52 protein-coding genes and 3 pseudogenes (2 of these 55 running past the window's edge) are annotated in these 56,589 nt (G+C 67.1%); 16 read left to right on the plus strand and 39 right to left on the minus strand.

From position 1 onward, the window contains the following. Window positions 1-18, plus strand: partial view of a DUF47 domain-containing protein gene (locus KY499_RS10910; protein WP_123256586.1) — the final stretch only. It extends 600 nt beyond the left edge of the window; only the last 18 of its 618 coding nucleotides appear in the window; the start codon falls outside the window, past its left edge; its stop codon occupies window positions 16-18. A 1-nt stretch (window position 19) separates the two neighbouring features. Next, window positions 20-1,036, plus strand: coding sequence for an inorganic phosphate transporter (locus KY499_RS10915; RefSeq protein ID WP_123256585.1), 1,017 nt, complete (start codon window positions 20-22; stop codon window positions 1,034-1,036). Between the two features lie 11 nt (window positions 1,037-1,047). On the opposite strand, the gene pstB is transcribed toward KY499_RS10915, so the two are convergent. From pstB to pstS, 4 genes are all read right to left on the minus strand, one after another. Then, a complete protein-coding gene (gene pstB / locus KY499_RS10920) occupies window positions 1,048-1,827 on the minus strand; it encodes a phosphate ABC transporter ATP-binding protein PstB (protein WP_123256584.1) in 780 nt (259 codons plus the stop codon). A gap of 46 nt (window positions 1,828-1,873) precedes the next feature. Continuing rightward, window positions 1,874-2,983 (minus strand): phosphate ABC transporter permease PstA, encoded by a 1,110-nt coding sequence (pstA, locus tag KY499_RS10925; protein ID WP_123256583.1) that lies wholly within the window; start codon window positions 2,981-2,983, stop codon window positions 1,874-1,876. Further along, window positions 2,984-3,916, minus strand: coding sequence for a phosphate ABC transporter permease subunit PstC (pstC, locus tag KY499_RS10930; protein WP_219885391.1), 933 nt, complete (start codon window positions 3,914-3,916; stop codon window positions 2,984-2,986). It abuts the gene before it with no gap. Window positions 3,917-4,110: 194 nt separating this feature from the next. Next, window positions 4,111-5,229: a phosphate ABC transporter substrate-binding protein PstS gene (gene pstS / locus KY499_RS10935; protein WP_123256581.1), complete on the minus strand. Its 1,119-nt coding sequence runs from the start codon at window positions 5,227-5,229 to the stop codon at window positions 4,111-4,113. Between the two features lie 251 nt (window positions 5,230-5,480). Between pstS and KY499_RS10940 the strand changes: the two genes are divergently transcribed. Both KY499_RS10940 and radA read left to right on the plus strand, forming a co-directional pair. After that, on the plus strand, window positions 5,481-6,608 hold the full coding sequence (locus KY499_RS10940) for an aromatic acid exporter family protein (RefSeq protein ID WP_219885392.1): 1,128 nt from the start codon (window positions 5,481-5,483) through the stop codon (window positions 6,606-6,608). Between the two features lie 70 nt (window positions 6,609-6,678). Beyond that, window positions 6,679-8,053, plus strand: a pseudogene (radA, locus tag KY499_RS10945) (DNA repair protein RadA). 146 nt (window positions 8,054-8,199) lie between these two features. Here radA and KY499_RS10950 read toward each other — a convergent pair. Both KY499_RS10950 and KY499_RS10955 read right to left on the minus strand, forming a co-directional pair. Next, the gene (locus KY499_RS10950) at window positions 8,200-9,405 is read right to left on the minus strand and encodes an acyl-CoA desaturase (protein ID WP_219885393.1); all 1,206 of its coding nucleotides are present in this window, start codon (window positions 9,403-9,405) and stop codon (window positions 8,200-8,202) included. Between the two features lie 13 nt (window positions 9,406-9,418). After that, window positions 9,419-10,498 carry a ferredoxin reductase gene (locus KY499_RS10955; protein WP_123256577.1) on the minus strand — a complete coding sequence of 360 codons (1,080 nt, stop codon included), beginning with the start codon at window positions 10,496-10,498 and terminating at the stop codon, window positions 9,419-9,421. Between the two features lie 97 nt (window positions 10,499-10,595). Here KY499_RS10955 and KY499_RS10960 point away from each other — a divergent pair, with 97 nt between their 5' ends. Next, on the plus strand, window positions 10,596-11,798 hold the full coding sequence (locus KY499_RS10960) for a CdaR family transcriptional regulator (protein ID WP_219885394.1): 1,203 nt from the start codon (window positions 10,596-10,598) through the stop codon (window positions 11,796-11,798). Here KY499_RS10960 and KY499_RS10965 read toward each other — a convergent pair. Further along, window positions 11,795-13,165, minus strand: coding sequence for a protein kinase (locus tag KY499_RS10965; protein WP_258190721.1), 1,371 nt, complete (start codon window positions 13,163-13,165; stop codon window positions 11,795-11,797). The genes KY499_RS10960 and KY499_RS10965 overlap by 4 nt on opposite strands. A 155-nt stretch (window positions 13,166-13,320) precedes the next feature. Next, window positions 13,321-14,934 carry a peptide chain release factor 3 gene (locus KY499_RS10970; protein ID WP_219885395.1) on the minus strand — a complete coding sequence of 538 codons (1,614 nt, stop codon included), beginning with the start codon at window positions 14,932-14,934 and terminating at the stop codon, window positions 13,321-13,323. 424 nt (window positions 14,935-15,358) lie between these two features. Between KY499_RS10970 and disA the strand changes: the two genes are divergently transcribed. After that, window positions 15,359-16,435, plus strand: coding sequence for a DNA integrity scanning diadenylate cyclase DisA (gene disA, locus KY499_RS10975; protein ID WP_123253622.1), 1,077 nt, complete (start codon window positions 15,359-15,361; stop codon window positions 16,433-16,435). Window positions 16,436-16,486: 51 nt separating this feature from the next. On the opposite strand, the gene KY499_RS10980 is transcribed toward disA, so the two are convergent. Beyond that, window positions 16,487-17,176: a hypothetical protein gene (locus KY499_RS10980; protein WP_123253621.1), complete on the minus strand. Its 690-nt coding sequence runs from the start codon at window positions 17,174-17,176 to the stop codon at window positions 16,487-16,489. A 294-nt stretch (window positions 17,177-17,470) separates the two neighbouring features. On the opposite strand from KY499_RS10980, the gene KY499_RS10985 reads away from it, so the two are divergent. From KY499_RS10985 to KY499_RS10995, 3 genes are read left to right on the plus strand one after another with little or no spacing between them, the layout of a single operon-like run. Then, a complete protein-coding gene (locus tag KY499_RS10985) occupies window positions 17,471-18,307 on the plus strand; it encodes an A/G-specific adenine glycosylase (RefSeq protein WP_308813105.1) in 837 nt (278 codons plus the stop codon). Between the two features lie 44 nt (window positions 18,308-18,351). Continuing rightward, window positions 18,352-18,885: a hypothetical protein gene (locus KY499_RS10990; protein ID WP_258190722.1), complete on the plus strand. Its 534-nt coding sequence runs from the start codon at window positions 18,352-18,354 to the stop codon at window positions 18,883-18,885. Window positions 18,886-18,919: 34 nt separating this feature from the next. Next, window positions 18,920-19,657 (plus strand): DUF4386 family protein, encoded by a 738-nt coding sequence (locus KY499_RS10995; protein WP_123253619.1) that lies wholly within the window; start codon window positions 18,920-18,922, stop codon window positions 19,655-19,657. A gap of 49 nt (window positions 19,658-19,706) precedes the next feature. On the opposite strand, the gene dhaM is transcribed toward KY499_RS10995, so the two are convergent. The 9 genes and pseudogenes from dhaM to lysS all read right to left on the minus strand — a co-directional run bounded on the left by dhaM (window position 19,707) and on the right by lysS (window position 30,321). Then, window positions 19,707-20,372: a dihydroxyacetone kinase phosphoryl donor subunit DhaM gene (gene dhaM / locus KY499_RS11000; protein WP_219885397.1), complete on the minus strand. Its 666-nt coding sequence runs from the start codon at window positions 20,370-20,372 to the stop codon at window positions 19,707-19,709. Continuing rightward, window positions 20,369-20,995, minus strand: coding sequence for a dihydroxyacetone kinase subunit DhaL (dhaL, locus tag KY499_RS11005; protein ID WP_123253617.1), 627 nt, complete (start codon window positions 20,993-20,995; stop codon window positions 20,369-20,371). The genes dhaM and dhaL overlap by 4 nt, the downstream gene beginning before the upstream one ends. Before the next feature lie 2 nt (window positions 20,996-20,997). Continuing rightward, window positions 20,998-21,999, minus strand: a complete 1,002-nt coding sequence (gene dhaK / locus KY499_RS11010) for a dihydroxyacetone kinase subunit DhaK (protein WP_123253616.1) — start codon at window positions 21,997-21,999, stop codon at window positions 20,998-21,000. A 391-nt stretch (window positions 22,000-22,390) separates the two neighbouring features. Next, window positions 22,391-22,900 (minus strand): amino-acid N-acetyltransferase, encoded by a 510-nt coding sequence (locus tag KY499_RS11015; protein ID WP_123253615.1) that lies wholly within the window; start codon window positions 22,898-22,900, stop codon window positions 22,391-22,393. Window positions 22,901-22,944: 44 nt separating this feature from the next. Further along, the gene (locus KY499_RS11020; RefSeq protein ID WP_219885398.1) at window positions 22,945-25,074 is read right to left on the minus strand and encodes a prolyl oligopeptidase family serine peptidase; all 2,130 of its coding nucleotides are present in this window, start codon (window positions 25,072-25,074) and stop codon (window positions 22,945-22,947) included. Window positions 25,075-25,267: 193 nt separating this feature from the next. Beyond that, complete coding sequence (locus tag KY499_RS11025; RefSeq protein ID WP_123253613.1) at window positions 25,268-27,760, minus strand: ATP-dependent Clp protease ATP-binding subunit; 2,493 nt, start codon at window positions 27,758-27,760, stop codon at window positions 25,268-25,270. A 341-nt stretch (window positions 27,761-28,101) separates the two neighbouring features. Further along, the gene (locus KY499_RS11030; protein ID WP_123253612.1) at window positions 28,102-28,428 is read right to left on the minus strand and encodes an Lsr2 family protein; all 327 of its coding nucleotides are present in this window, start codon (window positions 28,426-28,428) and stop codon (window positions 28,102-28,104) included. A gap of 168 nt (window positions 28,429-28,596) precedes the next feature. Then, window positions 28,597-28,785, minus strand: a complete 189-nt coding sequence (locus KY499_RS11035) for a hypothetical protein (protein WP_123253611.1) — start codon at window positions 28,783-28,785, stop codon at window positions 28,597-28,599. Window positions 28,786-28,787: 2 nt separating this feature from the next. Continuing rightward, a pseudogene (lysS, locus tag KY499_RS11040) lies at window positions 28,788-30,321 on the minus strand (lysine--tRNA ligase). 387 nt (window positions 30,322-30,708) lie between these two features. Here lysS and KY499_RS11045 point away from each other — a divergent pair. The 3 genes from KY499_RS11045 (at window position 30,709) to KY499_RS11055 (ending at window position 33,027) form a co-directional block, all read left to right on the plus strand. Continuing rightward, window positions 30,709-31,335 carry an alpha/beta hydrolase gene (locus KY499_RS11045; RefSeq protein WP_258190723.1) on the plus strand — a complete coding sequence of 209 codons (627 nt, stop codon included), beginning with the start codon at window positions 30,709-30,711 and terminating at the stop codon, window positions 31,333-31,335. A 59-nt stretch (window positions 31,336-31,394) separates the two neighbouring features. Further along, window positions 31,395-32,021, plus strand: coding sequence for a thymidine kinase (locus tag KY499_RS11050; protein WP_123253610.1), 627 nt, complete (start codon window positions 31,395-31,397; stop codon window positions 32,019-32,021). A 172-nt stretch (window positions 32,022-32,193) separates the two neighbouring features. Further along, window positions 32,194-33,027, plus strand: coding sequence for an alpha/beta fold hydrolase (locus KY499_RS11055; protein ID WP_123253609.1), 834 nt, complete (start codon window positions 32,194-32,196; stop codon window positions 33,025-33,027). 27 nt (window positions 33,028-33,054) lie between these two features. Here KY499_RS11055 and KY499_RS11060 read toward each other — a convergent pair whose 3' ends face one another. The 15 genes from KY499_RS11060 to dacB form a co-directional block, all read right to left on the minus strand. Then, window positions 33,055-34,530, minus strand: coding sequence for an MDR family MFS transporter (locus KY499_RS11060; RefSeq protein WP_219885399.1), 1,476 nt, complete (start codon window positions 34,528-34,530; stop codon window positions 33,055-33,057). 114 nt (window positions 34,531-34,644) lie between these two features. Then, the gene (gene panC, locus KY499_RS11065; RefSeq protein ID WP_219885400.1) at window positions 34,645-35,541 is read right to left on the minus strand and encodes a pantoate--beta-alanine ligase; all 897 of its coding nucleotides are present in this window, start codon (window positions 35,539-35,541) and stop codon (window positions 34,645-34,647) included. A 1-nt stretch (window position 35,542) separates the two neighbouring features. Beyond that, window positions 35,543-36,463, minus strand: coding sequence for a Rossmann-like and DUF2520 domain-containing protein (locus KY499_RS11070; protein ID WP_219885401.1), 921 nt, complete (start codon window positions 36,461-36,463; stop codon window positions 35,543-35,545). Continuing rightward, window positions 36,456-37,961, minus strand: coding sequence for a PH domain-containing protein (locus tag KY499_RS11075; RefSeq protein ID WP_123253626.1), 1,506 nt, complete (start codon window positions 37,959-37,961; stop codon window positions 36,456-36,458). Before KY499_RS11075 ends, KY499_RS11070 begins: the two co-directional genes overlap by 8 nt. 80 nt (window positions 37,962-38,041) lie before the next feature. Further along, on the minus strand, window positions 38,042-38,554 hold the full coding sequence (locus tag KY499_RS11080) for a PH domain-containing protein (protein ID WP_123253605.1): 513 nt from the start codon (window positions 38,552-38,554) through the stop codon (window positions 38,042-38,044). Then, entirely contained in the window at window positions 38,535-39,059 is a 525-nt protein-coding gene (locus KY499_RS11085; RefSeq protein WP_219885402.1) for a DUF3180 domain-containing protein, read from the minus strand. Before KY499_RS11085 ends, KY499_RS11080 begins: the two co-directional genes overlap by 20 nt. After that, on the minus strand, window positions 39,056-39,595 hold the full coding sequence (gene folK, locus KY499_RS11090) for a 2-amino-4-hydroxy-6-hydroxymethyldihydropteridine diphosphokinase (RefSeq protein ID WP_219885403.1): 540 nt from the start codon (window positions 39,593-39,595) through the stop codon (window positions 39,056-39,058). Before folK ends, KY499_RS11085 begins: the two co-directional genes overlap by 4 nt. Further along, the gene (gene folB, locus KY499_RS11095) at window positions 39,592-39,951 is read right to left on the minus strand and encodes a dihydroneopterin aldolase (RefSeq protein WP_123253602.1); all 360 of its coding nucleotides are present in this window, start codon (window positions 39,949-39,951) and stop codon (window positions 39,592-39,594) included. The genes folK and folB overlap by 4 nt, the downstream gene beginning before the upstream one ends. A gap of 9 nt (window positions 39,952-39,960) precedes the next feature. After that, window positions 39,961-40,896 carry a dihydropteroate synthase gene (gene folP / locus KY499_RS11100; protein ID WP_219885404.1) on the minus strand — a complete coding sequence of 312 codons (936 nt, stop codon included), beginning with the start codon at window positions 40,894-40,896 and terminating at the stop codon, window positions 39,961-39,963. Window positions 40,897-40,907: 11 nt separating this feature from the next. Next, window positions 40,908-41,549 carry a GTP cyclohydrolase I FolE gene (gene folE / locus KY499_RS11105; protein WP_123253600.1) on the minus strand — a complete coding sequence of 214 codons (642 nt, stop codon included), beginning with the start codon at window positions 41,547-41,549 and terminating at the stop codon, window positions 40,908-40,910. A gap of 10 nt (window positions 41,550-41,559) precedes the next feature. Next, window positions 41,560-43,626, minus strand: a complete 2,067-nt coding sequence (ftsH, locus tag KY499_RS11110) for an ATP-dependent zinc metalloprotease FtsH (RefSeq protein WP_123253599.1) — start codon at window positions 43,624-43,626, stop codon at window positions 41,560-41,562. Between the two features lie 302 nt (window positions 43,627-43,928). Beyond that, window positions 43,929-44,480: a hypoxanthine phosphoribosyltransferase gene (gene hpt / locus KY499_RS11115; RefSeq protein WP_123253598.1), complete on the minus strand. Its 552-nt coding sequence runs from the start codon at window positions 44,478-44,480 to the stop codon at window positions 43,929-43,931. A 30-nt stretch (window positions 44,481-44,510) separates the two neighbouring features. After that, window positions 44,511-45,548: a tRNA lysidine(34) synthetase TilS gene (tilS, locus tag KY499_RS11120; protein ID WP_123253625.1), complete on the minus strand. Its 1,038-nt coding sequence runs from the start codon at window positions 45,546-45,548 to the stop codon at window positions 44,511-44,513. A 110-nt stretch (window positions 45,549-45,658) separates the two neighbouring features. Then, window positions 45,659-46,771: a zinc-dependent metalloprotease gene (locus tag KY499_RS11125; protein WP_219885405.1), complete on the minus strand. Its 1,113-nt coding sequence runs from the start codon at window positions 46,769-46,771 to the stop codon at window positions 45,659-45,661. Window positions 46,772-46,900: 129 nt separating this feature from the next. Next, the gene (gene dacB, locus KY499_RS11130) at window positions 46,901-48,403 is read right to left on the minus strand and encodes a D-alanyl-D-alanine carboxypeptidase/D-alanyl-D-alanine-endopeptidase (protein WP_219885406.1); all 1,503 of its coding nucleotides are present in this window, start codon (window positions 48,401-48,403) and stop codon (window positions 46,901-46,903) included. Window positions 48,404-48,555: 152 nt separating this feature from the next. Between dacB and KY499_RS11135 the strand changes: the two genes are divergently transcribed. Then, entirely contained in the window at window positions 48,556-49,044 is a 489-nt protein-coding gene (locus KY499_RS11135) for an inorganic diphosphatase (RefSeq protein ID WP_123253595.1), read from the plus strand. 137 nt (window positions 49,045-49,181) lie between these two features. On the opposite strand, the pseudogene KY499_RS11140 reads toward KY499_RS11135, so the two are convergent. Then, window positions 49,182-49,403 (minus strand): annotated as a pseudogene (locus KY499_RS11140) (hypothetical protein); the annotation flags it as partial. Window positions 49,404-49,555: 152 nt separating this feature from the next. On the opposite strand from KY499_RS11140, the gene KY499_RS11145 reads away from it, so the two are divergent. Continuing rightward, window positions 49,556-50,155 (plus strand): MarR family transcriptional regulator, encoded by a 600-nt coding sequence (locus KY499_RS11145; protein WP_123253594.1) that lies wholly within the window; start codon window positions 49,556-49,558, stop codon window positions 50,153-50,155. Between the two features lie 119 nt (window positions 50,156-50,274). Here the strand turns inward: KY499_RS11145 and KY499_RS11150 are convergent, their stop codons facing one another. Next, a complete protein-coding gene (locus KY499_RS11150) occupies window positions 50,275-51,120 on the minus strand; it encodes an HAD family hydrolase (RefSeq protein WP_123253593.1) in 846 nt (281 codons plus the stop codon). A gap of 166 nt (window positions 51,121-51,286) precedes the next feature. Then, window positions 51,287-52,567, minus strand: a complete 1,281-nt coding sequence (gene serS / locus KY499_RS11155; RefSeq protein ID WP_123253592.1) for a serine--tRNA ligase — start codon at window positions 52,565-52,567, stop codon at window positions 51,287-51,289. A gap of 78 nt (window positions 52,568-52,645) precedes the next feature. Here serS and KY499_RS11160 point away from each other — a divergent pair, with 78 nt between their 5' ends. Continuing rightward, complete coding sequence (locus tag KY499_RS11160; protein WP_219885407.1) at window positions 52,646-53,710, plus strand: diacylglycerol kinase family protein; 1,065 nt, start codon at window positions 52,646-52,648, stop codon at window positions 53,708-53,710. On the opposite strand, the gene KY499_RS11165 is transcribed toward KY499_RS11160, so the two are convergent. From KY499_RS11165 to KY499_RS11175, 3 genes are all read right to left on the minus strand, one after another. Continuing rightward, window positions 53,707-53,928, minus strand: a complete 222-nt coding sequence (locus tag KY499_RS11165; protein WP_123253590.1) for a hypothetical protein — start codon at window positions 53,926-53,928, stop codon at window positions 53,707-53,709. The two genes, KY499_RS11160 and KY499_RS11165, sit on opposite strands and share 4 nt — an antisense overlap. A 92-nt stretch (window positions 53,929-54,020) precedes the next feature. Beyond that, a complete protein-coding gene (pheA, locus tag KY499_RS11170) occupies window positions 54,021-55,001 on the minus strand; it encodes a prephenate dehydratase (protein WP_123253589.1) in 981 nt (326 codons plus the stop codon). Window positions 55,002-55,019: 18 nt separating this feature from the next. Beyond that, the gene (locus KY499_RS11175; protein WP_123253588.1) at window positions 55,020-55,346 is read right to left on the minus strand and encodes a rhodanese-like domain-containing protein; all 327 of its coding nucleotides are present in this window, start codon (window positions 55,344-55,346) and stop codon (window positions 55,020-55,022) included. 292 nt (window positions 55,347-55,638) lie between these two features. Between KY499_RS11175 and KY499_RS11180 the strand changes: the two genes are divergently transcribed. Next, window positions 55,639-56,589, plus strand: partial view of an amidase gene (locus KY499_RS11180; protein WP_123253587.1) — the 5' portion only. 498 nt of this gene lie beyond the right edge of the window; 951 of the gene's 1,449 nt are visible here — the first part of the coding sequence; the start codon lies at window positions 55,639-55,641; its stop codon lies off the right edge, out of view.

The raw sequence follows: 56,589 nt of genomic DNA on the forward strand, positions 1-56,589 counted from the left end.
ATCGTCAAGGAATCCTGACGTGACAATAGTTTTCTTCACCCTGGTGGTGCTCGCCGCCGGGGTGTTTGCCTTCCTCAACGGATTCAAGGACGCGTCGAGTTCGGTAGCGGTAGCAGTCCGCACCCGGGCACTCACCCCAACTGTCGCCGTTTTGCTGGCCGGGCTTTTCAACTTCATCGGCGCGGCCCTCAGCGCCACGCTGGTGCTGGAAGTCAGTCGGACTTGGATCAGTCTCCCGCCCGGGGACAACGGCCTGACCATCGTCCTGGCCGGGTTGCTCAGTGCCGCCGCGTGGGGCCTGTACACGTGGTGGCGCGGCATCCCGGCGTCGTCCACCCACGCCCTGATCGGCGGCCTCGCAGGCGCCAGCGTCGGAAATATCGCCACCGGCGGCATCCCGGTCACCGGGGTCGACAGCTCATTGCTTCTCCAGGTCGTCCTGCCCCTGGTGCTGTCTCCCGCCATTGCCTTCGCGGCCGCCTACGCCCTGGTCTGGCCCGCCCACTGGGCAGCCCGCTACACACCGCCAAACGTCGTTAACAGCCGGTCACGGCGGTCCCAAGCCGTGGCCGCCGGCGCTGTGGCATTCGCCCACGGACTCCAGGACGGCCAGCGGACCAGTGCCATCCTGGTACTGGCCCTGCTCGCCGCCGGGCTCTCCGATGGCGCCTCGCTGCCACCGTGGGTTGCGGTGCTCACCGCCGCGATGCTGGCCGCAGGCACCCTGGCCGGCGGCTGGAGGATTTCTTATACGATCGGATACCGGCTGAGCCGGATTGACCCGCTTCGCGGCTTCGTCGCCTTGCTGTGGAGTTCCACGCTGCTGCTGGTGGGCGCCGTCGCCTTGCATCTGCCTATGTCCACGACGCACACCACCACCTCAGCCGTGCTCGGGGCCGGTGCCAACCAGAATTTTTCCTCGGTGAACCGCCGCCTGGCTATCCGAATCCTCGTCTACTGGCTTCTGACACCGGCGATGGCCGCTGCTGGGGCGTTCGTTCTGCAGTTGGCGCTCTCGCCCCTTGCCGGAAAGTAGAGACTCCGGGTTTACCCGAAGCGTCCGGAGACGTAGTCCTCGGTGGCCTTCTGGGTCGGGTTACTGAAGATCGTGTGGGTGTCGCCGAACTCGATCAGCTTGCCGGGCTTGCCGGTGCCGGCAATGTTGAAGAACGCCGTCCGGTCAGAGACGCGCGCCGCCTGCTGCATGTTGTGGGTCACGATCACCACGGTGTAGTGGTCCTTGAGGTCGTTGATGAGGTCCTCAATCGCGAGCGTGGAGATTGGGTCCAGGGCGGAGCAGGGCTCGTCCATCAGGATCACCTGGGGTTCCACGGCAATCGCACGGGCGATGCAGAGGCGCTGCTGCTGCCCGCCGGAGAGGCCGGAGCCGGGCTTGGCGAGGCGGTCCTTGACCTCGTTCCACAGGTTGGCGCCCTGCAGGGAGCGCTCGACGAGGGCGTCGGCCTCCCCCTTGGAGATCTTCTGGTTGTTCAGCTTCACGCCGGCCAGTACGTTATCCCGGATGGACATGGTCGGGAATGGGTTCGGCCGCTGAAAGACCATACCGATCTGCGAGCGGACGGTGACTGGGTCAACGGAGGGTCCGTACAGGTTGTCGCCGTCCAGCAGGACCTCCCCTTCGACCCGGGCACCCGGAATCACTTCGTGCATGCGGTTCAGGGTACGCAGGAAGGTGGACTTGCCACAGCCGGACGGGCCGATGAAGGCCGTGACGGATTTAGCCTCAATGTTGATGTTGACGTCTTCGACCGCGAGGAATTTGCTGTAATAGACGTTCAGGTCCTTGACGTCGATGCGCTTAGACATGGTGTTCCTTCAGTTCTGGAGGTGGGCGGCGGACGCTGGCCGGGGCCTAGCGGCCGGCTTTCGGGGCGAAGACGCGGGCAACCAGGCGGGCGGCAAGGTTGAGCAGCATCACGAGAATAATGAGGACCAGCGCGGCACCCCATGCACGCTGGGAGGACGGATCCGGGTTGGACGGCGAGGTGGGGTTGAGGATCTGGGTGTAGATGAAGGTCGGCAGCGACGCCATCCAGCCGCTGAAGACGTTCGCGTTGATACCGGTGGCAAAGCCCGCGGTGACAAGAATCGGTGCAGTTTCGCCGATGACCCGCGCGATCGCAAGCGTGATGCCGGACGCGATGCCGGAGATCGCCGTCGGGATCACCACCTTCAGGATGGTCCGCCACTTCCGGACGCCGAGCGCGTACGCCGCCTCCCGCAGTTCGTTGGGGACGATCTTGAGCATTTCCTCACTGGATCGGACCACCACCGGGATCATCAGCACGGACAGCGCGACGGCGGCCACGGCGCCGGTCTTGGTCCCGGGCCCCACGACCGCGAAAAAGAAGGCAGCCGCGAACAGGCCGGCCACGATCGAGGGAATGCCGGTCATCACGTCAATGAAGAACGTGATGACGCGGGACAGCGGGCGGTCGTTGCCGTACTCCACGAGGTAAATCGATGTCAGCAGGCCAACGGGTACGGAGATGGCTGTCGCCAGCAAGGTGATCTGGACGGTGCCGAGCATCGCGTGGTAGATACCGCCCACCACCGGGGTGCCCTCCTCGACGCTCTTGTTGTCGAAAGATCCCGTGACGCCGTTCATTGACGTAGTGAGGAACCCGGGATCGAGCAGGCCCGGCAGCCCGTTGATGAGGACGGTCCAGATGACGGAGATCAGCGGCAGCAACGCAATCAGGAAGGCGCCCACCACCAGGCAGGTGGCGAGCCGGTCCGTTGCGCGGCGCGAGCCCTCCACGACGCGGCTCCAGCCGCTCAGGCCGGCGGTGAAAAGGATGGCGGAGACGATTCCCCAGCCGAAGGCGTTGAAACCGATCAGGGCCAGGACGGCGGCGCCGACAACGAGGGCGGCGGCCAGGACGGCATACGGGGCCCACTTTGGCAGCTGGCCCTTGGTGAGGGCGGACCGCTTGCGGACCGGGTTCAGGGTGGAGGTCATTTAGTTGGCTCCCGAGAATTCTTTGTGCCGGGTGATGATCCAGCGGGCGATCATGTTCACACCCAGGGTGATGACGAAGAGGACCAGGCCGGCGGCGATCAGCGTGCTGACTTTCAAGCCGCTGGCCTCGGGGAAGTTGAGGGCGATTTCGGCGGCGATGGTCTGGTTGCCGGACTGGATCAGGCTGGCGGTCAGTGCTCCGGAGGACAGGACGAGCGCGACCGCCATGGTCTCGCCGAGCGCCCGGCCCAGGCCGAGCATAATGGCGCTGATGATCCCTGGCCGGCCGAACGGCAGGACCGCCATGCGGATCATCTCCCAGCGGGTGGCGCCGAGTGCCAGCGCAGCCTCTTCGTGCAGCTTGGGGGTCTGCAGGAAGATTTCCCGGGACAGCGAGGTAATGATCGGCAGGACCATAACGGCGAGGACGATGCCGGCCGTGAGAATCGTCTTCCCGGTGGCGGAGGCCGGGCCCTCGAAGATCGGCAGCCAGCCCATGTTCGCGGCCAGCCAGGTGTAGGCCGGGGAGATTTCGCTGGCGAGGAACGTGGCGCCCCAGGCGCCGTAAACCACCGAGGGGATGGCGGCCAGCAGGTCTATGACGTAGCCGAGACCGGATGCGAGGCGGCGCGGGGCGAAATGCGAAATGAAGAGCGCAACGCCGATGGCGATCGGCGTGGCGATGACCAGGGCGATCGCCGCAGCGATGACCGTGCCGATCACGATCGGCCAGATGTATGCGAAGAAGCCTTCGCCGCCCTGGATCTCGCCCGGAGGTGCCACGAAAGCGGGGATCGCCTGGACGACCAGAAAGAGTGCCACTCCGAAGAGCACGGCAAGGATCAGGCACCCGGCGGCCAGGGTGGCTGCGGAAAAGACCTTGTCTCCGGCGCGGCCTGCGCTCCGGGACGATGTCTGGGCGGTGGTGGTCACTTCACGGTCCTTCAGATTCGATCGGGACCGGTGGCCCGGGCGGATTCCTCCGCCGGCCGCACCGGTGATTCCTTGAATGGTCGGGCAAACGCGTTGGTTCCCTGCCCCGGGATGGGCCGTCTTTGACGGCCCGTCCGGGACAGGGAACCGGTGTCAGGCTGGTGTTCCCACTATGCCCTACGCGCAATGAATCCCTAGGACTTGGCCTTGATGGATTCGATGGACTTGAGCGCCTTGTCCTGGAGGGTCTTGGACAGCGGCGCAGACTTGGCGGCTTCAGCGGCGGCGTTCTGGCCGGCGTCGGAGACGACGTAGCTCTCGAAGGCCTTTACGAGGTCAGCGGTTGCCTGCGTGTCGTAAGAGCTGCAGACAATGTGGAAGGAGACGAGCACGATCGGGTAGACGCCCTCGACCGTCGTGGCCCGGTCCAGCTTGATGGAAAGGTCATTGGCGTTGCGGCCCTCCACCGGGCTGCCCGCGTCGACGGCCTTGGCCGCTGCCTCGGCGGAGATCTTGGTGAAGGTGCTGCCGACCTTGATCTCAGCGGTGCCGAGCTTGCCGCTCACGGCGGAGTCATCCGCGTAGGTCACAGCACCGGGGGTGTCGGTGACGGTCTTGACGACGCCGGAGGTTCCCTTGGCATTCTCGCCACCAAGGGAAGCGGGCCAGATGCCGGCGGCCTTGTCGGTCCAGGCATCCGGTGCGGCAGCAGACAGGTAATCGGTGAAGTTCGAGGTGGTGCCGGAATCGTCCGAGCGGTGGACCGGGGTGACCTTCAGGTCAGGCAAGGTGGCGTCCGGGTTCAGTGCGGCGATCGCCGGGTCATTCCAGGCGGCGATCTCGCCACGGAAAATCTTGGCAACCGTGGGGGCGTCCAGCTTCAGTTCCTTGACCTCGGGCAGGTTGTAGGCCACGGCGATCGGGGAAATGTAGACCGGGATGTTGAGGGCCCCGTCCGGTCCGCACTGGGCGGTGGAGCTGGCAAGCTCGTCATCCTTCAGGTAGGCGTCAGAGCCGGCGAACTGGGCCGAGCCGTCCAGGATGGCCTTGCGCCCTGCGCCGGAGCCATCCGGGGAGTACTGCACAGTGACACCCTGGTTCGCGGCAGCGAAGTTGGTCTTCCAGACGTCCATGGCCGCGCCCTGCGCCGAAGAGCCAATGCCGGTCAGGGTGCCGGTAACGTTGGCGCCGCCGGCGGCCGGGGAGCCTGCGGGGGTGCCTGTTGCGTTATCCGAACCGCAGGCGGTGAGCGCGAGTGCGCCAACTGCAATGGCAGCGATAGCCGCGTGGCGGCCGAAGCGAAGTGCCTTCACTGAATGTGCCCCTTCCAGGGATTCTCTGTGCGTGCCGGACCTGGGACGGCCGGGCGAGGATGCGTACGGTTTGTACCTTCATCGAACTTAGGATCCCCAAGTGAAGAGAATGGCGGTCCAAAGTGAACAGCAGATTAACGACGCCGGGACATTGCCTTACACCGCCGCACCGCCACTGCGTGTTGCGCGTCACATCTCCACCTTACTTTGGGTGTGCCTGGACGGCCATGGCCGGCAAATAGACTGGGGACATGGCCACCGGTACCGGATTTTCCGCGAGCACACGTTTCCTGCGCGGCCGGGTCCGCACCGGGATCACCCGGAGCCGGAACTCCGTAATGCCGGCTGCGCAGATGACCGCCGCCGCGGTGGGCGCCTACGCCTTTGCCGAATACGTCCTGGGGCACAAGGGGCCGCTGTTCGCAGCAACGTCCGCCCTGATCGCCCTCGGCTTCTCCCGGGATCCCCGGCTGCGCCGCGTCATGGAAGTGGGCCTCGGCTGCACCATCGGGATCGTGGTGGGCGACCTGCTCCTGCACTGGCTCGGCTCAGGCATCTGGCAGGCCGCCGTCGTCCTCTTCTTCTCCATCCTGCTGGCCCGTTTTCTGGACGGCGGGACAATCTTTACCACCCAGCTCGGGTTGCAGTCCCTGCTGGTGGTGCTGTTGCCCGTGCCGCCGGGCGGCCCGTTCACCCGTAGCCTCGACGCTGTCGTGGGTGGATTGTTCGCCCTGCTACTGACGGTCCTTATCCCCAAGGATCCGCGCCGGGAGCCCCGCAAGGATGTCCGGATGCTTTTGCACGAACTTTCCAAGGTGCTGCGTGAGTGCGCCTCAGCGCTCCACTACAGCGATTCCACCCAGGCCTGGCATGCCTTGATCCGGGGCCGGAACTGCCAGCCCCTCGTCGATGCGATGCGCCAGTCCCTGCGTGCGTCCGGCGAAGTGGCCACCCTGGCCCCCGCGTACCGGCGGCACCGGGACACGCTGGACAAGCTCGAGACGTCGCTGGACTATATCGATCTTGCCCTGCGCAACAGCCGGGTCTTCGCCCGTCGGCTGACGAGCGCCATCAATCATGCGGCCCTCTCCGACGAGGCGACGCAGAACATCGCCGATGTCCTGCAGGAGACGGCGATGGCGGTGGACAGCCTCTCCGCGGGCCTGGCAGCCATGAACGACAGCGAGCGCAGGGCAAATTTGCGGACCGCACGGCTCGAACTCAGCGCGGTCGCCGCCCAACTGCACCCGAAAATGCTTGAGGTGCGGAAGCTGGAAGGCGAAACCGTGGTGATGCTCTTCCGACCGCTGATGGTGGACCTGCTGGAAGCCGCCGGCATGGAGTCGAACGAGGCCCGGGATGCCCTTCCGCCGCTGTAGCCGGTGGGCCGGCGGGTGTTCGGGAACACCGCGGCAGGTGGATGTCAGTGACCACGGATAAGGTGAAGCAATGGCAACCAAAACTTCCCGGGCTTCCAAAGCGACCGGCTATAAATGCGGCGAATGCGGCTGGACCACGGCCAAGTGGGTTGGCCGTTGCGGCGAATGCCAGGCGTGGGGCAGCGTTGAGGAGACCGGCGCCGCGGTGGCCCGCACGACGGCGGCCACCACCGTCCTGGAACCCGCCCGCCGGATCGCCGACGTCGACGCCACGACGGCCGCCTTCCTGCCCACCGGTGTGGACGAACTCGACCGGGTCCTCGGCGGCGGGCTGGTTCCCGGAGCCGTCATCCTGCTTGCCGGCGAGCCCGGTGTCGGCAAGTCCACCCTGCTGCTGGACGTCGCGGCGAAGTTTGCCCGCACGGCGCAGGATGTCCTCTACATTACGGGCGAGGAATCCGCCGCGCAGGTGAAGCTCCGCGCGGACCGGATCGACGCCGTCGCGGAGTCCCTGTACCTCTCCGCCGAAACGGACCTCGGACAGGCGCTGGGGCAGGTGGAGAAGCTCGAACCGCGGCTGCTGGTGGTGGACTCGGTGCAGACCCTGAGCAGCGCCGACGTCGAAGGCAGCGCCGGTGGCGTATCGCAGGTCCGCGAGGTTGCGGCGTCCCTCATCGCAGCGGCCAAGCGCCGCAACATGACCACCCTGCTGGTGGGGCACGTAACCAAGGACGGCTCCATCGCGGGGCCCCGCCTGCTCGAACACCTCGTGGACGTGGTCTGCCAGTTCGAAGGCGAACGGCATTCAAGGCTGCGGCTCCTGCGCGCCGTCAAGAACCGCTACGGACCCACGGACGATGTCGGCTGCTTTGACCTGAACGAGGACGGCATCACCGGACTCGCGGACCCCAGCGGGCTGTTCGTCTCGCGCACCAAAGAACCGGTCTCCGGCACCTGTATCACAGTGACTCTGGAGGGCCGCCGGCCGTTGCTGGCCGAGGTCCAGTCCCTGCTCGCCGAGACCTCCAGTTCCCAGCCGCGCAGGGCCACAAGCGGACTCGACAGCTCCCGGGTGTCGATGCTGCTGGCCGTGCTGCAGCAGCGCGCCGGCTGCCTGCTGCATAAGGACGATTCGTATGTCGCCACCGTCGGCGGGGTGAAGCTCAGCGAACCGGCCACAGACCTCGCGGTGGCCCTGGCGGTCGCCTCCGCGAAGGCGAAAAAACCCCTGCCGCAACGGCTCATCGCCTTCGGCGAAGTAGGGCTGGCCGGGGAGGTCCGTCCGGTACCCGGCATCAACCAACGCATTCAGGAGGCGCACCGGCTGGGGTTCACCCATGCCGTGGTTCCGTCCAGCCCCAACGGCCCCGGCCCCGGTGCCCGCGGGCTTCACCGTCCGGGAAGTAGGGCATCTGGCGGAAGCGCTGGGCCTGCTCATCAGCTGATTATCACGCTCCCGTCGCCGGCCCCCGCCGCGGCGATCGAGGCGGCCGAGGCGGCCGAGGCGCCTGTGGCGAGCACGCACGGTGCACGGCGGCGCATGGCAAAGGGGCGCCTGCCGCAATGGCAGACGCCCCCTCGCATTCCCCGGCTAGGCCTTTTTGGGCGGCAGGGCCAGTTTGAAGATCTTTGCCCAGGTGGAACCGACCTGCTTGAGCAGCGGCCCGGTGGTGTAGGGCAGGTTGTAGCGCTTGCAGATCTCCCGCACCTTGGGTGCGACCTCGCCGTACCGGTTGGAGGGCAGGTCCGGGAACAAGTGGTGTTCGATCTGGTGCGAGAGGTTGCCCGTCATCAGGTGCATGAACTTGGAACCGGAGATGTTGGCCGAGCCGATCATCTGGCGGACATACCAGTCGCCGCGGGTCTCACCCTCGACCATTTCCTCGGTGAAGGTGTCGGTTCCGTCCGGGAAGTGCCCGCAGAAAATTACCGCGTGCGCCCAGACGTTGCGGACGGCGTTCGCGGTCAGCGTGCCGTAGAGCGCCTGCTTTCCGGAGCCGGTCAGCATGGCGACGGCCGGAGTGGCGGCGTAGTCCTTGGTGAACTGTGTGAGGGCCTTGCGGCCCAGCGCCTTGAGGTCCTTGGTCAGCGCTTCCTTGGACTTGTTGCCCTCTTTGTAATCGACGAGCTCAAGGTCGTAGACGGCAATACCCCACTCAAAGACCGGCGCGAGCAGTGCGTTGTAGAGCGGGTTGCCCAGGTTGAAGGGCTTCCATTCCTGCTGGGGGTCCATTCGCAGCAGGTTGTACCCGATGTCGTTGTCTTTGCCCACGACGTTGGTCCAGCGGTGGTGCAGGTCGTTGTGGGTGTGCTGCCATGACCGGGCCGGCGTGACGAAGTCCCATTCCCACGTGGTGGAGTGGATATCCGGGTCACGCATCCAGTCCCACTGGCCGTGCAGGATATTGTGGCCAAGTTCCATGTTTTCCAGAATCTTGGCGAAGCTCAGCAGGGTGGTGCCTGCGAACCAGGCGGGCTTGTTCTTGCTCACCAGCAGGAGCGCCCGGCCGGAAATTTCCAATCCGCGCTGGATCTTGATCATCCGGCGGATGTAGGCGGCGTCGGATGCCCCGCGCTTGCCCAGGATCTCGTCCTTGATGGCGTCCAGCTCACGGCCCAACTCGGCGACCTGCTCGTCTGAAAGGTGCGCGGCAGCGGGCGGCCGCACGAGCGGGCTTCCTGTCTCGGCAAGAGCCCCGGGCCGCTTCTTCGCGGTGGTGGCTGTTTTGACCCCGGAAGCAACGTCGCTGGCGACGCTGTCTTCGGAGGTTTCAGGCTTGTTAGTAACAATCGTCATTCGGTGATACTCCTTAGAGGTCGAGGTTAACGGGGCCGGCGGCTGCCGACACGCACGTCTGAATTAGTTGGCCGGGCTCGCCGTGGACTTCGCCGCTTCGGAGGTCCCGGACCTGGCCGGCCCGGAGTGGGATCAGGCAGCTGTGGCAGATGCCCATCCGGCAACCGCTGGGCATCAGCACGCCGGCGTCCTCGCCGACGTCGAGCAGCGGGGTGTCGCCGTCCGCTTCGACTTCGCGGTCGGACGCTTCAAAGGTGACCAGTCCGCCGTCGTGCCCTTCGCCGCCAGCCAGGCTGGTGCTGAAGCGCTCGATGGTGAGCGAGCCATCTGCCGTTGTTTCGGGATTTGCCTCCACGGCTTCTGCCGCCCAGAGCGCCTCGGCTTCGTCGAGGAAACCTTCCGGGCCGCAGGCGTAGGCGGCGCGGTCACGCCAGTCGGGGCATAGCCGGTTCAGCTCATCGGCGGAGCCGAAGTCCAGCCGCCCGCGTTCCCCGGAGAACCAGTGGGTGACGCGGAGGTTGGGGAACTGGTCAGCGAGTTCAGCAAGTTCTTCACGGAAAATGGCGTCCGCCGCGGTCCGGGCGGTGTGGATGAGCACAACGTCGGAGTCGGGGCGGTGCGGGACCAACGTGCGGATCATCGACATCACCGGGGTAATTCCGCTGCCCGCTGTAAGCATCAGCAGCGGCCGGGGGTGCTCCGGCAGGACGAAATCGCCCTGCGGCGGCGCCAGGAAAAGCACGTCGCCAGGTTTGGTGTCTCGCACGAGTGCTCCGGAGACGGCCCCCATCGCTGTCACCGTAATGGCAGGGTCCTCACCGGCCGGCGCGCTCAGCGAGTAGGACCGCCAGTGACGGACCCCGTCGAGCTCGACGCCGATACGGGCCCACTGGCCGGCAAGGTGCGCTTGCCAGCCGCGGCCAGGGCGGAAGAATATTGTGGCGGAGTCTGCAGTTTCTGGGACCACCAAGGTGACTACGCCGCGCAGTTGGCGGGACGAAAACACAGGGTTGAACAGCGACAGAATATCTTCTGGAGCTAACGGGGTGGTCAGTAGAGATGCGGCACGCGCCAGCTTACGGAGCCGGATCATGTATCAATCTTATGTCAGTGTGGATCATAATTCTTCACTCAAGGCATACGATCATTTCGCAGAAACTATCCGGACGGAACAATTTAGTGGACTTTCGATGACTTCTACTGCCAACGGCGAACCCTCCTCGTCCGGCCCCGAACCACCGTGGCTGGCACTGCCGCGTGAGGTCAGCGACATATTGCGGCCCCGGATGCCCGGCATCGTCGAGGCCATCATCGCTGCCGTACCGCAGCTGGTTCCGGCCTATGCCAGACCCATCGAAGGCCGGTTCGGGCGCGGCCTGCGCAGGGGCGTGGCCGCTGCGCTGGACCGTTTCCTGCAGCTGCCCGGGACCCGGCTGCCCGCGCTGTCCGACGAGAGCCGGCAGCTTGTCGCAGGGCTTGGCAGCGGTGAGTTCCGCCAGGGCCGCAGCATGGACGCACTGCTGAGCGCGTATCGGATGGGCGCCCGGGTGACCTTTCGGGAAATGTCGCGGGTATCAGTGGACAACCATCTCGGCCAAAGCGTCGTGGTGGATTTGGGCGAATCGATTCTCGCCTACATCGATGAACTTTCGGCGGTCAGCGCCGAGGCGTATGCCTTTGAGCAGTCCGAACGCGCCGGCGCAGTGGACCGGCGCCGCACCGGGCTGCTCGAGCTGCTTCTGTTGGGCCAGGCCGACGAGGCTGCCCTGCGCCAGACAGCGGCCCTGGCGGACTGGGCGCTGCCGCCTGTCATGACGGTGGTGACCCTGCCCGTGGACCGTGCGGCAGGGCTCCGGCTCCGGCTCGGACCGGGAACGCTCGTCATCGAGCGTGAGACCGACGCCGTCGCGCTCATTCCTGCGCGGACCACCCCGTCCGCCCGCGCGGACCTGGACAAGGCGCTCCGCGGTCGCGGCGCCTCGATCGGTCCCGTCTGCGGCTGGGAAAAGGTACCGGAATCCCTGCGTCTGGCTGTCCTGGCGGCCTCGGTTCTCGAGCCCCGGGACGATCCCGACGCTTCGCCGATCTGGGCTGATGAGCACCTCGCCGAGGTTGTCCTGGGCGCCGAGCCGTCGGCGATTGCGGAGCTGGCGAACCGCCGCCTGGCACCACTGGACGGGCTGCGCGCCGGGCAGCGGGAGCGGCTGGCGGAGACGCTGCTCGCCTGGTTGCGGCACTGGGGCCAGCGCGCTCCGGTGGCTGCCGAGCTCGGCATCCACCCGCAAACCGTGGGCTACCGGGCGGCGCAGCTGCGCGAACTGTTCGGCGACACGCTTGAGGATCCGAAGGCCCGGTTTGAGCTGGAGCTGGCACTGAGGGCCGGGCGGCGCTAACCGGCCACCGGCTCCAGGCCCTGCCGCCGCAGTTCGAGGTCGTTCATCACGATGGCGGCGAGGTCGGCGAGCATGTCGGCCTCCTCCGTAGTGAAGGAACGGGGCGCCCGGTCCAGGATGCACAACGTGCCGAGGGTATGCCCGTCCGGAGTCCGCAACGGCACCCCCGCGTAGAACCGCAGGCCGAAGTCGCCGGTCACCAGTGGGTTAATCACAGCCCGAGGGTCGGTGGCGGCGTCCTTGATGACCCACACGTCGTCCTGCAGGATGGCCGAGGAGCATAGTCCGGGGTCCCTGTCGATCTGTGTGACATCGGTGCCGTGGTGGGATTTGAACCAGATCCGGTCCCTGTCCACGATGCTGACGATGGCCACCGGGACGGAGAACACCTTGGCCGCCAGTGCGGTGACGCGGTCAAAGTTCCCTTCAGCCTTGGAGTCAAGGATGCGGTAGCGCTCGACGGCGCCCATCCGCTCCTGCTCCTCGATGACTGCTGCCGCCGGATCGAGACGGTGCCGGCCCGTTCCGTTGATGATCTCCTGGCGAAGCGCCAAGCTCACCTCGCGGGCGTCCGGGCGGTCGGCCGGGTCGCGTGCCAGCATGGAGGTCAGCAGGGTCGCCCACATCGGCGAAAGCTCCTCGGGAACGTCCGGGTCGCGGAGCAGCCGCGCTACGGCGGCCTGCAACGGCGCCCCCGGGTAGGCCATTTTTCCGGTGAGGCCCTCGAGCAGGACCAGACCCAGCGAGTAAATGTCGCTGGCAGCGCCAATCGGTTCGCTGGCGGCTTGCTCCGGGCTGAGGTAGGCCGGCGTTCCGGAGGTGCCGCCGTCGTCGTCTGCCGCACCGTTGTCGAGCATAACGGCCACGCCAAAGTCGCTGAGTTTGGCCCGGGGGCGCCGGTCGTCAACGTCGTAGTCCACGAGCAGGATATTTGCCGGCTTCACGTCGCGGTGGACAATACCGTGATGGTGGATATAGGAGAGCCCGTCCGCGAGGTCGTAACCAATCCAGGCCATATGGGGAGCGGTCAACGGCCCTTGGGCCACGCGGTTCCGCAGGTCGGCGCCGCGGACGAGTTCCATCACGAGGTAGGACAGCTTCGCGCTGCCGTCACCGGGTTCCATCCCGGCATCGTAGAGGGTCACGAGGGCGTGATGGCCCATTCCGGCGAGGATCCGGGCCTCTTGGCGCTGGCGTCGTTCGCGGGCACCGTCCGATGCTTCGTCGCGGAACAGTTTGACGGCAACGTCGCGCTGAAGAACTTCGTCGTGCGCGCGGTAGACGGTTGATTCGCTGCCGCGCCCGATGAAGGTCCCGATCCGGTAGCGCCCGCTAAGCAGGTAGCCGGAGTCCATGGTAATCGTCAAGTAGTAGCCGTTTCGGTTGGGTGCAGGACCCGTCCGACACTTCATCGGGCAGGACGGACCTCGGTCGCAGTCAGGTACCCCGCGGCCGCTTTGTTGGTAAGTCTACTTATGGTAGCGCGTCGGCAGCGATCCGGCTGTGCCGGGCAGCGGCTCACTTACTTGGCGGGGTTGTGCGTGCCAATCGGCAACAGCGACAGGTCCGGGTGGTTCTTCTCGACCCGGCGCAGCGCCCAGACGTCATTGAACAAGGCCAGATATTCGCCGTCCGAGCGCAGCAACACCTCCGTGCCGGGCACAGTGGCCAGCACCGGCATGGCTTCAGCCGTGGTGATCCGGGCCAGGGAATACGGCAGGCGTTCGAGCCGCATCGGGGCACTGAAGTCGTGTGCCATGCGGTCTTCGACGACTTCGAACTGCATCGGACCGACGGCAGCCAGCACCGGGGCCTGGTCCCCTCGGATGTCTGAGCGAAGCACCTGGATGACGCCCTCGTGCTCGAGCTGTTCGATGCCGCGGCGGAACTGCTTGAAGCGGCTGGGATCCTTCGATCGCGCCACCTGGAAGTGTTCCGGAGCGAACAGCGGGATAGCCGGGAACTCGACCGGGGCATCGAGGAAGAGGCTGTCCCCCACCCGCAGCGACGACGCGTTCACCAGTCCCACAACGTCGCCGGGGAATGCCTCGTCAATAACCTCACGCTCGCGGCCGAAGACCTGCTGGGCGTACTTGGTCGCGAAGGATTTACCGGTCCGGCCCTGCGTGACGACCATGCCGCGCTCGAAAACGCCGGAACAGACCCGGATGAAGGCCACGTGGTCGCGGTGGGCCTTGTTCATTCCGGCCTGGACCTTGAAGACGAAGCCCGCGAACGGCGCGTCAACCGGACGGGCATCGCCGTCGACGTCGGGCCGGGGCGCGGCGGACGGCGCGAAGTCCACGAGGGCATCGAGAATTTCCTTCACGCCGAAGTTCAGTGCCGCCGAGCTGAACAGGATCGGCGTGGCTTTGCCGGCGTGGAAGGCCTCGACGTCGAACGCGAGGTTGGATTCGATCACGAGGCCCGCCTCATCAACGGCGTTGGTCCAGTCGTCGCCCTGGCTGGCCGCGGCCTCGTCAGGGGTGAAGTACTCGGTGAGCGCGATATTGGCGCCGGCGTTATTGCGTTTGAACTGCGCAAAACGGTCGCTGCGCAGGTCCCACACGCCGCGGAAATCGCCGGAAATACCGACGGCCCAGGTCAGCGGCATGGGCTGCAGGCCGGTGCGCTCTGTGATTTCATCCATGAGCGCCAGCGCGTCCAGGCCCGGCCGGTCCCACTTGTTGATCACGGTAATGATCGGGAGGTTTCGCTGCTTGCAGACCTCAAAGAGCTTCATGGTCTGCGTTTCCAGGCCCTTGGCTGCGTCTACGAGCATCACGGCGCAGTCCACTGCGGCGAGCACCCGGTACGTGTCCTCGGAGAAGTCCGCGTGGCCGGGGGTGTCCAGCAGGTTGATCACGGTGTCCCGGTAGGCGAACTGCAGGGCGGCGGAGCTGATGGAAATGCCGCGGTCCTTCTCCATCTGCATCCAGTCGGAGACCGTTTCCTTGCGGTTTGCCTTGCCGCTGGAGGCACCGGCGGTGCCGATCACCTTCGCGTGCAGGGCGAGGGCCTCGGTCAGCGTCGATTTGCCGGCGTCGGGGTGGGAAATGACCGCGAAAGTCCGACGTCGGGCCGCCTGCTTGTGAATCTCCTGGACTCGAGCGGGGCTAAGGACTTCTTGGGACACGGTGCTACTTTCGCTGCGGGCTGGAAATGGTCGCGATCCGGGGCCGCGCATTCTGGTGGCTGGGGCGTTGCGGCCGGCGGTGGTCCGGAAGGGGTATCGCCCGGGTTCCGGAAGGGCTCCCCCGCCGGAGTACAAGCCATACGTCCCCCAGTTTATCGCAGCGCCCCGCCCCCGGCCGAAGCAGCTTCGAGGCCGTGCCGCGGGCCGCCGCAAACGCCCTGTCCGGGCACCGCCCGCGGACGCCTTCCCGGGCGTACTTTGATGCCCCCCGTATGGGCCACTTTGAGGCTTGTCTGTGCGGAAGTTGGGCTGGTTTACCTCTACTATGGACAGACCGGGCAACCGAGTATTTTTGACCACGCTGGAAATCCTTGGAAACCGGCCTACCTGCGGGCCACGCCTGCACCTTTGAAGGGGAACACCTATGGCTCGGAGCCCTGAAGATTCACTCAAGGCGACTCTGGGCAGGGTGGCCCCCGGCACGCCTCTCCGGGACGGCCTGGAGCGCATTCTCCGGGGCCGCACCGGCGCCCTGATCGTGCTGGGCACCGACCGTACCGTCGAATCCATTTGTTCGGGCGGTTTTGAGATCGGCATTGACTTCTCCCCCACGCGTTTGCGGGAGCTGGCCAAAATGGATGGCGCGATCATCTGCGACAAGGACGCCAGCAACATCCTCCGGGCAGCCGTCCAGCTGGTCCCCGATTCGAGCATCGAAACCCAGGAATCAGGTACGCGGCACCGGACGGCAGAGCGGGTGGCCATCCAGACCGGGGTGCCCGTCATCTCGGTCAGCCAGTCAATGCAGATCATCGCCCTCTACGTAAACGGGCTCCGGCACGTCCTGGAGGGCTCCGAGAAGGTCCTGGCCCGGGCCAACCAGGCCCTGGCCACCCTTGAGCGCTACCGCTCACGCCTGGACCAGGTCACGAGCTCGCTCTCGGCCCTGGAAATCGAGGCGATGGTGACCGTCCGCGATGTCGCCGTGACACTGCAGCGCCAGGAAATGGTGCGCCGGATCTCCGAGGAGATTTCGCAGTATGTCCTGGAACTGGGCGAAGACGGCCGCTTGCTCTCGCTGCAACTCGACGAACTCACGGTGGGCCGCGGACCGGGCAGCGACGTGATCATCCGGGACTATTCGGGACCGAATGCCTCGGCGGAGGACATCGAAGCGGCAGTCAAGGCGCTCGTGAACCTGGGCCCCACCGAGCTGATCGACCTGGCCCGGATCTCCGGGATCGTTGGCTTTGCCGGCGGCGAAGCCAACCTCGACGCCGTCGTGCAGCCCCGGGGATACCGGCTGCTCTCGGGTCTCAAAGCGGTGCCGAAGGCGGTCGCGGACCGGCTGGTGGATCACTTTGGCGGCCTGCAGTTCCTGATGGCGGCCACCATTGATGACCTCATGACGGTGGACGGCATCGGTGACCAGCGTGCCCGGACTGTCCGCGAAGGCCTGAGCCGGATGGCCGAGGCGAGCCTCCTCGACAGGTTCCTCTGACCGCCGGCTCCGGCACCTCCGAAACGGCGTGGCCGTGGCGCGTGGCAGGCGTCAGTTGAGCTGAAATACAGCCTTCGGGCTCAGCGCGTTACCCAGCCGGGCCGTGAAAACGTAGGTGCCGCCGGCGCCGGGCACGGCTTCAATGGCCACGCAGCCCGGAACGGAGCGGTTGCGCGGCCAGGGGAAGTTGGCGGTTTCCGTCTTCCCCGGTGCGATCGTTTTCAACAGGTCGGCACTTTCGGCCTGGCAGTCGCGGGAGGAAAAGATCCGGTCGGACCCGCTGATGATCAGAAATTCCATCTGCGACGTTCCCATGTTCACTTCGCACGGGACCTTGTTGCCGTTCGTGACGCTCAGGCTGAGCATCGGGTTCTCCCCGGCCGCGTAGATCGGCTGGTCCGTCGCTGCCGTGACGCTTACTCGGTTCGGGTCGCAGCCTCTGCCGGCTGTGGCGGCCGGCGTCGGCGCCGCAGATCCTGCCGTGTTCCCTTTCGCTTCCGGCGCACTCTCCCCGGCTGGGGCGCCGGCGTCAGCCTGCCCGCCGCCACCGAGGGCACCGGACACCGCGGCGAAGCCGCCGGCTGCCACCGCGAGGACCAGCAGCAGCAGGACTCCAACGAAGAGGCGCCGGCGGCGGTAGACGGCGGTTAGCGGCGGCCGTCCGGCTTTCCGCTGCGGCTGCCCGCTGCCGGAACCCGTCGGCCGTGAACCGCTTATTTCTGAATTGCCTTGCCTGCCCATTCTTCTAGGCTAGAGAACCTTGCCGCGCTTGCGGGCGTCCCACGCCGCAAGCCCGTCATGGCCGCCATCTATTAGGCTGGAGGAATCAAAGCTCCAGCCGACTCCGCCGCCGCCCCGGCCCCCGCTGCCCCTGCCGCACGCCCTCTCCGCCCCCACACCGGGCGGGCCGGATTGCCCGGCTCCGCCGATGCGGCGGATCGGGACCTTCCTGCTCTCCATAGCGCGCTGGCAGGCTGGTTCGCCTCCACTGCCCGCCCGCTGCCCTGGCGGGCCGCGGACCGCACGCCGTGGGGCGTGCTGGTCAGCGAGGTGATGCTGCAGCAGACCCCGGTGGTCCGGGTGCTGCCCGTCTGGCAGGAGTGGCTGGAGCGCTGGCCCGGGCCGTCGGATCTTGCCCGCGAGCCCGCCGGTGAAGCAGTCCGGGCCTGGGGACGTCTCGGGTACCCGCGCCGGGCGCTGCGGCTGCACGCTGCCGCTGTTGCCATCAGGGACAACCACGGCGGACAGGTACCGGGCGACTATGCGGCACTGCTGGCCCTTCCCGGCGTCGGCAGCTACACGGCAGCGGCCGTGGCGTCCTTCGCTTTCGGCCGGCGCGAAACCGTGGTGGACACGAACATCCGCCGGGTCCATGCCCGGCTGCTTTCCGGCACTGCGCTTCCCTCGCCTGCCCTTACCGCCGCCGAAATGCGTCTGGCCGCCCAAGTGCTCCCCGACGACGTCTCCTCGTCCGTGCGGTGGAACGCCTCCGTCATGGAACTCGGAGCTCTCGTCTGTACCGCCCGGTCACCCAAGTGCGGGCAATGCCCGGTCCGGGATTCCTGTGCCTGGCTTGCCGCCGGCGAGCCGCCGCCGACCCACACCCCGAAGGGGCAATCGTGGCACGGCACGGACCGGCAGGTCCGGGGCGCCGTGATGGCAGTCCTCCGCGCTGCCGACGAACCTGTGGAGCCGGAACTGTTCGGGCGCGCCCCCGCGGACCTCGGCTTCGAAGCGGCGGGGATCGGCATCCCGCTGGCGGCGCTGCACCGGCTCAATTGCGCCCCTGAGCAGCTTGAACGCGCACTCGCCGGACTGTTGGGAGACGGACTCGCGGAACTTCACCCAGGTGGCTTGCGGCTCCCTTCGTGAGCACCGGCCCTAGCCGCGCAACCCTTCCCGCCCTACGCTGGAGGATGCGCACCTTTGCGGCCTTCCGTCGGGCCACTGGCCTGACCTTCACGGGCCTGGCACTCATCGGGACGCTCTTCACCGGCTCGGCGCTGGTGGGCAGCTGCCGGGGTGAACAGGCTTGCACGGAAATCGCCCCGGCCCAGGTGGTGACACTGTCCGTCGCCGCCGGCTACGCCGGCCTGGTGCAGACCGTACATCTTAAAGCGTGCCAGGCTGACCGGTGCTCGGAAGCTGCCCTGGAACTCGTCCCCGGTCGGACGGCCGTCGACTTGGGCTGCGCACCGGGCTCCGTCGGCGACCGGCCGTGTTCGGCAACGTCTTCCCCGGACGGCACGTTGACGGGCATGCTGATGTTTGAGGGGATGAATGCCGACAGCATCCATGCGACGGCGAGCGGGACGGACACGAGCGGCCATCCGCTGCCGTTGCGGACCATCACGTTCACGCCACGCGTGACGTACCCCTTTGGCGAACAATGTGCACGGTTTATTACCGCGAACCTCGTGCTCGACGCTGGCGGCCTCCGGCAGGCTTAGGAGTCCCGCCAGGGGAAACGGAAGGGCACGCCCAATGAACGCAGAGAATATCGGCCACTGGATCCGGGTGGGATTGTGGACCTTGCCGGTCTACGGGCTGGTAACGGCGTGGTCCACCATCAGGCCCAGGCCCGACCCGCAGCAGGATACGGATGCCTGGGCGCTCTTTGTCAGTTCGGACTCCTACCAGCTCAGCCATCTGGTCGGCAGCACGGCAGGCACCATCCTGGCAATCTTTGGCGTCTTCGCCCTCGGCTGCGCTCTTGCGAACAGCCGTTCAGGACGCCTGGCTTTGGCCGCCATGGTGATGACCGTCGCCGGGACCGCACTGCTGCTGGTACCGGCCGTCGTTTCCACCTTCACCGCGCCCGCCATCGGCCAGGCATATCTGGACGGCAGTGACGGAGCCCTGTATCTGGAGTACCCGGCCGCCTTGTCGTGGGCCTTCCTGCTGGGGCTGCTGCTGGCCGCCCCAGGCCATGTACTCCTCGGTCTGGCGGTCTGGAAGTCCCGGGTACTCCCCCGCTGGTCCGGGTTCTTTTGGGGTGCCGGCGCCGTGCTCATTTATGTCCTGGGGGTCATCCTGTGGGTTGCCCCGGAAGTGATGCTCGGCGTTGTGCCGGGGCAGGCCGGAACGGGCGGCGGGCGGGTCCTCGAGACTGCAGGGGCCCTGCTCACGGCCGTGGCCGGCGGCTGGATAGCGTGGAGCCACACGAGACACAACCGGCCGCAAGCGGGCTTGGTATCGGCGGGATCTCCAGGTCCGGAATGACCCCGGATGAGCCCCGGAACCGGCGTTGGGCGAGGGCGGGCGCGCTGCCCTACGGTTCCCCGAAGCCGTCTTTGACCAAACCAGCCAGATATTCGACGGCACGGGCCGCGTCCGGGCCGCTGGCTTCCACGCGCAGCAGCGTTCCCTTTCCGGCCGCGAGCATCATCAGCTCCGTCATCGAGGCGCCGTCGGCGCCGTTAATGGTCACCTCGGCCTCCAAGGCCGACAGGCCACCGGCGATTTTTGCGGCCGGCCGGGCGTGCATGCCGGCCTCGTTGACGAGTTCGAACTCCCCCGATGCCTCAGGCGGCTGCCGGTGCTCATGGGCGGGCGCGGGCGGCGGCGGGCGATAGACGGACTCGGCGGCTGCCTTCACGGCCTGCGCGTCGGCGCCGGTCTGCGCAGCCACCGCGGCAGCGACGAGTCCTTCAACCAGGGGCGCATCGGCGACCAGAACCGACCCGGGGTCGGGCAGGAATTCCAAGGCAGCCTCGGCGGTCATTACCGCCGAACCCAGGTCCGTCAGGATGACGGCTCCGTGGCCCGCGGCCTCTTCCAGCGCCGCCATGACCTTCTCCAGGCTGGTTCCGATCCGGCCGTCGTCGGTTCCGCCGGCGGCCAGGATCACGACGTCGGGCGCCATTTGGGCCGCCAGTTCGGCGGCGCCGTCGGCGATCTTGTCGCTGTGGGACACCACGACGAGCCGGACGGTCATTCGACGGCTCCAGCAGCGGCCCGCAGGATCAGGGCGCTGGAGACGGCTCCGGGGTCGCGGTGGCCGATGCTGCGTTCCCCGAGGTAACTGGCACGCCCCTTGCGGGCGAGCATCGGGTCGGTGGACACGGCGCCGGCCTCGGCTGCTTCGGCCGCGGCAAGGAGCACCGCCCGGACATCGCCGTCTTCGGCGGCGCCTGCGGCCGCATCGACGGCCGGGGTCCAGGCATCCACCATGGTCTTGTCCCCGGACTCGGCCTTACCGCGGGCGACGATCCCGTCACGGGCGGCCAGCAAAGCGGCGGCAAGGGCGGCGGCGTCGACGTCGACGGTGTCCCCCAACGCTGTGCCGGCGCGCAGGAACGCAGTCCCGTACAGCGGTCCTGCCGCGCCGCCGACCTTGGACATGAGCGTCATCGCGGTCAGCTTCATGGCCGCCCCGGCAGATTCCGGCGGTGACTCGGCGAGCTTGACCATCACGGCTTTGAACCCGCGGTCCATGTTTTCGCCGTGATCGGAATCCCCGATTGGCCGGTCCAGTTCAATCAGTTCCATCCGGTGCTCCGCCATGGCCTGGGCGGAGAGCGTCAGCCACCGGATGGCCCAGTTGACATCCAGCCCCACGGTCAGACACCCCAGCGCAGGGCAACGGTGTGGACGGGGGCATCCCAGAGTTCCGTCATTTCGTCGTCAAGCCGCAGGATGGTGATGGAGCAGCCCTGCATTTCGAGGGATGTGATGTAGTCGCCCACGAGCGACCTCGCCACGGTGACGCCCTGCTCCGCCAGCCTCTGCGCGGCCCGCCGGTAGATAATGTACAGCTCGCTGAGCGGGGTCCCGCCCATACCGTTGACGAACAGGAGCACTTTGTCCCCCGAGGCGAGGCCGAGGTCGCTGACCACCGGGTCCAGGAGCCGGTCGGTGATTCCGTCCGCGGTCTCCATCGGGATTTTGTGCCGGCCGGGCTCACCGTGGATGCCGATCCCGATCTCGATCTCGTTGTCCTCGAGTTCAAAGCTGGGGACTCCCGCGTGCGGTACGGTGCAGGCGGAGAGCGCCACACCCATGCTGCGGACGTTTTGGTTGACCCGGTCCCCGATGGCGGCCACCGCGTCGAGGGCGTCGCCGCGCTCCGCCGCGGCCCCGGCAATTTTCTCGACCAGGACGGTGCCGCCTACCCCGCGGCGTCCGGCCGTGTACAGCGAGTCCTGCACCGCGACGTCGTCGTTGACCAGAACCGTCCGGACTTCGATGCCTTCGGCTTGCGCGAGTTCGGCGGCAGTCTCGAAGTTGAGCACATCACCGGTGTAGTTCTTGACGATGTGCACCACGCCGGCGCCGGAGTTGACCGCGAGGGTTGCCGGCAGGATCTGGTCCGGTGTGGGTGAAGTGAACACCGGACCCGGCACGGCCGCGTCCAGCATGCCCATCCCGACGTAGCCGCCGTGAAGGGGCTCGTGCCCGCTGCCGCCACCCGACACCAGACCCACCTTCCCCGCGACGGGTGCGTCCTTCCGGACGATGTACTTGGGGTCCGGAAAGACGGTCACCAGGTCGGCATGGGCGAGCCCGAACCCTTCCACTGACTCGTCCACAACGGCGCGGGGATCATTGATAAGTTTCTTCATGGCGGTGCTCCCTGGATGGTGTCCTGGCTGCTTGCTTAGACCCTACTACCGGGTCACTGCCTGCGGTAGCCTCCCGGACCCTACACTGGGCGGTTCGGCCAGGCGTTGCCGCCCAGCCACGAAAACGGCGGCTGCCGGAGGATGTTGCCGGCGCCGGTCTGGCCGCTGTTTGTCCCCTGCGTGGTGGTATCAGCTGTTGCGGGCATCGTCCCGCGCCGTTGCGGGTCACCCGCTGCGGGCCCGTTAATGACGGCCGTCCAATGGGCAGAAGAATCGAAAAAATCGGTGGTGGTGCGCAATTTTGGCCTCCGGACGTCCTGTGGCCCTCCCCTGGGCACGCACTAGTTTATCCATCGACTTTATTATATGGGAAGACTCTGGCCCGGCGATTTTAAAGTTCTTTGATCATCCTGGTGTTGCCGAGCGTGTTGGGTTTGACCCGTGCGAGGTCGAGGAATTCCGCGACCCCCTCGTCGTGCGAGCGCAGCAGCTCCGAGTACACCATGGGGTCCACAGCGCTCTGGTCCGCCATGACGTCAAAGCCGTGCTTCCTGAAGAAATCCACCTCGAAGGTCAGGCAGAACACGCGTGATACCCCCAGGGATTTGGCGTCCGCCAGCAGTTGCTCCACCAGCCGGTGCCCGACTCCCCGGCCGCGCCAGGCGCCGGAGGCGGCCAGGGTGCGCACCTCGGCGAGATCCTCCCACATAACGTGCAGTGCGCCGCAGCCAATCACGTTGCCGTCAGCGGATTCAGCGATCCGGAATTCCTGCAGGCTCTCGTAGTACGCGACCGTTTCCTTGGCCATCAGGATTCTCTGGTCGGCCAGCGGCGCCACGAGCGCCTTAATGGCGGCTACATCACGGGTGCGGGCGGGGCGGATGCGGATCGGCTCAGTCACAGCCCAATCCTACGGCGCCGCCGCTCCGGCGCTCCGGCGCCGGGTCACAGCCCCAGTTCAGGCGGCACCGGCAGATCCTGGTCCAGCAGGTGACGGGCGAGGAAATGTTCCACCACGCCGTACCAGACCCTGGCATGCCGGGGCTGGAGGATCCAGTGGTTCTCATCCGGGAAATACAGGAAGCGGTGCACGGTATTGCCGTCGTCGTCGGCCGCCAGCTGCGAGCCGGCCAGCAACTCATACCAAAGCCGCAGTCCTTCGCCGATCGGCACGCGGTAGTCCTTGTCGCCATGGATGACCAGCATGGGGGTATTGATCTTCTCCACATGCAGGTGTGGCGAGTTCTCCAGCGCCATCTCCGCGGTCATTTCCTTCAGCCAGTAGTGCGCTGTGTCGGTGGTGGGGCCGAACTGGTCCAACGCCCACAGGCTGGCGTGGGTGACGATCGCGTCGAACCGGTCCGTGTGCCCGGCCACCCAGTTGGCCATGTAGCCGCCGAACGAGCCGCCCATCGCGGCCGTGCGTGTCCCGTCGATGTCCGGCCGGGCCACGACGGAGTCGGTGACCGTCATCAGGTCGGTGAACGGAGCCTGCCCCCAGGAGCCCCAGCCACGCTGAATGTGGTGCTGGCCGTAACCAGTGGAGAGCGCAGGATCCGGCAGCAGCACGGCGTAGCCGCGGGCCACGAGCAGCCACGGGTTCCAGCGCCAGGTCCAGGCATTCCAGGAACCCAGCGGACCGCCATGGATCCACAGCAGCAGCGGGGCCGGGTTCCCGGCGGCTGCGCCCTCCGGGAGGGCCAGATAGGCGGGCACGCGTGTCCCGTCGGAGGCCGTTGCCTCCACGCGTTCCAGCGAGCCGCTCCACGCGGGGCGTTCGGCGGGCGCCGGAAGCCGCAGGACATGACCACTGGCAAGGTCAATCCGCACTGGTTCGGCGGGGAACTCGTAGGAGCTGCGCAGGGCGTAGGCGCTGCGCCCGTCCGGGGAGACCAGGACGTTGGTGTAGGCGGCGGCGTCGGCCGTCAGCCGGGTCACCGCGCCGGTGGCGCCGGCCACGTCGATCCGGAAGACCGGCGCGGCGCCGTCTTCGTCGGCCGTCACCAGCACGGCCGATCCGTCCGGCAGCCAGGCGGCGGGTCGGGGCCAGCGGTCCCAGTCGTGGGCGAGCGGCACGAGGGCTCCCTTCCCTGCCGCCTGCACGGCCGTGTCCCGCACGCCGACGTCAAGCAGGTGCAGTCTGACCTGCGGGGCCGCGTCCGGCGTGGTGTCGCTCTCGCTGAGCACGACGAGGGTCCGGTTGTCCGGGCTGACCGGGCCAGGGAAGTAGCTCATCCCCTCACTGTCCAGCAGGACGGTGCGGGTGCCGGTGGCGACGTCGATGGCGACCAGCACGGAGCGGGAGTCGGCCTTCGCGAGCGGCCTCTCGAAGCTGCTGTAGACCGTTTTCCCGTCCGGACTGACGACGGCCTCCGCGTCGCGGAGGCCGCCCCCGGCGTCGGGGGTCAGGTTGCGCAGATTCAGCGGGACCGCGGCATCGACGGTCGCCGGCCTGCCGGGGTCCTTGTCCTCGCCCGGCTCGACGGCGAACAGCCGCGGCTGGGACGGTCCCAGATCGGCGTCCCAATACCGCACCGGGTAGCCGGTGTGCAGAATGGCATTGATCTTGTTGTCCTTGCGGGCCTTGCGGCGCTCCTCGTCGTCGTCCTCGCCGGTGGAACCCGGCAGCACTGTGGCGGTGAGCAGCAACGTGTCCGAATCCCGGGCCGCCATGACGGAGCTGATGCCGCCGGCGCGTGAGAGCGCCACGCGGGCCTCGCCGCCACCGGCGGGGAGCATCCACAGCGCATTGACCGCGTCGGCGTCGGGGCTCTCCGGGTCGGGCCGCGTGGACATGAAGTAGAGGTCGCCATTGACAGCGAAGACTGCACCGGTCTCGCCTTTGGCGCTGCGGGTGATCCGGCGGGCCTGATTCCGGCCCTCCGGATCCAGCTCCCAGAGGGCAGTGACGTACTCGGTGCCTTTCGGATTGAGGGTGGCCACGGTGGTGACCAGCCGGCCGCCGTCGGGACTGAGCGCCAGACCGCTGGTTCTGGGGATCGCGAGGTAGTGGTCCAGGTTATGGAAGGGGGTCTCGGGTGATGCGCTCAGGATCGCTGAGTCTTCGGCAGCCATGCACCGATTCAACACCCCCTGTGGCGCGGACCACACTTAGTTCACTAAGAGTGAAACACTGCTTTCAGACTGCTGCAGGGCGTGTCGTCCAGACCGGCCGGAAGGCGGCCGGGGCGCGGCGGGTGGACGGCCGGTGGGAACGCAAAGGCCCCGCCCGTTCCTTTCGGAGCGGGCGGGGCCTGCGGGTCGATGCCTAGACGCTCGGGGCGATCTCCGGGATAACCGGCTTCGCGTTGCCGTCGAAGGTGAACTTCGCGTCGTCGCCTTCGCCGTCCACATCCACCACGACAATGTCACCGGCGTGCAGCTCGCCGAAGAGGATCTTCTCGGAGAGCTGGTCCTCGATCTCGCGCTGGATGGTCCGGCGCAGCGGCCGTGCCCCCATGGCCGGATCGTAACCGCGGGTTGCCAGCAGGATCTTGGCCGCCGGGGTGAGCTCGATGCCCATGTCCTTGTCCTTGAGCCGCTTTTCCAGCCGGCCGACGAACATGTCGACGATCTCGATGATCTCGTCCTGGGTCAGCTGCGGGAACACCACAACGTCGTCAACACGGTTCAGGAACTCGGGGCGGAAGTGCTGCTTGAGCTCCTCCGTGACCCGGGCGCGCATCCGGTTGTAGCCGGTCTGAGTGTCCGTGCCGGACTGGAAGCCGGTGGCCACGCTCTTGGAAATATCGCGGGTGCCAAGGTTGGTGGTCATGATGATCACCGTGTTCTTGAAGTCCACCACACGTCCCTGGGAGTCGGTCAGCCGGCCGTCTTCCAGGATTTGCAGCAGCGAGTTGAAGAGATCGGCGTGCGCCTTCTCCACTTCGTCGAACAGCACCACGGAGAACGGACGACGGCGGACCTTTTCGGTCAGCTGGCCGCCTTCCTCGTAGCCCACATAGCCCGGAGGTGCACCGAAGAGGCGCGACACCGTGTGCTTCTCGGAGTACTCGGACATATCCAGGGTGATCAGGGCATCCTCTTCGCCGAAGAGGAATTCCGCGAGGGCCTTGGCCAGCTCGGTCTTGCCGACGCCGGTGGGGCCGGCGAAGATGAACGAACCGCCCGGACGCTTCGGGTCCTTCAGGCCTGCACGGGTGCGGCGGATGGCCTGGGACAGCGACCTGATGGCCTCGTCCTGGCCGACGACGCGTTTGTGCAGTTCGTCTTCCATCTTCAGCAGCCGCGAGGACTCTTCCTCGGTGAGCTTGAAGACCGGGATGCCGGTGGAGTTCGCCAGCACTTCGGCGATCAGGTCCTCGTCAACCTCGGAAATGTCGTCCATGCCGCCGGTCTTCCACTGGCGTTCCTTTTCGGCACGTTCGGCAATGAGCTTCTGCTCCTTGTCCCGCAGTGAGGCGGCGCCTTCGAAATCCTGCGCGTCAATCGCGGATTCCTTCTCCAGTTTCATGGCCGCGATCTTCTCGTCCATGAGCTTGAGCTCCGGCGGAGCGGTCATCCGGCGGATGCGCAGCCGGGCGCCGGCTTCGTCGATGAGGTCGATGGCCTTGTCCGGCAGGAAACGGTCCGAGATGTAGCGTTCGGACAGGCTGGCCGCCGAGGCGAGGGCGCCGTCGGTGATGGTCACCCGGTGGTGTGCCTCGTACCGGTCGCGGAGGCCTTTGAGGATCCCGATTGTATGCTCGACGGAGGGCTCTTTGACCTGGATCGGCTGGAAGCGGCGCTCCAGCGCGGCGTCCTTTTCGATGTGCTTGCGGTACTCATCCAAGGTAGTGGCACCGATGGTCTGGAGCTCGCCGCGGGCCAGCATGGGCTTCAGGATCGACGCCGCGTCAATGGCGCCTTCGGCGGCACCGGCGCCCACCAGGGTGTGGATCTCATCAATGAAGAGGATGATGTCGCCCCGGGTGCGGATCTCCTTGAGGACCTTCTTCAGGCGCTCTTCGAAGTCACCGCGGTAGCGGGAGCCGGCCACGAGGGACCCGAGGTCAAGGGTGTACAGCTGCTTGTCCTTGATGGTCTCAGGGACGTCGCCGCGGACAATTGCTTGGGCCAGGCCCTCGACGACGGCGGTCTTGCCGACGCCGGGCTCGCCGATCAGAACCGGGTTGTTTTTAGTCCGGCGGGAAAGGACCTGCATAACGCGTTCCATTTCGGATTCGCGCCCGATTACCGGGTCCAGCTTGTTCTCGCGTGCAGCCTGGGTCAGGTTGCGGCCGAACTGGTCCAGGACAACGGAACCGGCAGGGGTGCCTTCAGCCTGCCCGGGGCCGACGCCGGCGCCGGTGGTTTCCTTGCCCTGGTAGCCGGAGAGCAGCTGGATGACCTGCTGGCGGACCCGGTTCAGGTCGGCGCCGAGCTTGACGAGCACCTGGGCGGCAACGCCTTCACCCTCCCGGATGAGGCCGAGCAGGATGTGCTCAGTACCGATGTAGTTGTGCCCCAACTGCAGGGCCTCGCGCAGCGAGAGCTCCAGCACCTTCTTGGCGCGCGGCGTGAACGGGATGTGACCGGACGGGGCCTGCTGGCCCTGGCCGATAATCTCCTGTACCTGCTCGCGCACGCCGTCGAGCGAAATGCTCAACGACTCAAGGGCCTTGGCGGCAACACCTTCGCCCTCATGGATCAGACCCAAGAGGATGTGTTCGGTACCAATGTAATTGTGGTTCAGCATGCGTGCCTCTTCTTGGGCAAGCACAACGACGCGACGGGCACGGTCCGTAAATCGCTCAAACATTTCGCCACACTCCTAGCTACGACTACTTTGATGCTACGTGCCCGGGTTCATGATTTGGGCCGTGTTCGCCACAGGGGAAACCCGAGGGACTTGCGCGCCTCTCCGATGGCTGCCCTGCCCCGCCGGGTCGCTTCCCGGCACGGCGGCGCCGGCCCTGCCCTGCAGCGGTGGGGGCGGCCTGCCAATTAGGCGGCACAGGCCACCAATTGGGCGGTAGACGCCGTCCAATTGGGCGTCACGGCCCATCAATTGGGCGGCAGCGGCCCGGTCATAGGGAAAGCCCCCGCCATTTGGCGGAGGCTTTCCCTATTTGATGTACTTATTGACGGTACGGCGTCCAGTTAGGAATTTGCCTTTTGGTACGCTTCCTGAATTTCAGCCTGGATGCGTCCACGGCTGTTTACCGCATATCCGTTGTCGCGGGCCCATTGACGGATCTGCGCGGAGTCCTGGTTCCTTCCGGACGAGACCTTCGTTCGCGTCGGGCGCCCGCTGGAGGTTTTACGCCCATGCGAAACGAATCGTTCGACGGCGGAACGGAGTTCCGATGCATTACCCGATGACAAGTCAATTTCGTAACTGACGCCGTCCAGGCCAAACCGGACAGTTTCGTCCGCGGATCCCCCATCCAGATCATCCACAAGGATGATTTTCACCTTCTGTGCCATTTCAAGGACTCTCTTTCCAAAAGGGCGAGCATTTAGAAAAGCAGGATGTATCTGTAGAAAGTATCCTCCGGATTACGCCATATAGTCAAAGCGTATACAGCGTGTGGGCACACACGGCCAAACCAACTAAATGCCCTGCTGGAGAATCCCGGGGCCGGAATAGGGGTATTAGTTCTTGCCCGGGAATTGATCGCCCGTTGATTCGGGGTCCGGCGCGGCGGTCCCGTGGTCCGCTTCGGCCTGGGCGCGTGCCTCGGCCTGCCGCTCGGATTTATCGGCATTGAATATCGATTTCATGGCAAACCAGAAAATCAGGCCTACGACGACGGATGGCAGCAGGACTGCTACGTATTCCACGGTCAGTGTCCTTCGGGCTTCAGCAGCGGGAAGAGGATGGTTTCGCGAATGCCGGCGCCGGTAAAAAGCATCACCAGCCGGTCGATGCCCAGGCCGATTCCGCCCATGGGCGGAGCACCGTATTCCAGGGCGCGCAGGAAATCTTCGTCAAGCTGCATGGCCTCGACGTCGCCGGCCGCCGAGCGCCGGGACTGCTCGGTGAGGCGTTCGCGCTGGATCACCGGGTCGATGAGTTCGGAAAACGCCGTGCCGCGCTCCATACCGCCGATGATGAGGTCCCAGGCCTCGATCAGCCGGTCATCCTTGCGGTGCTGGCGGGCCAGCGGCTGGGCGGACGGCGGGTAATCGTAGACAAACGTGGGGTTCTGCAGGGTCGGTTCGACGAGCTCGCCGAAGAGTTCGACCACGAGCTTCTCGGCGTCCCACGCGGCGTCGACCTTGACCTCGTGCCTGGCGGCGAGCGCGAGCAGTTCGGCGGCCGGGGTGTCCGGGGTGATGTCCTGGCCCACGGTGGCGGAAAGTCCCGGGTATACCGACATCCAGGCCCAGTCGCCGTCGAGGTTGATTTCCCCGGCTTCCGTCTGCAGAACACGGCCGACGCCGGCAGCGTCCGCGGCATCCAGAATGATTTCCTTGATCCGCTCCGCCATCACGAACTGATCGGCCCAGGGCCTCGTAGCTCTCCAGGGTAGTGAATTCGGGGCTGTGCGTGGAATCAACGCCCTCGTTACGGAACACCCGGCCCATGTCGTAGACGCGGTCGATCCCGCCAACCACCGTGCGCTTGAGATACAACTCGGTGGCGATGCGCAGGGTCATCTTCTGGTCGAACGCGTTCATGTGCGTTTCGAAAGGCCGGGCCGTGGCTCCGCCGTGGATGAGCTGCAGCATCGGAGTCTCCACCTCGACGTAGCCCTGGCGGTGCAGGGTCTCGCGGATGGAGCGGGTGATCGCGGCGCGGGTGTAAACCATCTCGCGCGCCTCGTCGCGGACCATAAGGTCCACGTAGCGCTGGCGGACCCGGGTCTCCTCGTTGAGGTCGGCGTGCAGCACCGGCAGCGGGCGCAGCGCTTTGGACGCCATCGTCCAGGTTTCGGCCATCACGGAGAGTTCGCCGCGGCGTGAGGAAATGACTTCACCCCTGATGAAGACGTGGTCGCCCAGGTCCACGAGGGCCTTCCAGTCCGCCAGCTGCTCTTCGCCGATGTTGGCCAGGCTCAGCATCGCCTGGAGCCGGGTGGCCTTCCCCTCGGAGCCGCCTTCCTGGAGGGTGACGAAGCACAGCTTGCCGGTGTTTCGGATAAACACGATGCGGCCGGTGACTCCGACGACGTGGCCGGTGGTCTCGTCGGGCTGCAGGTGGGCGTATTTTTCGCGGATCTCGCTGAGGCTGTGCGTACGCTCGACACCCACCGGATACGCTTCCCCGCCGCGCTCAATCAGTTTGGCGCGCTTGTCCATGCGGACGCGCATCTGCTCGCTGGCGTCGGCAGGCTCGGCGGCGGTGTTCGGGGCAGGGGTGTTTTGGGAAGTCACAATCCCCAAGTTTACCGGGAGTTCCGCCGGCGCGGGTCCGCCCCGGCCGGGGCCCGGCCGGGGCCCGGCCGGGCCCGGCCGGGCCCGGCAAGAATAGACTCAGGGCTGTGGAGACGTGGACGATCAGCACAGACGACGGCGACGGGCAGCTCGAGCTGCACACGTTCCGGCCCGCAGGACCCGCCGCCGGCGCCGCCGCCGCGCAGAACGACGGTTCCGGCGTCGTTGTGCTGCACGGGACGCTGGTGACCGACGCGCTCTCTTGGCCCTTCGCCCGTAAACTCAGCCGGCTGACCGGCCAGCCGGTGCACTCCTATAACAGGCGCGGACGTGCCGGGTCGTCGCCCCAGCCCGACGACTACTCCGCCGCCACGGAAACCGCGGACCTTGCCGCCGTCCTGCGCGTCCGACGTCGTGGCCCACAGCTACGGTGGATTCGTGGCCCTGCAGGCGGCCAGGGCGGTGCCGATCCGCCGCATGGTCACCTACGACGCCGCCGTCAGCCTCGCCGGGAACCTCTCGGTCCGCTGGCGCCCCGAGCTGGAAGCTTCCATGGCAGCCGGCGCGCTCGATGACGCCTGGGCCCATCTGGTCCAGGGCCTGGAGACCGCCGGGCCGGTGTCCCGGCTGCCGCTCGGCGCCCTGCGACTGCTCAGTGTCCTCTCCGTTAGGACCAGCCTGGGCGCCGAAATGCGCGGGCTTTTGCCGACGGCGGTTGCCGAGATGCGTGCCGTCCTGGCCGCCGACGCCGCCGTCGACGATTTCCTGGCGGTGGCCGCTCCCACGCTGATGCTCAGCGGCGGTTGGAGTCCGTCGTACTTTGCCGAAACCGGCAGGATGCTCTCGGCCGGGGTGCCCGCCATTGAATCCGCCCGCGTCCCGGGACAGCTGCACGCCGGGCCCATCCGGTCCGGTAACCGGCTTGCCGTCATCACTGCCAGGTTCCTGCTCGGCGGGAAGTCCGCCCCTGGCCCGGTGCGCCGCGGCGGGCACCGGTTCGTGCTGCGCCGCTGATCCGCGCCGGGCGCCGCTGACCCCTTAGAATCAATGGGCGCCCCATCGAAAGGACCCCCTTGGCCAAGCTCTATTTCCGCTACGGCGCGATGAACTCCGGCAAGTCGACGGGCCTGCTGCAGGCAGCCTTCAACTACGAGGAACGGGGCCAGCGGGTCCTCCTCGCCAAGCCCGGCGTGGATACCAAGGGCGACTCCGGCATCGTGTCCCGCCTCGGGATGACCCGTTCGGTGGATTTCCTGATCCCGGCCGGCAGTTCCGCCCGCAGCATCTTCGCGGCGCACGCGGCCGGCGACGACCCCGATGCCCTGCTGCAGCACGTCGACACGCCCCCAGTGGCCTGCCTGATGGTGGACGAGGCGCAGTTCCTGGAACCCGCGCAGGTGGACGATCTGTTTCGGATTGCGGTGCTCGACAACGTGCCCGTGCTGGCCTACGGCATCCGCACGGACTTCCGCACCCGCGCGTTCCCCGGCTCGCTCCGGCTGCTGGAGATCGCCCACACGCTCGAGGAGCTCAAAACCATTTGCCGGTGCGGCCGCAAAGCCATCTTCAACACCCGCAGAGTGGGCGAGGCAGTGGTGTTCGACGGCGACCAGGTGGCTATCGACGGCCAGGACGTCTGGTACGAGTCCCTGTGCGGCTCCTGCTATCTCGAGGTTTCAGGCGGGCGGCTGGGCAGCTGAATGCCCGGACCGTAAGGGTCCGTACGCTGGTCCGTACGCTGGTCCGTACGCTGTCCCCCTCCATACTGCCGGCCCTGCTGAACGTGCCGCCGGCGAGCCGCCGCGCGGGCCGCCGCGCGTGCAGCAGTGAAAGCTACTGCGCGGTTCGGGCTGCCTCGGCTAGGCTCGGACCATGACCCGCGAGAACATCAGAACCCCCGACGGCGGAACGATTGAGCTTTTCAGCACGGGTGCCGAGCTGGCCGCGGCGGGCTCGGGCATCGTTGTTGTGCCGGCCTCCATGGTGACGGCCGCCGACTACACCCGTTTCGCGCAAAAACTCAGCGCCTCCCTCGGACGCCCCGTCCACACCTTTAACCGGCGGGGCCGTGGCGCGTCCGCTCCGCAGCCGGAGGATTACACCCTGGACGTGGACATCCGCGATCTCGATGCGGTCATGAAGCACACCTCCAGCACGGACATCTTCGGTCACAGTTTCGGCGGCGCGGTTGCCCTGCACGCGGCGCGCACCCTGCCGGTGGAACGCCTGGCGGTTTACGACCCGGCCGTGTCCGTGAACCACAGCGTGACGGCGGACTGGACCGTGGAATATGAAAAGGCGACGGCGGCCGGCGACGACGACCGCGCCCTGGCCGTGCTGATCAAGGGCCTGGAGACCAGCAGCGCCCTGTCCCGGATGCCGCTGTCGATGCTGACCCTGGCAAACAAGCTCTCCGCTGCCACCCCGCTGGGCAAGCAGATGCGCGACCTGATGAAAACCGGCGTCCGCGAGATCAAGGCCATCATCGCCGCCGATATGCCGGCCGAGCCGTTCCTGGAGCTGCCGCTGGAGACGCTGATCATCGTGGGCGAGAAGAGCCCGGCCTATTTCGGTGTCGCCTGCGCCCAGATCCACGACGTGCTCTCCGGCTCCAGCTACACGATCCTGCCCGGTATGGGGCACGACGGTGTCAACAAGGCGCCGGACAAGCTGATCACCGAACTGAGCGAGTTCTTTGCCAGCTGAACCCGCCCGCCCCCAGGCAACGCGGGGCTAGTGTGCCGCCCCGGCTGTCTTGCGCATCATGGCGGACAGCACGACGGCGGCGAGGGCTATGACGGCCGCGGTCAGGAACGCCGCATGCATCCCGGCGACGGCGCCCGCGGCCGCGGCGACGACGGCATAGATGGAGACCAGGAGCGCCGTCCCCGCAGCGCCGGCGACCTGTTGCAGCGTACTCAGGATGGCCGAGCCGTGCGAGTACAGGTGCGGCGGCAGCGGGTTCAGGCCGGTCGTAAAGGCGGGTGTGAACACCAGCGCGAGGCCCAGGCTCAGGCCGACGTGCAGCGAAATGATCCAGCCGACCGGCGATCCGGCGTCCAGCGTGGAGAACTGCCACAGTGCGGCCACCATCAGCAAGGACCCTGTCACGGTCAGCGGCAACGGTCCGACCTTATCGAAAAGGCGCCCGATGAAGGGCCCCAGCAGTCCCATCGCGAGGCCGCCCGGAAGCAGGGCGAGGCCCGTCTCAAGTGCCCTAAGCCCACGGACTTCCTGCAGGTACAGCGGCAGCAGAATCACCGTGCCGAACAGTGCGATCATGGCCACCACCAGCAACAGCACGGACACCGTGAACATCCGGAAGTCGAAGGCGCGAAGGTCCAGCAGGGGTCCGTCGGTCTTCTGCAGCTTCAGCTGCCGCAGGACGAAACCCGCCAGGGCCACGACGCCGACCACAAGGGCCATCACCGCGGAGGCGCCCGGTCCGGACTGGCCGCCGCCACCGATCTGGCTCAGGCCGTACACCAGGCCGCCGAAAGCGGGAACCGTCAGCAGGACGGATAGCGCGTCTAGGCGGGTTTTGCCGGTCTCGCCGATGTTGGTCAGGTACCTGGCGCCGATGGCCAGCGCGGCGAGGGCGATCGGCAGGACGAAGACGAACATAAACCGCCAGGAGAAGTGCTCGAGAATCAGCCCGGACACCGTGGGGCCCATCGCCGGTGCCACCGAAATGGCAATACTGACGTTGCCCATTACGGCTCCGCGGCGCTCCAGCGGCACCAGTGTGAGGATCGTGGTCATCAGGAGCGGCAGCATGATCGCCGTGCCGCCGGCCTGGATGACCCGGGCGAGCAGCAGGACTTCAAAGCCCGGCGCCAGGGCGGCCAGCAGGGTGCCGCCCGAGAACAGCCCCATGGCCAGCATGAACACTGCGCGGGTGGTCAGTCGCTGCAGGATGAATCCGGTGGTCGGAATCACGACCGCCATGGTGAGCATAAAGCCTGTGGACAGCCACTGTACGGTGGGGGCGTCAACGCGAAGGTCCACCATCAAACGCTGCAGCGCCACATTCATGATCGTCTCGTTGAGGATCACAACGAACGTGGCCACGAGCAGCGTGGTGATGATGGTGACAGATTCGCGGGACATCTTCTGCGGCCGCGCCGCCAGATCGAGGCCCATCGCCGCCTCCCCGGCCGCTGCGTGCTCCGGGTTTCCGTGCGCGCTTGAAGAAACGTCTGTAGACATGGGGGGTACTTTCGGGAAAGTGGAAGTGTTGCCAATGGGCGTCGGCGCCGCTGCTGGTTCCAACAGCCTGGCCGCGCGAGTCATTCCCCGGCGTCGGCTTATACCAACGCGGGGTCAGGAACTCAGCGGGATGTTGTCGATCAGGCGCACCGGCCCCACCCGGGCCGCGATGATCGCCAGTGCCTCGCCGCGGAACGGTGTGTCCTGGCAGTTCTCAGCGAAGGGTTCCAGGGTCCGCGGATCCACGACGTCGAAATAGTCCAGTTCCACGAGCGGCTGGGACGCGACCAGGGCCTGTGCCGAGGCCAGGCCCAGCGGTTCGTGCGCGTTGGCGCGGGCCTCGATCAGCCGCAGGGCCCGGGACAGCACGAGGGCGGCCTCTGCCTCAGCGGCGGACAGGAAGCGGTTACGGCTGGACAGGGCCAGTCCGTCCGCGGAACGGACCGTGGGTACCGGCACGATCTCGACCGGGAAGTTCAGGTCCGTCACCATCCGCTGGACCAGGGTCAGTTGCTGTGCGTCTTTTTGGCCGAAATACGCCCGGTAAGCCGGTAGCGTCCCGGGTGCTGATCCCGGCATGCCATAGTGCAGCAGCTTTGCCACGACGGTCAGGGCCCCATCGAAGTGCCCGGGACGGGACTCTCCCTCCCACTTCTGCCCCAGTGTGCCCGCGGTGATGCGGACCAGGGGTTCCCCGTCGGGGTAGACCTCGTCCACCTCGGGGGCGAAGACCAGGTCCACGCCCTCCGCTTCCAGCAGCGCCATGTCCGCTTCCAGCGTCCGGGGGTATCGGTCCAGGTCCGCGGCTTCGCCGAACTGCAGCGGGTTGACGAAGATGCTTGCCACGACGACGTCGTTTTGTTCGACGGCGGTGCGCGCCAGCTGGGCATGTCCCTCGTGCAGGGCGCCCATGGTCGGCACGAGCCCCTGCGACGTGCCGTGCTTCCGGGCCAGCAGCCGGGAGCTGGCGGCCCGGAGTTCAGCGGCTGTGGTCACGAGTTGGATCGCCATGTCAGGGTCCTTCCGGGGAGGGCGGGCCATCGTGGGCCGGACCGTCGAGGGCTTCGCTGATGCCCTCGCGTTGTTCCGGTTTCAGCAGTCCGCGGCTTCCTGCCCGGCGGGCCGTCGCCCGGGCCATGGCCAGGTAGGCCTCCAGAATATCGCCTCCTGAACCGCCGTCGTATTCCCGGAGGGCCTCCGCGTGGGCTGCCACGGTGCCGGTATCGCCGCGGGCCACCGGTCCGGTGAGCGCCGCCTCGCCAGAGGCGAGGGCGTTTTCCAGGGTGGCGCGCAGGAGCGGTCCCAGCATGCGTTCGGGCGCTTCGACGCCGACTTCGCTCAGCAGCTGGGAGGCCTGCGCCACCAGGGTGACAAGGTGGTTCGAGCCGTGGGCCAGGGCCGCGTGATACAGCACGCGGTCGGCCTCGGCAATGGCTACCGGCTCGGCGCCCATCTCCACCACGAGGGCCTGCGCGATCGGCAACATGGCGGCGTCGGCCGTGACGCCGAAGGTGCAGTCCAGCAGCCGGGTCAGGTCCAGGCTCATCCCGGTGAAGGTCATCGCCGGGTGCAGCGCCAGCGGCACGGCACCAGCGGCACGGACCGGGTGCAGGATCCCGACTCCGAAACGGCCGGAGGTGTGCGCCACGAGTTGACCGGGCTGCCAGGCGCCGAGCCGGCCCAGGCCCTCCACGAGCGGACCGAGCGCATCATCCGGGACTGCGAGCAGCACCAGTTCCGCGCGTTCGACGATGTCCCGCACCTCCAGGATGGGTACGCCCGGCAGCAGGGTTTCGGCACGTTCGCGGCTGGAATCGGAGACGGCCGAGACCCCGATGACGGCGTGCTCCGCTCCCCGCAGCGCCGCTCCGAGCACGGCACCGACCTTGCCGGCGCCGATGATTCCAACGCCGAGGCGTCCTGGTTTAGCCATGGTTGGGGTCTTCCTGTGTGTTCCCGGACGGTTCCCGGGCTGCCTGTTGGATCTGGTCCAGCCAGTGTTCGCTGGTCTGCCGCTTCCGGGCCGCCCGGGCCCGGGCAGCCTGCGCGTCAAGCAGTGTGCGCCCCTCGTCCAGCCCGGCCTGGATCAGCCTGGGGGCGACGGGGCCTGCCGTGGTGTGCAGGACGAGGTCCGCGACGCGGAACCGGCGGGCCAGCGGGCCTTGTTCGAGCGCCATGGACTGGGTGCGCTGATGCGGTACCACTACGAGGTGCCGCCACCAGCGGCCCGATCTCAGCAACAGTGCTGTCCCGGTCGCGGTGTAGCCGTTGCGCCGCCAGCCCAGTGGAGCAAGCAGCCGGGCACGGCGTGGTGTGGTGATGAACCCGTCGCCGGTGTTGCGGTCCGGCCCCGATACCGGGTCGTCGCCGGTGTCCCGGACACTTGAGGCATCCGGGTCGCCTGGGGCACCCGCGAATCCGGTGAGGCCGGCCGTAAAAACGCGCACCGGGTCGGGGGTGCCTGGATCCGGCAGGACGAGGGAGAGCATGGTCAGCACTTCGGCAAAGGTTCCCACGGGCAGCAGCGTGGTCCTGGCGGAGGCATCGCCGCTGCCGCCGGCTGCGCCGTAGCCCGCCACGTTCACCTGCATCCGGTACCAGCCAAAAATCCGCCACAGCGGCGGTTGGCTGATCTGCAGGGCCTGGATCCTGCCCGGCGGCACGGTCTGGGCCTGGGTATCCAGCAGTCCGTAGCGGAGCCTGATGCCGTCGCGGGAGATGGCGGCGGTGAAGTTGTAGCCCTTGTTGAACGAGGACCAGTAGGCCGCCAGGAGCCCGATCCCGGCCGGGATCAGGAAAAAAGAGAAGTTGCGGTTCTCGGTGAGGGCCGACAGCACGACCGACAGGGCGCCGCCGGCGATCAGCACCACGCTCTGCTCGCTCAGCGCGAGGGCGCCGGCAAGGCGCGACGGCGGCACCCTCAGGACCGTCTGGACCGGCGCTTCCACGGCGTCCGGGGCGCCCGGGGCGGGGAGAACGCCGGCGGCGCGGGCAAGGATTGTCGCCCGGAGCTGCCGGGCCTCGCTCACCCGGAGGTACGCGAGGCGGACCGCTGACTCGCCGGCGTCGGCCACTTCGAACCTCAGCTCCGCAAGCCCGAAGACCCTGGCGAGCAGGGGTTGGACGATATCGATGGCTTGCACCCGGTCCAGCCGGGCCTGCCGCTGCTGTCGGAAGACCAGGCCGGAGTTCACCCGGACGTAGCCTTCTGCAACCTGGTACCGCGTGAAGTACCAGGTCAGGACATACCCCAGCACGGTCAGTAACAGGATGCCGCCGCCGAAGACCAGCAGCCAGGGCCCGCGGCCGGAGAGCTGCTCATCGACAAGCGGACCGCCCTGGAGCAACCGTTCGACGGTGTCGCGGCCAAAAAAGAACCCAATGGCGGCCAGCGCAAACCAGCCGCGGACGAAGGGTGAGGCGGGGTGCATCCGGAGCCAGCCGTCGTGGGGCTTCTCCACGGGAAGCTCTCCGGACGGCCCTTCCCCGGCATGTCCGGTACCGGCAGCCGTCACAGCCCGGCCAGACGCGATTCGCCGCGCGCCGAGAGCTGCTCGCGCAGACGCGCACCTTCTGCCGCGGGCAGGCCCGGAATTTCGGCGTTGGTCCCGGGGGACGCGGTATGCAATTTCAGCGTGCACAGGCCCAGGGTGCGTTCAACCGGACCGGCACCGATGTCCACATACTGCATGCGGCCGTAGGGGACCACGAGGGTGCGCTGGAAGAAGATGCCGCGGCGGATCAGGAGGTCCTCGTCCCGTTCGGCGTAACCGATGGAACGTACCTGACGCGGGATGAGTATGAGCCGCCAGAGGGCCAGGAGCAGCATGGCGCCCGGCAGTGCGGCGGCCAGCCATACCGGGGGCCACCGCCACCAGCCGGTCAGGACGAAAATCAGCGGCAGGCTCACGAGGGCCACGGCGAGGAGGTTTCCGAGTGCCCAGCCGGCCAGGCGCACCGTGATGTATTTCGGCGACACCCGCAGCCAGGTGAGGCCCGGGGGATCAATCGCCTCGGTAGGCATATTCACCTTCTGCTGATGGTTTGCCGTGTTTCCCCTGCAGGTGCGGCGGCGAATCGGGGTCGCCGACTTCGGGCGGGATCCGGCAAAAGCGTTCGACGACGAGACCCACAATCACCATGATGAGGCCGCCGCCGGCCATGGCCACCGCCTGCCAGGTGATGCCGTGGTCGCTTCGCAGGTTCCAGAGCCGCAACTGGTCCAGGAAGACCCCCGCATGCCAGCCGAGCAGCACGGTGCCGGTGTAGGCGCAGGCCTGGGCGAGGACCAGGGTCCAGGCGGCCAGGATGGGGTTGAGGATCTTCTTTTTTCTGCCGTTCCGCCAGCGCAGGACGCGGATGCCCAGGACCAGAGTGAGGGCCACGATCACCCCCATGGTCAGGAGTCCCGTGAGCGGCAGCACCGGCGTCGGGAGGCTGTAGCGTCCGGTTATCACGGCCGCGAACCAGCCGGTGAGGGCCACCGCGACGCTGATGGCCAGCAGGAGGAAGGGACTGGTCAGCTTCACGGCCGCTTCACCGCTCCGGTCGTGTCCTCGGCGTGCTGGAAACCGTCAAACGTTGACAGGCCCGGGAGGTCCGCGGCCCGGGCCGCAAGATCACCGACCCGTTCGCCGTTGAGCTCCGCCGCGGGGTCAATAAGGGACCATGGGTAAAGCACGAACGCGCGTTCCGCCGCCCGCGGGTGCGGCAACGTCAGCGTCGGATCCGTGCTCACGATGTCCCCGTAGGTGATGATATCCACGTCCAGGGTCCGCGGACCCCACCGGACGTCGCGGACCCGGTGGTGCTGTTGTTCGACCGTCTGGCAGTGCCGCAGCAACTCCAGTGGCGGCAGCGAGGTCTCCACCGCAATCACCATGTTGAGGAAGTCCGGCTGGCCGGTTGGGCCGCCCACCGCTTTCGACTGGACGATCGGCGAAATGGCCAGGAGCCGGACTTCCGGCGGGTCAACGAGTTCGGCGACGGCGGCGGAGAGGGTTTCGCTGCGTTCGCCCAGGTTGCTGCCGAGGGCCAGCACGGCCCGCGTATAACCGGAGCTCATGCCCGCACCCGGTGGACCGTGACGGAAACGTCGCCGAAGTCGACCTCGATCGGAGCCTTGGGCTTGTGCACGGTGATGTCCACGGCTGCCACGGCGAAGCTGCGCAGCACGTCTTCGGCGATCCGCACGGCCAGGGCCTCGATCAGGTTCACGGGCTCCCCGGTGATCCAGCCGCGGATGCGTTCGGCCACTTCGCCGTAATGTGCCGTGTCCAGCACATCGTCGGAGACGGCGGCCCGGCTGAAGTCAAGGTGCAGGACGGCGTCGACGACGAACGGCTGGCCGTCACGGCGCTCGAAGTCGAACACCCCGTGGTGGCCGACGGCAGTGACTCCGGTCAGCGTGATCTTGTCCATGGCTGCCGGTCAGTCGTTGACGGGAACGGCACCGGAGGCGACCGGGGACATCTGCGCGGCGACCTTGACCGCGTCCAGGCTGGGTACGACGTCGTGCACCCGCACCGCCCAGGCGCCGCGGGCGGCACTGATCGCGGTGACGGCGGCGGTCGCGGCGTCGCGTTCCCCGGGCGGGGCGGACTTGCCGGCCACCGTCAGGAGGGTGCCCAGGAAGCGTTTCCGGGACGCGCCGATCAGGATCCGGTGCCCCATTCCCGCCAGCGCGTCCAGGCCCTGCAGCAACTCCCAGTTCTGCGCGTCCGTTTTTGCGAAGCCAAGGCCCGGGTCAAGGATGATCTGCTCCGGGGCGACGCCCGCCGCGTAAAGTTTGCCCCGGACGCCGGCCAGTTCGGCGGCAACGTCTGCTGCCACGTCCCGGTATTCGGTCAGGGAGTCCATGGTGCCTGCGTCGCCGCGGCGGTGCATAAGGATGTAGGGCACCCTGGTGCGGGCCACGAGCTCCGCCATTTCCGGTTCCAGGCTCAGGCCGGAGACATCGTTAATGATTGCGGCGCCTGCAGCCAGCGCCGCTGCTGCGGTGGCCGCGTGGGTGGTGTCGATGCTGACGAGGGAGCCGGCTTTGACCAGTGCCTCGATGACCGGCAGAACCCGGCGCTGTTCCTCATCCGGGCCGACTTCTTCCGCGCCCGGGCGGGTGGACTCGCCGCCGACGTCGATGATGTCGGCACCGGCGTAGAACATCCGCAAACCGGCGGCAATCGCCGAGTCTGCCGTGGCGTGCTTGCCCCCGTCGCTGAAGGAGTCGGGGGTAACGTTCAGGATCCCCATCACGAGGGTCCGGTCGGTGGGCAGGTCATCGAACCGCGCCGCCGGGCGCGGCCTGCGCAGAATGGGCAGGGGTGAAGTTGCGGGGCCGGTGCCGGGCGCTGCTGCGAGGGAATCCATAGTCTGGTTGGTTACCTTCCGAGTATGAGGCTCATGGCTTCGGCGCGGGTGGCCGGATCATGAAGTTGCCCGCGGACCGCGCTGGTCACGGTTTTCGCGCCAGGTTTGCGGATGCCACGCATCGACATGCAGAGGTGTTCGCATTCGACGACGACGATCGCGCCGCGGGGGTTGAGGTGGGTAACGAGGGCTTCGACGATTTGGGTCGTCAGGCGCTCCTGGACCTGGGGGCGGCGGGCAAACATGTCCACCACCCGTGCCAGCTTGCTCAGTCCGGTGACTTTTCCCTCGTGCGAGGGAATGTAGCCTACGTGGGCCACTCCGTGGAACGGCACGAGGTGATGCTCGCACGTGGAATAGAACGGGATGTCCTTGACCAGCACGAGTTCCTCGTGATCGAGGTCAAAGGTGGTGGCCAGGATTTCCGCCGGATCGTGGTGCAGGCCGGCGAACATCTCCGAGTAGGCTTTGGCCACCCGTTTGGGGGTGTCCAGCAGGCCGCCGCGGTCCGGGTCCTCGCCGATGGCGAACAGGATTTCGCGCACCGCCGCCTCGATTCGCGGTCGGTCTACTTTGTGGCTCGGGTGCTGGGCTTCGCCGCCCGCCGCCAAGGCGGCGGCGGCGGGTTCGTCGTCATCGAAGTTAAAGGTCACAGAGGCAAGCCTAGCCGGGATGACCGTCGGACCCGATATCCGTCGCTCCGCCCCGGAACGGTTCATGCCCCGGGACGCCTTGGGCGTGCGGCGGCTGGGCGTCCAGCGGCTCTTCGAGCCGGGCATGCTTGGCTTCTGCCTGCGCCTCCCGCTCGGCCTTCTCCCGGCGGGACTCCACGGGGCCTGCCTGCTGGACCGGGCGGGATTCCTTCGAAAGCCACACCTCGCGGAAATCGCGCTTGCGGATATCCGTGAAGACGTGCGCGATTTCGGCCTGGTTCAGCGTTTCGCGTTCCAGCAATTCCAGCGCCAACTGGTCCAGGACGTCGCGGTTCTCAATCAGGATGGCGTAGGCCTCGTCGTGGGCGCCATCGATCAGCCGGCGCACTTCCTCGTCGACGATGTAGGCGATCTGGTCCGAGTAGTTCCGCTCATGGCCGGCGTCACGGCCGAGGAACGGCTCGCCGCCTCCCTGGCCGAGCCGTACCGACCCGACCCGCTCGCTCATGCCGAACTCGGTGACCATCCGCCGGGCGATCCCGGTGGCCTTCTCGATGTCGTTGGACGCCCCGGTGGACGGATCGTGGAAGACGATTTCCTCGGCGACGCGGCCGCCCATGGCGTAGGCCATCTGGTCGAGGAGTTCATTGCGGGTGATGGAGTACTTGTCGTTCTCGGGCACCACCATGGTGTAACCCAGGGCGCGGCCGCGGGGCAGGATGGTGATTTTGGTGACCGGTGCGGAATTCCGCAGTGCCGCGGCGACGAGCGCGTGCCCGCCTTCGTGGTAGGCGGTGACCTTGCGCTCGTGCTCCTTCATGACCCGGCTGCGTTTCTGCGGGCCGGCCATCACGCGGTCGATGGCTTCGTCCAGGGCCCGGTCGTCGATCAGGTTGGCGTTGGAGCGGGCGGTCAGCAGCGCCGCCTCATTGAGCACGTTGGCCAGGTCCGCGCCAGTGTAGCCGGGGGTCTTTTTGGCTACCGCCTTCAGGTCGACGCCGGGCGCCATCGGCTTGCCCTTGGCATGGACCTGCAGGATCTGGTCGCGGCCGATCAGGTCAGGGGCTTCGACGGAGATCTGCCGGTCGAAGCGGCCTGGACGCAGCAGCGCGGGATCAAGGACGTCGGGACGGTTCGTGGCCGCGATCAGGATGACGTTGGTCTTGACGTCGAAGCCGTCCATTTCAACGAGCAATTGGTTGAGCGTCTGCTCGCGCTCGTCGTTGCCGCCGCCGATCCCGGCGCCGCGGTGGCGGCCGACGGCGTCGATCTCATCCACGAAGATGATGGCCGGCGAGTTCGCCTTGGCCTGTTCGAAGAGGTCGCGGACGCGGGAGGCACCCACACCGACGAACATTTCCACGAAGTCGGATCCGGAAATCGAGAAGAACGGTACCCCGGCTTCGCCGGCCACGGCGCGGGCCAGGAGGGTCTTGCCGGTGCCCGGCGGGCCGTAGAGCAGCACGCCCTTGGGGATCTTGGCGCCGACTGCCTGGAATTTCGCCGGTTCCTGCAGGAATTCCTTGATTTCTTCGAGTTCCTCGACGGCCTCGTCGGCGCCGGCAACGTCACTGAAGGTCACCTGCGGCATGTCCTTGCTGACCAGCTTGGCCTTGGACTTGCCGAACTGCATAACCTTGGACCCGCCGCCCTGCATCCGGGAGAGCAGGAACCAGAAAAGCACGCCCAGGAGCAGCACGGGGATCAGGAGGGAAAACAGCCCGGACAGCCAGTTATTCTCGACCGGCTGGTCCGTGAAGCCGCCCGGCGGCTTGGTGTCCGTGACTGCCTTGACCACGTCCAGGGCGCGGGCATCCACGTAGTAGAACTGGACGTTCTTGCCCTTGTCCTGACCGTCGATCTTCAGGTCGTCCTTCAGGACCAGATCCACACGGTTTTCGCCGTCAAAGATCTTGGCCTGTTCGATTTGTCCGCTTTGGGCCAGCAGGGCCAGGCCCTTGTCCGTGTCGATCCGGCTGGCGCCGCCCGGTGCCAGGGTGGCAAAAGCGAGCAGGAGCATGGCGATGACGGCGACAATCCAGATGCCGGGGCCCTTGAAGAAACTCTTAGCTTTCATCTGTGCGGGGCTGGCCCCGTCCCTCCTGGTAGTGCTGCACGGCGAAGTTTCTGCGCACGTGTGGTGTTGCGTCAAGTTCTAGCTATACACCGTCGCAGGGACTCACGCACGGAGACGTACAAAAGTTCCCTGTGGGCGTAGCGTGCCGGTGGCCCGGCCGGCCCGGAGTGCCGCCGAGGGACCCCGCCGGCGGCTCGCTGAGGACTCCGCTGCCACAGACGGCTCCGGCCCGGAACGGATTGTTCCGGGCCGGAGCCGTCCGTCCGCTGGTCTTCCAGCCGGGTGTGCCTGCCGCCCTGCGTTTACTCGTAGACGTGCGGCGCCAAAGTGCCCACGAAGTCCAGGTTGCGGTACTTTTCGGCGTAGTCCAGGCCGTAGCCGACCACGAACTCGTTGGGGATGTCGTAGCCAACGTACTTTACGTCGATCTGGACCTTCAGGGCCGTGGGCTTACGGAAGGCAGTGCAGATCTCCACCGACGCCGTGCCGCGGGATTCCAGGTTGGTCTTGAGCCAGGACAGTGTCAGTCCGGAGTCGATGATGTCCTCGACGATCAGGACGTCTTTGCCCATCAGGTCGGTGTCGAGGTCCTTGAGGATGCGGACCACGCCGGAAGACTGGGTGCCGGAGCCATAGGAGGAGACCGCCATCCAGTCCATCGAAACGTGGCTGTGCAGCGCGCGGGCGAGGTCTGCCATGACCATAACGGCGCCCTTGAGGACACCCACGATCAGCAGATCGCGGCCTTCGTAGTCTTTGTCGATCTGCGCCGCGAGTTCGGTGATCCGCTGTTGAATCTGTTCCTTGGTGTAGAGAACGTGCTTGAGGTCTGCCTGGACGTCGGTTGAATCCACCAATGGCTCCTGTGTCGATGCGGGGTGCGACTAATTGCGGGGCGGTTTTTGAGGCCGGAATACCAGTTTCCCACAGCGCGCGCCTTCACGGGGAACGCCTGCCCCCGCGGTTGCCGCCTCTGCCTGCAGTTCGGCGAGCGAGAGCCGGTAGACGCTCACACCTCCCGGCAGTTCCACCGGACCGGCCGATCCCTGCCGGCGCAGGAGCGCCTCCGCCGCGAGCAACCGCCGGTAACTGGGCTGTTGACCGCCGACGGCGGCCGCGGCCTTGGCAATTACCCGGAACCGCAGCGCCGGCGCGAGTTCCCGCAGCGCATTTTCCGGGAGGCTGACCCCGGCCCCGGACCGCTCCTCGAGCCTGGCAAAGGCGTCGCCCGCCAGGTCATCGAGGAAGTCGGCGTCGTGCTGCAGGATTGCCGCGGTCCGGGCAAGGGATTCGGCGACGCCGGGACCGAGTTTTTCCTCCAGCAGCGGCAGCACCTCCACCCGGGTCCGGGAGCGCGCGTAGGCAGGGTCGGCGTTGGACGGGTCATGCCAGGGGGCCAGGTCCTCCGCGTCGCAGATGGCCAGGGTGTCGGCCCGGCGCAGTCCCAGGAAGGGCCGGAGCAGGCGCCCGCGTGCGGGCCGCATACCGGCCAGGGATCTCGTGCCGGACCCCCGGGCCAGGCCGAGCAACACCTGCTCGGCCTGGTCATCGAGGGTGTGTCCCAGCAGGATCACACCGGCGCCGGATTCCTCGGCCGCGGAATCGAGCGCCGCATGGCGGGCGTCCCGTGCCGCGGCTTCGGGGCCGATCCCGGTGGACGCGACATCAACGGCCCGCACCGTGACGGGCGAGAGCCCCAGGTCCGTGAGCTTCCGGGCCGCAACGGACGCGACCGCCGCCGAACCCGGCTGCAACTGATGATCGACCACGACTGCGCCGATGGTCACCGGATGCCCGTCAACGTGGCCCCGGCGGGCGAAATACCCGGCAGCGGCGGCGAGGGCGAGCGAATCCGGCCCGCCGCTGCACGCGACCAGGACGCGCGCCGGGTACCCTGCCTCCGCGAGCGCGTCCCCGAGCATCTTCCGCGCCGTGCCAACGACGGGCAGCAGACGTCCGGGCCGGCGTCGTCCTTGCGGGGCCGCGGGGATCCCGGCGGGAGCGGAGGCGTTTTGGCGGCCGGACACAGTGATTACAACCCCATCCGTTCAAGCCAGAGCTTCGAATCGTGGATCTCAGGTTCCGTGGGCAGATGCTCCGCGGATTCCCAGACCCGGTTGAAGCCGCTCATGCCGGCGGCAGCCACCACCTCGCGGACGAACTTCGAGCCGTCGGCGTACTGGCGCATCTTCGCATCCAGGCCCAGCAGGCTGCGGATGAACTTCTCAATCAGGCCGCGGTCCGTGCCGCGGTCGTTGAAGCGCTGCCGGATGGTCTTCACCGACGGGACGATGCCGGCGTCGACGGCGTCCATCACCACGTTGGCGTGGCCTTCGAGCAGGCTCATCAGCGCGGTGAGGCGGGAAAGCGCGGCCTTCTCCTCCGGGTCCTGCAGCAGGTCCAGGATGACGCCCCGGCCCGGCGTTGCACCGGTTGCGGTGCGGTCCTTGAGGGATTTCGCGGCCGCAGACGCCCGCTCCATCAGGGAATCAACGTTGCCGAGCAAATGGCCGCTGAGGTTCGCGATCTCGTCCAGCATGTGGTGCCGCAACCATGGTGCGGCAGCGAACTGGACCCGGTGGGTCTGCTCATGAAGGCAGACCCAGAGCCTGAAGTCCGCGGGTTCAACGTTAAGTTCACGTTCCACGGCAATGATGTTCGGTGCGACCAGCAGCAGGCGCCCGCCGGCGGGAGCTGTGGAGTCCCGGGCCAGGGCGGAGAACGGGTCATATTGGCCCAGGACCTTGCTGGAGAGGAACCCCAGGATGGCACCGAGCTGGCTGCCGGTGATGGCGCCACTGACGTTTGCGGTGCCCGGGGCGATCGCGCCGCGGCGGTCCTCAAGCATTTTGTTGATCGCAGGCTCGAGCATCACCGCGAAGCTCTGCGTGTTGGCCTTGGCCCAGGAGGCCCGGTCCACTACCAGGACCGAGGAATCACGCAGGTCGCGGGCGGCCTCGAGCCCGGTGATGTCGTGGACGTGCTGCACGGAGATGTCTGCCATGAGCCGGAGGTTTTCCACGGCGGTGGCGATCTCGGCGGCACCGAGCGTTGGCCCGGCGGGCGCCAGGCGGGCGGCTGTGGAAGCGGCAAGCTCCCAGTTGATCAAGGCCGGGGCTGATGTCTCGCGCGCAGAGGACTCCATAGGCTCCATCAGATCACAGGGTCCTGATGATCCGCCTTAAGTTCACCGCCCGGCGAACAGTCCTGTCCATGGGTCCGTGAAGAGCCGCCCTGACCGGCCGGCGGGCATGCGTTCCAGCGGCCCGCCCGGTCAGCGGCAGCCGCAGCGTGCCAGGACGGCTGCGGAGCGGTCCAGGACCGGTTTGTTGTCGGCGCCCGGGCTGAGTCCATTGCCGATAAAGGCGAAGACCAGCAACCGGCCGTCGGCGTCAACGACGTAGCCGCTGAGGGCGCTGACCGTGTTCAACGTGCCCGTCTTGGCGCGCACCAGCCCGGCACCTGCCGCGGTGTTCCCGCCCCGGAACCGCTCGCCCAGGGTCCCGGTCAGGGCCGCCACCGGGAACCCCGGAAGGGCCGCGCGCAGCCGCGCGTCCTCACCTGACGTCATGGTCCGGACCATCCCGGCGAGCTGCCGGGCCGAAACCCGGTTGGCCAGGGCCAGGCCGGAGACATCAGCGGCGTGCAGGGTATCCGTCGGAATTCCCAGGTCGGCCAGTTGCGCCAGCAGTGCCGCGATGGCGCCGTCGTTGCTCCCCGGTTTGCCCGCTGCGAGCGCCGTCATCCGGCCGATCGCCTCGGCGAGATAGTTGTCCGAAGTCCGGAGCAGCAGCTCCACCTGCTGCCCGACCGTCGCTGACTGGACTTCCGCCAGGACCCGCGCCCCGGGATCCGGATTCGGCCCGGCCCCCGGGGAGCGCACGACGCCGGGCGCCACGGACAGTCCGGCGTCCGGGGCGGCTGCCGCCTCGGCCGCGAGCCGGCCGGCGAAGGACTCGGCGGCGGCCATGGCGGGGTCCTGGGGGCGCGGGCCGGTGAGCCGGGCCGGGTCGAACCGTGCAGAGTTCAGCGCCAGGGGGTACAGCGGCGCGATCTCGCCGGCGGCCACATCGTCGGGGCTCCACGCCGCGCTCAGCGGCGGACCCGTGAAGAGGGAGTCGTCCAGCAGGACGGTGAGCTCCCCGGTGACGCCGTCGGACTGGAGGGCCCGGACGGTGGACCGGGCGAGGGTCGCCAGTCCTGCGCGGCCCAGGACCGCGCCGGGGGCGGATTCACCCGCGCCGAGCAACACGTCTCCGCCTCCGGTCAGAACGACCGAACCGGGGGTGGGGCCGGCCGCGACGCTTGTGCCGAACCGGCGCTCCGGGCCCAGCGTCCGCAGGGCCGCTCCGGCAGTGAAGATCTTCATATTTGAGGCAGGAATACGGGCCTCGTCGCCGGCGCGGTCAAAAACTACTTGTCCGGTCGCGGCATCCTGGACGATACCGGTGATTGACCCGCCGCCGTCGGCCTGGAGCGTCCCGTTCAGCAGGGCCGTCAGCGGGCCGGCGTCCGGGAGGGGCGCATCACCACTGAGCCTTCCGGCCAGGCCATGTGTTGCGCTGCCGGGCGAAGCCAGTGCCGTGGGGAGCTGCTGCCAAGGCACGGCGGTGACAGCGTCCGGGGTCCGGTCCGTGCCGCGCAGGGCCGGGGCGAGTGCGATACCCGCCGGGAAGGCCAGTGCCGCGATGATCAGGACCGGGAGCACCAGCGGGAGGTACCCTCGCAGCAGCCCCGACGTCGGGTCCGCGCCGGTCCGGCGCGCTCTGCGTTTCATACCGTTCCTGGTCCTCTGGTCCCGAAAATGTCTGCACTGGTTCCTGAAACCAGGGCCTCTCGCTATATCCTCAATAATAGTCGGCGGCACCGGCGCTGCTTTTCCGTTCGTCACGCGTGCCGCGTCCCCCTGAAGTCGTCAAGGAGCATTCCATGAAGCATGACGTGACCATCGAGATCCCCAAGGGATCCCGCGTCAAATACGAAGTCGACCATGAGACCGGCCGCGTCCGCCTGGATCGTGTCCTGTTCACCTCCATGCAGTACCCCACCCACTACGGGTACTTCGAGAACACCCTGGGCGAGGACGGCGATCCGCTGGATGCGCTGGTTCTCCTGCAGGACTTCGACCTGCACCCCGGCGTGATCGTCGAGTCCCGCCCGATCGGCGTGTTCAACATGACCGACGACGGCGGCGGCGACGCCAAGGTCCTGTGCGTCCCGGTTGACGCCCGCTTCGACCACATCCAGGAAATCTCGGATGTGAGCGAATTCCTGATCAAGGAAATCGAGCACTTCTTCACCCGTTACAAGGACCTGGAGCCCGGCAAATGGGTCAAGGCCGAGGGCTGGGGCGACCGTGCCGCCGCCGAAGCCGAGCTCGAGGCATCGATCAAGCGCTACGTGCCGACAGCTCACTGACGCTGCTTGCCTGACCGCAACGCGGGGTCATTTCTGGTCCGTCCGGTCTTCCGGAATGGGCCGGACGTGACCCCGCGTTGCTGTTTTAGGCGGGGTTCCGGGCGCCCCAGGGTCCACCCGCTGATTTCCACCGCGTCTTAGCCGAATTCGCGGGTATGGTCGCGGGCGCGCATCCGGCTGTCCTGCAGCGACTGGCGGAGCAGTGAGTGCTTCGCGGCCAGTCCCGGCACCCGGTCAATCACGTCGATGGCCAGCTGGAAGCGGTCAATCCCGTTGAGCATGGCCATGTCGAACGGAGTTGTGGTGGTGCCCTCCTCCTTGCAACCGCGAACGTGCAGGCCTGCCCGGTTGGTGCGGCGGTCCAGCCCGCGGCGGCAGTGGTGGGACGCCTCGGCGGGCCGGTACGTTGGCGTCCATCGCAACACGGCTCCGGGCCGCGAACAAGCCGGGCGGCCCAGCTGCGGCTGGCGCATTTGTTGGTAACTTACGACCCGGTAGTGTGTGATCCAGAATGTTCACGCTGACTATGAACCAGACCGACAGCCGGCGCGACGGCGACCGTGTGCCCCAACTCCTCAAGGACTTGCGGCACATTCCCGCGCGCCTGGACTTCGACCGTTCCGTTGAGGACGAAGTCCAAGGCATCCTGGACTGCCCGCAGCAGACGGTGGAGGCGGCCATGATCGCCCTGCGCAGCGGCAGCTGGTACGTCGGCATCGGTGTGGGCCCGGTCAATGAACCGCTGCCTGACCGGATCAAGGACGCCTCGGGCCACGGACTCGTGTACGCCCGGCGCGCCGTGGACCGGCTCCGCAACGGCAAGGACCGCATCCCGGTGGCGGTCGAGGGCCCCCTGGCCGACCTCGCGGCCGAGTCTGAGGCCGTCCTGCGCCTGCTCGGCCACATTGTGCACAGCCGCAGTCCTGCCGAGTGGCGTGTCCTGGACCTGCTGACCCCCGGGGTCCGCGGACAGCAGAAGGCGGTCGCCGAAGAACTCGGGATCACCACCCAGGCGGTCAGCAAGGCGGTGGCCCGGGCGCAATGGAACGAGGAGCACGCGGCGAGGCCCGCCGTGGCACGGCTCCTGGGCCTCATCCTCGACGTCCGCTAGCCCGGAGCCGCCCGCGTTACCCGCGCTTCAAGCCGAGGAACAGGGAATCCTTGACGCTTGGCCGCATCCCGGCACCTCTCACCACCGGCGGGACTGCCGGGCCGGAACCAGGCCCGCCCCTAGAGGAGGCTGCGCAGCACGTGGGCCGCGCCGTCTTCGAATACCGACTTGGTGACCTCGTCCGCGGCGGCGATCACTTCCACGGGCGCCTGGCCCATTGCCACGCCGCGGCCGGCCCAGTTCAGCATTTCGATGTCATTGCGGCCGTCGCCGACGGCGACCGTGCGGTGCGTGCCAATGTCCAGGTGACCGCGGATCCGCTCCAGCGCACTGGCTTTGGTGACCCCGGCGGCGGCAATGTCCAGCCAGGCGGTCCAGCCCACCGAGTAGGTCACCCCGTCGAGGCCGATGTGGCGGATCGCCGCGTCGAACTCCTCAGGGGTGTTCTCGGCGCTGAAGACCACGACGCGGACGGCGGTCGCGTCGAGCATGGTCTGGAAGTCGACGCCGATCGCCTCGACGCCGAAGCTGGCATCCTGGAAACGTTCGGTGGAGAGGAAATTGCCGTCCTCGTCCTCGAGCGCATACTTGGCCGTGGGAAGCTGCTGGCGCAGGGCACGGAGCGCGGGTCCGGGGTCGAAGGTGGCCTTGTGGAGGATCTCGTAGCCGTCGACGAGCCCGGAGTCGAGGCGGAGGGTCACGCCGCCGTTGCAGCAGACGGCGTAGCCGTTGTCGATGCCGATGTGCTCGATAATCGGCAGCGTGGCTTTGAGCGAGCGGCCGGTGGCGATCATCACGTGATGGCCTGCAGCCACCACTGCCTGGGCGGCCTCCCGCACCGGAACCGACATGTGACCATCGTGGTTGACGAGGGTACCGTCGACGTCCAGGGCGACCATCAGTTTGTCGTGCGTGTTTCGCCGGTCATCGTTGCCGGCGGCTGAGGTTGCAGTCAATGAAGTCATCCATCAAGTAGAGCAGACGCCCCCGGGAGCCGCCAGGACACACGCCACGGCGGGTATTAATTCGCTGTGAACATCCAGCGACGCGCAAATGACCCCTCGATACCGGTGTTCCGGCGTCGAGGGGTCATTTGCGCGTCACGGACCAACTGGGGCGTCGCAGGGCGGATCAGAGGACGGGCAGGACAGTCATTCCGCCGAGATACGGCTGCAGGGCCGCAGGGACGTTGACGGAGCCGTCCGGGTTCTGGTGGTGCTCGAGGATGGCCACGATCCAACGGGTCGTGGCGAGGGTGCCGTTGAGCGTGGCCACGGCCCGGGTGCCTTTGGACGCACCGGCCTCGTTAACGACGCGTTCGCGGATGTTGAGGCGACGGGCCTGGAACGTGGTGCAGTTCGACGTCGATGTCAGTTCCCGGTATGCGCCCTGGGTGGGGACCCAGGCTTCGCAGTCAAACTTGCGGGCCGCGGAGCTGCCCAGATCACCGGCGGCGGTATCGATCACGCGGTAGGGAAGCTCGCACTTGGCCAGCATCTCCTCTTCCCAGGCGAGCAGGCGCGCGTGTTCGGCGGCAGCCTCCTCAACGGTGGTGTAGATAAACATCTCCACCTTGTTGAATTGGTGCACGCGGATGATGCCGCGGGTGTCCTTCCCGTGCGAACCGGCCTCGCGCCGGTAGCACGAGCTCTGCCCGGCAAAGCGGATGGGGCCGCCGGAGAGGTCCAGGATCTCGTCGGCGTGATAGCCCGCGAGGGGCACCTCGGACGTTCCCACCAGGTAGAGGTCGTCTTCGGCCAGGCGGTAGATCTCAGCGTCGTGCTTGACATCGAATCCGGTGCCCTGCATCGTCTCCGGCCGGACCAGCGTGGGGGTGATCATGGGAATGAACCCGGCGTCGATGGCCTGTGCCATCGCCATTTGCAGCAGCGCCATTTCAAGCCGCGCACCGACGCCCCGAAGGAAGTAGAAACGCGAACCAGAGACCTTGGCGCCGCGCTCCATGTCAATGGCGCCGATCAGCTCGCCGATTTCCAGGTGGTCCTTCGGCTCAAAATCAGGGAACTCCCGCGGCGTGCCGACCGTCTTGACCACGATGTAGTCGTCCTCGCCGCCTGCCGGGACGCCGTCCTCGACGAGGTTGGGGATTGTTCGGAGCAGTTCCTCCTGGGCGGCCTGGGCGGTATCGGCCTCGGCAGAGGCTGCCTTGACGGACGCCGCGAGGACCTTCACCTCAGCAAGCAGGGCCTGCTTTTCCTCGCCCTTGGCTTGGGCGACCTTCTTGCCGTAGGCGTTCTGTTCCGCCCGCAGGTTTTCGAAGTTGATCAGCGCCGCACGCCGGGCGGCGTCGGCCGCGATGACCGCGTCCACCACGGATTCGTCGGCGCCGCGGGCGCGCTGGCTGGCACGGAACTTGTCCGGATTTTCGCTGAGGTCTTTTACGTCGATCACGAGACAAGAGTATCCAATCCGGCTGGTGTTGCAGGGCACCCCCTGCAACAATCAGCGGCGGGATATTGTTGGAGCACCATGCGCGACTGGCTGCTGTATCTCACCATTGCTGGACTTCTGGCTTTCGCCGTCTCCAGCTGGTGGGGCGTGCGCCGGCTGAAAGCCAAACACACCCGCAGGGCCGTCTGGGAGGAAACCCATCGCCCGGAGCCCGGGAACCAGCGGGTCGCGGTTGTAATGAACCCGATCAAGGCCAGATCAGCGGAGGCCCGGAGACTGATCGAAGCCGCGTGCGCCAGGGCCGGCTGGGAAGCACCGCGGTTCTTCGAGACAACCGCCTCGGATCCCGGATTTTCGCAGGCGCGGGCAGCCTTGGAGTCCGGGGCCGACGTCGTCCTCGTGGGCGGGGGCGACGGTACCGTCCGCGTCGTGGCCGAGGTTCTGGCCGGCACGGGGACCGCCATGGCCCTGATTCCGCTCGGCACGGGCAACCTCCTGGCCCGGAACATTCACCTGGAGGTCAACGACCTGTCGGGTAATGTTCACGCGGCACTGTTCGGGCACCAGCGCTTCATCGACTCAGCGCGGATGCGGGTCGAAAATGATCGGACCGGGGAATCCGCGGAGCATGTCTTTCTGGTCATCGCCGGAATCGGCATGGACGCGGAAGTGGTCCGGGACACCAACGACGGGCTGAAGAAAGCGGTGGGCTGGCTGGCCTACACCGAGGCCGGTGTCAGGCACCTGCCGGGCCGCCGGAAGAAAGTCTCAATTGCGCTCGATGACCTGCCGGCGCAGAGCCGCAAGATCCGCAGCGTACTCTTCGCGAACTGCGGACTGGTGCCTGGCGGGATCGACTTCATCCCCCAGGCCATGATTGATGATGGCATGCTGGACGTTGTAGTGATGAGTCCGCGGAGCGCAATCGGTTGGGTCGCCATGTCCACAAAGATTGTCTTCAAGCACAAGCGGACTTTGCCCGTTATGACCTATTACCGCTCGGGGAAGGTGACGATCCGTTGTACTGAGCCGATGCCTACCCAGATTGACGGGGATACCTCGGGCAGGGCCACGAAGGTCACTGTGCAGATTGATCCGGCGTCGCTGCTGATCCGGGTCAAGGACGGCATTGATCAGGTCTAGGTACTGGCCTGCTTTTTCGTTTCGGCGGCCTTCTTCGCCTCGGCCGCCGCTTTGGCGGCGCGGGCCTCGGACTGCTCACGGATCATGGCCTGCTCCTCTTCAAAGCGGAGCCGGTCCGCGCGGTCAGCGTCGTCGCCGTCCCAGTCCTGATTCTCAGCGGTCGGTTTGGGATTCACGATCATTCCCTGGCCGTCGTTTTCGATGCTGGTCCCTGACATGACCTGTTCCTTCCGGTAGAGGTCTTCCTCAATGGATCAGGTAAGCATACGCACAGTTTTCGGGGGGCGGAAGTGCCCGATGGGGCATTTGTCTACGATTTAGGCGAAGCCTGCGGAGTATATTCGGGCTCCGCTGATGTCGAATCAAGAATTTCATTCACCCAGGAGTGGGCCGCACGGAAGGCCCGGTCCGACGTGTGCCGTTCGACCTCCGTCCGGACGCCGTCCGCCCGGGAGTAGGAACCAAGGAACCGGGTGGCAGGGCTGATCCGGTGCAAACCGGCGAGGGCATCGGCAACCCTCGCGTCGGCCACGTGTCCGTCAGCGTCGATGCTGAAGAAGTAGTGCCCCAGGTACTGCCCGGTCGGCCGGGATTCGATCCGGCTCAGGTTCACGCCGCGGGTGGCGAACTGGTCCAGGATTTCCATCAGCGCGCCGGGCCGGTCCTCGGGCAGCGGAACCACCACCGTGGTCTTGTCCGCGCCGGTACGCTCAGGAAGTTCGCCGGGGCGGCCGACCAGCACGAACCGGGTGACTGCACCCGGGTTGTCGCCAATATTTTTGGCCAGGACGGCCAGCCCTGGCTGCTCGCCGGCCACAATTGGAGCGCAGATGGCGGCGTCGTAGTGCACGACGTCGTCGAGAAGTCCCATGGCTGCCGCAGCCGTCGACGAACCCGGGATGTATTCCGCATCGGGAATATTCTTCTCGGCCCAGAGCCTGCATTGCGCCCAGGCATGGCCGTGGGTGGAGATGCGGCGGATGTCCCCGATCCGGGTCCCCGGCCTGGCCACCAGCACGAAGCTGATCGGCACAAGTGCCTCACGGAGGATCCGCAGTTCCTGACCGGTCGCTATTGCGTCGAGGGTCGCGGTGACACCGCCCTCGACGGAGTTTTCGATCGGCACCATGGCCGCATCGACCGAGCCTTCTCGGACCCGGTCCAGTGCCGCATTCACGTTCGAGGACGGGATGCGGATGGCGTCCGCAGCGCCCGGGACCTGCATCAGGGCCGCCTCGGTGAAGGTGCCTTCGGGGCCCAGGAACGTATAGGTGACGGGTGAGGCGGGCATGGCTTTTTCCTTCTTCGGTTACAGGACGACGGGTTTGAGTCCGTTATCGGACACCAGCGGCATCCCGGTTTCAAGCCACTGGTCCATCCCGCCGGCGACGTTGACGGCGGAGTAGCCTTGGCCTACAAGCCACTGGGCGGCTCGGGTGGACCGGCCGCCGGTACGGCAGATGACATACAGATCCTCGTCGGGATCCAGCTCGTCGAGCCGGGCCGGGAGCTGGTCCAGCGGAATGTGCAGGGCCCCCTCTGCGTGGCCGGCCACCCATTCATAGTCCTCGCGGACATCCAGGATGCTGGCCCCGTCGGGAATGCCGGAGACAGTGACGGTATCGAAGTCGCTCATGGTCGCCCTTCCGCAGATGTAGAGGTTCGTCCCAGCGTATCGCCAGCCGCACCCGGAGGTCCCACCCGGCGGGCAGGTTACGCTTCTGGGGAGCGCAAAGGAGAGTCCATGGTCACACCGCGTGACATCCCGGCACACCCCGGAGGGGACATGCCCAGCGGCCCTCCGCGGACATGCCCTCCCCCCGCTGCGGCAACTGGACATAACGGCACTATGCCCATCTATGGTGCCCGGGAATGGGCATGTCCCTCGAGGGCCGCCACGGCCGGCGCGCCTCCGGAGCGGCGTTCGCGTGGCTGAGATCCACGAGCTTTCGGCAGTGCATCTGCGCGATGCTCTGCGGTCCGGGGAGCTCTCCGCCCGGCAGGCCGCGGAGCACTTCCTGGACCGGATCAACGCAGAAAACCCGCGCCTCGGCGCGTTCATTACCGTGACTGCGGACCAGGCCCTGACGGACGCCGGATTAGCCGACGACTTCCATGCGCAGCGCTCCCGCACGGGAGAGAACGCCCTGCCGCCGCTGCACGGGATGCCGGTCGCTTTCAAAGACCTCACCGACGTGGCAGGTGTTGTGACCACGCACGGCAGCGCCGCCCTGGATCACCGGCCTGCGCTGTCCGACGGCGCCCTGGCAGCAATCCTCAAAGCTGCCGGCGCCATTTCCCTGGGCAAGACCCAGGTCCCTGAATTTGGTCTGACGGCGTACAGCGAGAACCACATCGCACCGCCGTCGCGCAACCCGCATGCGTTGAGCCGCAGCTCGGGCGGGTCCTCGGGCGGCAGCGCTGCCGCGGTCGCGGCCGGATTGCTGCCCTTCGCCCCGGGTTCGGACGGCGGCGGCTCGATCCGTATTCCGGCCGCCGCGTGCGGGCTGGTGGGCCTGAAACCCGGCCGGGGGCTTGTCCCGGCCGGTGAAAGCGCCGGAGATGCGGCCGGACTGGTCGTCGCCGGGCCGCTGGCACGATCCGCGGCTGACGCGGCATTATTGCTGGACGCACTGGTCAGCGACACCAACGGCCGCGCTCCCGGCGGGTCACCCGCACCGGGCTACCTTGAGCGGGCGTCCCGTGAACCGTCCAAGTTGCGGATCGGAGTGAGCCTGGACAGCCCTTGGCAAAGAATTTTCCCGTTCACGCCGGACCGCGAAGCGCTCGATGCCCTCGCAGCCGGAGTCAAGCTGCTGGAGGCTGCCGGACACGAAACGATGGAAGCGCCGGTCAGCTATGACAACCGCTACCCGGAC

The organism is Arthrobacter sp. PAMC25284, from assembly GCF_019443425.1.
GTDB classification, from domain to species: Bacteria; Actinomycetota; Actinomycetes; order Actinomycetales; family Micrococcaceae; genus Arthrobacter; species Arthrobacter oryzae_A.

What these genes read in the sequence shown, in the direction of transcription:
- KY499_RS11055 (WP_123253609.1), top strand. Translation starts at nt 32,194, where the DNA reads ATGACCCGCGAGAACATCAGAACCCCCGACGGCGGAACGATTGAGCTT.
- tilS (WP_123253625.1), bottom strand. Translation starts at nt 45,548, where the DNA reads ATGCTCGGGGACGCGCTCGCGGAGGCAGGGTACCCGGCGCGCGTCCTG.
- KY499_RS11060 (WP_219885399.1), bottom strand. Translation starts at nt 34,530, where the DNA reads ATGTCTACAGACGTTTCTTCAAGCGCGCACGGAAACCCGGAGCACGCA.
- KY499_RS10955 (WP_123256577.1), bottom strand. Translation starts at nt 10,498, where the DNA reads ATGATCCGGCTCCGTAAGCTGGCGCGTGCCGCATCTCTACTGACCACC.
- KY499_RS10940 (WP_219885392.1), top strand. Translation starts at nt 5,481, where the DNA reads ATGGCCACCGGTACCGGATTTTCCGCGAGCACACGTTTCCTGCGCGGC.
- KY499_RS11135 (WP_123253595.1), top strand. Translation starts at nt 48,556, where the DNA reads ATGAAGCATGACGTGACCATCGAGATCCCCAAGGGATCCCGCGTCAAA.
- pstB (WP_123256584.1), bottom strand. Translation starts at nt 1,827, where the DNA reads ATGTCTAAGCGCATCGACGTCAAGGACCTGAACGTCTATTACAGCAAA.
- dhaK (WP_123253616.1), bottom strand. Translation starts at nt 21,999, where the DNA reads ATGAAGAAACTTATCAATGATCCCCGCGCCGTTGTGGACGAGTCAGTG.
- KY499_RS10990 (WP_258190722.1), top strand. Translation starts at nt 18,352, where the DNA reads ATGCGCACCTTTGCGGCCTTCCGTCGGGCCACTGGCCTGACCTTCACG.
- disA (WP_123253622.1), top strand. Translation starts at nt 15,359, where the DNA reads ATGGCTCGGAGCCCTGAAGATTCACTCAAGGCGACTCTGGGCAGGGTG.
- KY499_RS11145 (WP_123253594.1), top strand. Translation starts at nt 49,556, where the DNA reads ATGTTCACGCTGACTATGAACCAGACCGACAGCCGGCGCGACGGCGAC.
- KY499_RS11175 (WP_123253588.1), bottom strand. Translation starts at nt 55,346, where the DNA reads ATGAGCGACTTCGATACCGTCACTGTCTCCGGCATTCCCGACGGGGCC.
- KY499_RS11020 (WP_219885398.1), bottom strand. Translation starts at nt 25,074, where the DNA reads ATGGCTGCCGAAGACTCAGCGATCCTGAGCGCATCACCCGAGACCCCC.
- KY499_RS11075 (WP_123253626.1), bottom strand. Translation starts at nt 37,961, where the DNA reads ATGCACCCCGCCTCACCCTTCGTCCGCGGCTGGTTTGCGCTGGCCGCC.
- KY499_RS11150 (WP_123253593.1), bottom strand. Translation starts at nt 51,120, where the DNA reads ATGACTTCATTGACTGCAACCTCAGCCGCCGGCAACGATGACCGGCGA.
- KY499_RS10960 (WP_219885394.1), top strand. Translation starts at nt 10,596, where the DNA reads ATGACTTCTACTGCCAACGGCGAACCCTCCTCGTCCGGCCCCGAACCA.
- KY499_RS11165 (WP_123253590.1), bottom strand. Translation starts at nt 53,928, where the DNA reads ATGTCAGGGACCAGCATCGAAAACGACGGCCAGGGAATGATCGTGAAT.
- KY499_RS11030 (WP_123253612.1), bottom strand. Translation starts at nt 28,428, where the DNA reads ATGGCACAGAAGGTGAAAATCATCCTTGTGGATGATCTGGATGGGGGA.
- folB (WP_123253602.1), bottom strand. Translation starts at nt 39,951, where the DNA reads ATGGACAAGATCACGCTGACCGGAGTCACTGCCGTCGGCCACCACGGG.
- KY499_RS10995 (WP_123253619.1), top strand. Translation starts at nt 18,920, where the DNA reads ATGAACGCAGAGAATATCGGCCACTGGATCCGGGTGGGATTGTGGACC.
- dacB (WP_219885406.1), bottom strand. Translation starts at nt 48,403, where the DNA reads ATGAAACGCAGAGCGCGCCGGACCGGCGCGGACCCGACGTCGGGGCTG.
- KY499_RS11125 (WP_219885405.1), bottom strand. Translation starts at nt 46,771, where the DNA reads ATGGAGTCCTCTGCGCGCGAGACATCAGCCCCGGCCTTGATCAACTGG.
- panC (WP_219885400.1), bottom strand. Translation starts at nt 35,541, where the DNA reads ATGGCGATCCAACTCGTGACCACAGCCGCTGAACTCCGGGCCGCCAGC.
- dhaM (WP_219885397.1), bottom strand. Translation starts at nt 20,372, where the DNA reads ATGACCGTCCGGCTCGTCGTGGTGTCCCACAGCGACAAGATCGCCGAC.
- KY499_RS10950 (WP_219885393.1), bottom strand. Translation starts at nt 9,405, where the DNA reads ATGACGATTGTTACTAACAAGCCTGAAACCTCCGAAGACAGCGTCGCC.
- KY499_RS11160 (WP_219885407.1), top strand. Translation starts at nt 52,646, where the DNA reads ATGCGCGACTGGCTGCTGTATCTCACCATTGCTGGACTTCTGGCTTTC.
- pheA (WP_123253589.1), bottom strand. Translation starts at nt 55,001, where the DNA reads ATGCCCGCCTCACCCGTCACCTATACGTTCCTGGGCCCCGAAGGCACC.
- KY499_RS11070 (WP_219885401.1), bottom strand. Translation starts at nt 36,463, where the DNA reads ATGGCTAAACCAGGACGCCTCGGCGTTGGAATCATCGGCGCCGGCAAG.
- folP (WP_219885404.1), bottom strand. Translation starts at nt 40,896, where the DNA reads ATGGATTCCCTCGCAGCAGCGCCCGGCACCGGCCCCGCAACTTCACCC.
- KY499_RS11025 (WP_123253613.1), bottom strand. Translation starts at nt 27,760, where the DNA reads ATGTTTGAGCGATTTACGGACCGTGCCCGTCGCGTCGTTGTGCTTGCC.
- folK (WP_219885403.1), bottom strand. Translation starts at nt 39,595, where the DNA reads ATGAGCTCCGGTTATACGCGGGCCGTGCTGGCCCTCGGCAGCAACCTG.
- KY499_RS11080 (WP_123253605.1), bottom strand. Translation starts at nt 38,554, where the DNA reads ATGCCTACCGAGGCGATTGATCCCCCGGGCCTCACCTGGCTGCGGGTG.
- pstA (WP_123256583.1), bottom strand. Translation starts at nt 2,983, where the DNA reads ATGACCTCCACCCTGAACCCGGTCCGCAAGCGGTCCGCCCTCACCAAG.
- ftsH (WP_123253599.1), bottom strand. Translation starts at nt 43,626, where the DNA reads ATGAAAGCTAAGAGTTTCTTCAAGGGCCCCGGCATCTGGATTGTCGCC.
- KY499_RS10980 (WP_123253621.1), bottom strand. Translation starts at nt 17,176, where the DNA reads ATGGGCAGGCAAGGCAATTCAGAAATAAGCGGTTCACGGCCGACGGGT.